General features: G+C 66.0%; 52 protein-coding genes (1 of these 52 only partly in view). 29 read left to right on the plus strand and 23 right to left on the minus strand.

Annotated elements, in window-relative coordinates; translation table 11 throughout:
* The 5 genes in view from VEA80_RS10075 to VEA80_RS10095 are tightly spaced (at most 47 nt apart) and all read right to left on the minus strand, a layout consistent with a single transcriptional unit that may run on beyond the window.
* On the minus strand, positions 1–180 hold the 5' end (the start) of the coding sequence (locus VEA80_RS10075) for a fumarylacetoacetate hydrolase family protein (protein ID WP_325060602.1). The gene continues 825 nt to the left of window position 1, outside the view; only the first 180 of its 1,005 coding nucleotides appear in the window; the start codon lies at positions 178–180; its stop codon lies beyond the left edge, outside the window.
* On the minus strand, positions 181–486 hold the full coding sequence (locus VEA80_RS10080; RefSeq protein WP_325060603.1) for a hypothetical protein: 306 nt from the start codon (positions 484–486) through the stop codon (positions 181–183).
* Positions 483–1,133 (minus strand): maleylacetoacetate isomerase, encoded by a 651-nt coding sequence (maiA, locus tag VEA80_RS10085; RefSeq protein WP_325060604.1) that lies wholly within the window; start codon positions 1,131–1,133, stop codon positions 483–485. Before maiA ends, VEA80_RS10080 begins: the two co-directional genes overlap by 4 nt.
* Before the next feature lie 47 nt (positions 1,134–1,180).
* Positions 1,181–1,777, minus strand: a complete 597-nt coding sequence (locus tag VEA80_RS10090) for a peroxidase-related enzyme (RefSeq protein ID WP_325060605.1) — start codon at positions 1,775–1,777, stop codon at positions 1,181–1,183.
* A 1-nt stretch (position 1,778) separates the two neighbouring features.
* Positions 1,779–2,345: a VOC family protein gene (locus tag VEA80_RS10095; protein WP_325060606.1), complete on the minus strand. Its 567-nt coding sequence runs from the start codon at positions 2,343–2,345 to the stop codon at positions 1,779–1,781.
* Between the two features lie 35 nt (positions 2,346–2,380).
* On the opposite strand from VEA80_RS10095, the gene VEA80_RS10100 reads away from it, so the two are divergent.
* A complete protein-coding gene (locus VEA80_RS10100; RefSeq protein ID WP_325060607.1) occupies positions 2,381–2,602 on the plus strand; it encodes a hypothetical protein in 222 nt (73 codons plus the stop codon).
* 131 nt (positions 2,603–2,733) lie between these two features.
* Here the strand turns inward: VEA80_RS10100 and VEA80_RS10105 are convergent, their stop codons facing one another.
* Entirely contained in the window at positions 2,734–3,786 is a 1,053-nt protein-coding gene (locus VEA80_RS10105) for an isoaspartyl peptidase/L-asparaginase (protein WP_325060608.1), read from the minus strand.
* 139 nt (positions 3,787–3,925) lie between these two features.
* Complete coding sequence (gene hppD / locus VEA80_RS10110; protein ID WP_325060609.1) at positions 3,926–4,999, minus strand: 4-hydroxyphenylpyruvate dioxygenase; 1,074 nt, start codon at positions 4,997–4,999, stop codon at positions 3,926–3,928.
* Positions 5,000–5,106: 107 nt separating this feature from the next.
* On the opposite strand from hppD, the gene VEA80_RS10115 reads away from it, so the two are divergent.
* On the plus strand, positions 5,107–5,532 hold the full coding sequence (locus tag VEA80_RS10115) for a MarR family winged helix-turn-helix transcriptional regulator (protein ID WP_325060610.1): 426 nt from the start codon (positions 5,107–5,109) through the stop codon (positions 5,530–5,532).
* A 228-nt stretch (positions 5,533–5,760) separates the two neighbouring features.
* Positions 5,761–6,255 (plus strand): hypothetical protein, encoded by a 495-nt coding sequence (locus VEA80_RS10120; protein WP_325060611.1) that lies wholly within the window; start codon positions 5,761–5,763, stop codon positions 6,253–6,255.
* Positions 6,256–6,259: 4 nt separating this feature from the next.
* Here VEA80_RS10120 and VEA80_RS10125 read toward each other — a convergent pair whose 3' ends face one another.
* A complete protein-coding gene (locus VEA80_RS10125; protein ID WP_325060612.1) occupies positions 6,260–7,480 on the minus strand; it encodes a PQQ-dependent sugar dehydrogenase in 1,221 nt (406 codons plus the stop codon).
* Between the two features lie 125 nt (positions 7,481–7,605).
* Here VEA80_RS10125 and VEA80_RS10130 point away from each other — a divergent pair, with 125 nt between their 5' ends.
* From VEA80_RS10130 to rpoN, 6 genes are all read left to right on the plus strand, one after another.
* Entirely contained in the window at positions 7,606–8,232 is a 627-nt protein-coding gene (locus VEA80_RS10130) for a toll/interleukin-1 receptor domain-containing protein (RefSeq protein ID WP_325060613.1), read from the plus strand.
* Between the two features lie 2 nt (positions 8,233–8,234).
* A complete protein-coding gene (locus VEA80_RS10135) occupies positions 8,235–9,014 on the plus strand; it encodes a hypothetical protein (RefSeq protein ID WP_325060614.1) in 780 nt (259 codons plus the stop codon).
* Between the two features lie 43 nt (positions 9,015–9,057).
* A complete protein-coding gene (gene lptC / locus VEA80_RS10140; protein WP_325060615.1) occupies positions 9,058–9,711 on the plus strand; it encodes an LPS export ABC transporter periplasmic protein LptC in 654 nt (217 codons plus the stop codon).
* Positions 9,708–10,259, plus strand: coding sequence for an LptA/OstA family protein (locus VEA80_RS10145; protein WP_325060616.1), 552 nt, complete (start codon positions 9,708–9,710; stop codon positions 10,257–10,259). The genes lptC and VEA80_RS10145 overlap by 4 nt, the downstream gene beginning before the upstream one ends.
* Before the next feature lie 40 nt (positions 10,260–10,299).
* Positions 10,300–11,067, plus strand: a complete 768-nt coding sequence (gene lptB / locus VEA80_RS10150) for an LPS export ABC transporter ATP-binding protein (protein ID WP_325060617.1) — start codon at positions 10,300–10,302, stop codon at positions 11,065–11,067.
* Positions 11,068–11,296: 229 nt separating this feature from the next.
* Positions 11,297–12,775, plus strand: coding sequence for an RNA polymerase factor sigma-54 (rpoN, locus tag VEA80_RS10155; protein ID WP_325060618.1), 1,479 nt, complete (start codon positions 11,297–11,299; stop codon positions 12,773–12,775).
* Positions 12,776–12,803: 28 nt separating this feature from the next.
* Here rpoN and VEA80_RS10160 read toward each other — a convergent pair whose 3' ends face one another.
* Complete coding sequence (locus VEA80_RS10160; protein ID WP_325060619.1) at positions 12,804–13,316, minus strand: hypothetical protein; 513 nt, start codon at positions 13,314–13,316, stop codon at positions 12,804–12,806.
* Positions 13,317–13,751: 435 nt separating this feature from the next.
* Here VEA80_RS10160 and VEA80_RS10165 point away from each other — a divergent pair, with 435 nt between their 5' ends.
* The gene (locus tag VEA80_RS10165) at positions 13,752–14,387 is read left to right on the plus strand and encodes a glutathione S-transferase family protein (protein ID WP_325060620.1); all 636 of its coding nucleotides are present in this window, start codon (positions 13,752–13,754) and stop codon (positions 14,385–14,387) included.
* Between the two features lie 77 nt (positions 14,388–14,464).
* Here the strand turns inward: VEA80_RS10165 and VEA80_RS10170 are convergent, their stop codons facing one another.
* Both VEA80_RS10170 and VEA80_RS10175 read right to left on the minus strand, forming a co-directional pair.
* Positions 14,465–14,983, minus strand: coding sequence for a hypothetical protein (locus VEA80_RS10170; RefSeq protein WP_325060621.1), 519 nt, complete (start codon positions 14,981–14,983; stop codon positions 14,465–14,467).
* Between the two features lie 192 nt (positions 14,984–15,175).
* Positions 15,176–15,526, minus strand: a complete 351-nt coding sequence (locus VEA80_RS10175; RefSeq protein ID WP_325060622.1) for a YbaN family protein — start codon at positions 15,524–15,526, stop codon at positions 15,176–15,178.
* A 128-nt stretch (positions 15,527–15,654) separates the two neighbouring features.
* Here VEA80_RS10175 and VEA80_RS10180 point away from each other — a divergent pair, with 128 nt between their 5' ends.
* The 3 genes from VEA80_RS10180 to VEA80_RS10190 all read left to right on the plus strand — a co-directional run bounded on the left by VEA80_RS10180 (position 15,655) and on the right by VEA80_RS10190 (position 18,072).
* A complete protein-coding gene (locus tag VEA80_RS10180) occupies positions 15,655–16,110 on the plus strand; it encodes a hypothetical protein (RefSeq protein WP_325060623.1) in 456 nt (151 codons plus the stop codon).
* Between the two features lie 824 nt (positions 16,111–16,934).
* The gene (locus tag VEA80_RS10185; RefSeq protein WP_325060624.1) at positions 16,935–17,111 is read left to right on the plus strand and encodes a hypothetical protein; all 177 of its coding nucleotides are present in this window, start codon (positions 16,935–16,937) and stop codon (positions 17,109–17,111) included.
* 67 nt (positions 17,112–17,178) lie between these two features.
* Positions 17,179–18,072, plus strand: a complete 894-nt coding sequence (locus VEA80_RS10190) for a DUF2785 domain-containing protein (protein WP_325060625.1) — start codon at positions 17,179–17,181, stop codon at positions 18,070–18,072.
* On the opposite strand, the gene VEA80_RS10195 is transcribed toward VEA80_RS10190, so the two are convergent.
* A complete protein-coding gene (locus VEA80_RS10195) occupies positions 18,069–18,992 on the minus strand; it encodes a DMT family transporter (protein WP_325060626.1) in 924 nt (307 codons plus the stop codon). The genes VEA80_RS10190 and VEA80_RS10195 overlap by 4 nt on opposite strands.
* Positions 18,993–19,193: 201 nt before the next feature.
* Here VEA80_RS10195 and hpf point away from each other — a divergent pair, with 201 nt between their 5' ends.
* The 3 genes from hpf to VEA80_RS10210 are packed head-to-tail and all read left to right on the plus strand — an operon-like array spanning position 19,194 to position 20,992.
* A complete protein-coding gene (gene hpf, locus VEA80_RS10200; protein WP_325060627.1) occupies positions 19,194–19,814 on the plus strand; it encodes a ribosome hibernation-promoting factor, HPF/YfiA family in 621 nt (206 codons plus the stop codon).
* 54 nt (positions 19,815–19,868) lie between these two features.
* On the plus strand, positions 19,869–20,333 hold the full coding sequence (locus VEA80_RS10205) for a PTS sugar transporter subunit IIA (RefSeq protein ID WP_325060628.1): 465 nt from the start codon (positions 19,869–19,871) through the stop codon (positions 20,331–20,333).
* Positions 20,330–20,992, plus strand: coding sequence for a hypothetical protein (locus VEA80_RS10210; protein WP_325060629.1), 663 nt, complete (start codon positions 20,330–20,332; stop codon positions 20,990–20,992). Before VEA80_RS10205 ends, VEA80_RS10210 begins: the two co-directional genes overlap by 4 nt.
* Positions 20,993–21,060: 68 nt before the next feature.
* On the opposite strand, the gene VEA80_RS10215 is transcribed toward VEA80_RS10210, so the two are convergent.
* Positions 21,061–22,935, minus strand: coding sequence for an acetyl/propionyl/methylcrotonyl-CoA carboxylase subunit alpha (locus VEA80_RS10215; RefSeq protein ID WP_325060630.1), 1,875 nt, complete (start codon positions 22,933–22,935; stop codon positions 21,061–21,063).
* 56 nt (positions 22,936–22,991) lie between these two features.
* Between VEA80_RS10215 and VEA80_RS10220 the strand changes: the two genes are divergently transcribed.
* Positions 22,992–23,627: an SMI1/KNR4 family protein gene (locus VEA80_RS10220; protein WP_325060631.1), complete on the plus strand. Its 636-nt coding sequence runs from the start codon at positions 22,992–22,994 to the stop codon at positions 23,625–23,627.
* Here the strand turns inward: VEA80_RS10220 and VEA80_RS10225 are convergent.
* Both VEA80_RS10225 and VEA80_RS10230 read right to left on the minus strand, forming a co-directional pair.
* Complete coding sequence (locus tag VEA80_RS10225; RefSeq protein WP_325060632.1) at positions 23,617–25,221, minus strand: carboxyl transferase domain-containing protein; 1,605 nt, start codon at positions 25,219–25,221, stop codon at positions 23,617–23,619. The two genes, VEA80_RS10220 and VEA80_RS10225, sit on opposite strands and share 11 nt — an antisense overlap.
* Positions 25,222–25,408: 187 nt before the next feature.
* Entirely contained in the window at positions 25,409–26,572 is a 1,164-nt protein-coding gene (locus tag VEA80_RS10230) for an isovaleryl-CoA dehydrogenase (protein ID WP_325060633.1), read from the minus strand.
* A gap of 189 nt (positions 26,573–26,761) precedes the next feature.
* On the opposite strand from VEA80_RS10230, the gene VEA80_RS10235 reads away from it, so the two are divergent.
* The 6 genes from VEA80_RS10235 to VEA80_RS10260 all read left to right on the plus strand — a co-directional run bounded on the left by VEA80_RS10235 (position 26,762) and on the right by VEA80_RS10260 (position 34,419).
* The gene (locus VEA80_RS10235) at positions 26,762–27,640 is read left to right on the plus strand and encodes a LysR family transcriptional regulator (RefSeq protein WP_325060634.1); all 879 of its coding nucleotides are present in this window, start codon (positions 26,762–26,764) and stop codon (positions 27,638–27,640) included.
* Between the two features lie 145 nt (positions 27,641–27,785).
* Complete coding sequence (locus tag VEA80_RS10240) at positions 27,786–28,673, plus strand: Ku protein (RefSeq protein ID WP_414731505.1); 888 nt, start codon at positions 27,786–27,788, stop codon at positions 28,671–28,673.
* 180 nt (positions 28,674–28,853) lie between these two features.
* Positions 28,854–31,325: a DNA ligase D gene (gene ligD / locus VEA80_RS10245; RefSeq protein ID WP_325060636.1), complete on the plus strand. Its 2,472-nt coding sequence runs from the start codon at positions 28,854–28,856 to the stop codon at positions 31,323–31,325.
* A gap of 50 nt (positions 31,326–31,375) precedes the next feature.
* A complete protein-coding gene (locus VEA80_RS10250; protein WP_325060637.1) occupies positions 31,376–32,152 on the plus strand; it encodes a hypothetical protein in 777 nt (258 codons plus the stop codon).
* Positions 32,153–32,206: 54 nt separating this feature from the next.
* A complete protein-coding gene (locus tag VEA80_RS10255) occupies positions 32,207–33,007 on the plus strand; it encodes a crotonase/enoyl-CoA hydratase family protein (RefSeq protein WP_325060638.1) in 801 nt (266 codons plus the stop codon).
* Complete coding sequence (locus VEA80_RS10260) at positions 33,007–34,419, plus strand: UbiA family prenyltransferase (protein ID WP_325060639.1); 1,413 nt, start codon at positions 33,007–33,009, stop codon at positions 34,417–34,419. The genes VEA80_RS10255 and VEA80_RS10260 overlap by 1 nt, the downstream gene beginning before the upstream one ends.
* On the opposite strand, the gene VEA80_RS10265 is transcribed toward VEA80_RS10260, so the two are convergent.
* Positions 34,416–34,823 carry a GtrA family protein gene (locus tag VEA80_RS10265; RefSeq protein WP_325060640.1) on the minus strand — a complete coding sequence of 136 codons (408 nt, stop codon included), beginning with the start codon at positions 34,821–34,823 and terminating at the stop codon, positions 34,416–34,418. The genes VEA80_RS10260 and VEA80_RS10265 overlap by 4 nt on opposite strands.
* A 94-nt stretch (positions 34,824–34,917) precedes the next feature.
* On the opposite strand from VEA80_RS10265, the gene VEA80_RS10270 reads away from it, so the two are divergent.
* The 5 genes from VEA80_RS10270 (at position 34,918) to VEA80_RS10290 (ending at position 40,028) form a co-directional block, all read left to right on the plus strand.
* Positions 34,918–35,652, plus strand: coding sequence for a DUF72 domain-containing protein (locus VEA80_RS10270; protein ID WP_325060641.1), 735 nt, complete (start codon positions 34,918–34,920; stop codon positions 35,650–35,652).
* Between the two features lie 72 nt (positions 35,653–35,724).
* Positions 35,725–36,969: a GTP cyclohydrolase II gene (locus VEA80_RS10275; RefSeq protein WP_349257243.1), complete on the plus strand. Its 1,245-nt coding sequence runs from the start codon at positions 35,725–35,727 to the stop codon at positions 36,967–36,969.
* Positions 36,950–38,173 (plus strand): DUF1688 family protein, encoded by a 1,224-nt coding sequence (locus VEA80_RS10280; RefSeq protein ID WP_325060643.1) that lies wholly within the window; start codon positions 36,950–36,952, stop codon positions 38,171–38,173. Before VEA80_RS10275 ends, VEA80_RS10280 begins: the two co-directional genes overlap by 20 nt.
* Positions 38,173–38,802: a uracil phosphoribosyltransferase gene (gene upp, locus VEA80_RS10285; RefSeq protein WP_325060644.1), complete on the plus strand. Its 630-nt coding sequence runs from the start codon at positions 38,173–38,175 to the stop codon at positions 38,800–38,802. Before VEA80_RS10280 ends, upp begins: the two co-directional genes overlap by 1 nt.
* Positions 38,799–40,028: an FAD-binding oxidoreductase gene (locus tag VEA80_RS10290; RefSeq protein WP_325060645.1), complete on the plus strand. Its 1,230-nt coding sequence runs from the start codon at positions 38,799–38,801 to the stop codon at positions 40,026–40,028. Before upp ends, VEA80_RS10290 begins: the two co-directional genes overlap by 4 nt.
* Here VEA80_RS10290 and VEA80_RS10295 read toward each other — a convergent pair.
* The 6 genes from VEA80_RS10295 to VEA80_RS10320 all read right to left on the minus strand — a co-directional run bounded on the left by VEA80_RS10295 (position 40,025) and on the right by VEA80_RS10320 (position 46,907).
* A complete protein-coding gene (locus tag VEA80_RS10295; RefSeq protein ID WP_325060646.1) occupies positions 40,025–41,080 on the minus strand; it encodes a 2-oxoacid:ferredoxin oxidoreductase subunit beta in 1,056 nt (351 codons plus the stop codon). The two genes, VEA80_RS10290 and VEA80_RS10295, sit on opposite strands and share 4 nt — an antisense overlap.
* On the minus strand, positions 41,077–42,909 hold the full coding sequence (locus tag VEA80_RS10300) for a 2-oxoacid:acceptor oxidoreductase subunit alpha (RefSeq protein WP_325060647.1): 1,833 nt from the start codon (positions 42,907–42,909) through the stop codon (positions 41,077–41,079). Before VEA80_RS10300 ends, VEA80_RS10295 begins: the two co-directional genes overlap by 4 nt.
* A 126-nt stretch (positions 42,910–43,035) precedes the next feature.
* On the minus strand, positions 43,036–43,794 hold the full coding sequence (locus VEA80_RS10305) for a papain-like cysteine protease family protein (RefSeq protein ID WP_325060648.1): 759 nt from the start codon (positions 43,792–43,794) through the stop codon (positions 43,036–43,038).
* Positions 43,794–44,111, minus strand: a complete 318-nt coding sequence (locus VEA80_RS10310) for a hypothetical protein (protein ID WP_325060649.1) — start codon at positions 44,109–44,111, stop codon at positions 43,794–43,796. Before VEA80_RS10310 ends, VEA80_RS10305 begins: the two co-directional genes overlap by 1 nt.
* Before the next feature lie 208 nt (positions 44,112–44,319).
* The gene (locus tag VEA80_RS10315) at positions 44,320–46,152 is read right to left on the minus strand and encodes an FAD-dependent oxidoreductase (RefSeq protein ID WP_325060650.1); all 1,833 of its coding nucleotides are present in this window, start codon (positions 46,150–46,152) and stop codon (positions 44,320–44,322) included.
* A gap of 62 nt (positions 46,153–46,214) precedes the next feature.
* Positions 46,215–46,907: a fumarylacetoacetate hydrolase family protein gene (locus tag VEA80_RS10320; protein ID WP_325060651.1), complete on the minus strand. Its 693-nt coding sequence runs from the start codon at positions 46,905–46,907 to the stop codon at positions 46,215–46,217.
* A gap of 142 nt (positions 46,908–47,049) precedes the next feature.
* Between VEA80_RS10320 and VEA80_RS10325 the strand changes: the two genes are divergently transcribed.
* The gene (locus VEA80_RS10325; protein WP_325060652.1) at positions 47,050–50,673 is read left to right on the plus strand and encodes a DUF2339 domain-containing protein; all 3,624 of its coding nucleotides are present in this window, start codon (positions 47,050–47,052) and stop codon (positions 50,671–50,673) included.
* Here the strand turns inward: VEA80_RS10325 and fghA are convergent.
* Entirely contained in the window at positions 50,618–51,448 is an 831-nt protein-coding gene (gene fghA, locus VEA80_RS10330) for an S-formylglutathione hydrolase (protein ID WP_325060653.1), read from the minus strand. The two genes, VEA80_RS10325 and fghA, sit on opposite strands and share 56 nt — an antisense overlap.
* Positions 51,449–51,802: the final 354 nt, after the last annotated feature.

Below are 51,802 nucleotides of genomic sequence, written 5' to 3' on the forward strand. Positions count from 1 at the left end.
CAGGATCGTCCCGGCGTTGACGCCCTCGGCGATCGAACGCAAGCGCGGCTCCGCATGCGCCCAGTCGTCCAGCGCCGCCTGCAGCGTCGGAATTTCCGCGCACGGCGCGTGCCAGGCGAGATCGTCGGAGACGACGACGAGCTTGCCGTCGCGGCCGTGACGAAGGGATGCGAGTTTCATTCAATGATCCTCCAAGACATCATCGGCCCATTCGAGCTTTGCCTCTGGAAATCGTCTCGAGAACGCGGCCCAGTTCTTGTCCCGCCTGAGTAGCTTTGTGGCCTCGTTCTTCCGCCGTTCGCTGTGCACGTAGATAGCGATCTTGTCTCCGATGAACTCGGAACGCGTCGCGTAGAAATCCAAAATGTGCGCGTCATCAATCCAGTTATAGAGCGTACCAATCCATGCGAGCGGATTTTCGTACGTAACTGGCGGCATCCACGGCAAAACAATGCGCACGGGTTCGCGTTCGCCGAATCGCTTCACGCTTTCACCGCGTCCTTCTGGTTCTCCGGCGCGGCTTTGATGAACGCTGGATGTGCGCGTGCGTTCTCGTCCCACGCGACGAGGCGCGGGAAGGCGGAGAGATCGACGTCGAACCGCCGCGCATTGGCCATTTGCGGCACGAGCATGATGTCGGCGAGGCCAGGCTGATCGCCGAATACGTACGGCGTTGCCGGCCGCTCCGCCGCCTGGTGCTCCAGCGCCGAAAAGCCGACGCGAATCCAGTGGCGATACCATTCGCTGACGTGATCCTCGCCAACGCTGAATTCGAGCTTCAGCCGATTGAGCACCGAGAGATTGTTCAGCGGATGAATGTCGCAGGCGATCGTCAGCGCGAACGATCGCACTTGCGCGCCGAGCCACGGATCGGCGGGCGTGAAGCGCGGCTCGGGATAAGTTTGATCCAGCCACACCAGGATCGCGAGCGACTGCGTCAGCAGTCCCTGCTCGGTCTCCAGCGCCGGCACGCGCATCTGCGGGTTCTTGGCCCGATACGCGGGCGCGAACTGCTCGTCCTTGCCCGGGGCGATGTTCACCGGAATGGACTCGTAATCGACGCCCTTGAGATTGAGGCCGATGCGGACGCGATAGGCGGCGGACGAGCGCCAGTAATCGTAGAGCTTGAGCATGCGGACTCTTCTACGCTGTCCCTCCCCGCAAGGGGAGCGATTTTCCGTTACGCCGCGCCATGCTTGCCGGGCGCCCATCCGCGCGCGGCCAAGAGCTTCCCGCCGCTCTCGGCTGCGCCGGGCTCAATCGTGGTCGCCATCGAGTCGTTCCAACGGTTGAGATAGCCGAACAGCGCGACGACGCCGAGGATTTCGACGATCTCCTCGTCGGTCCAATAGGCTTTGAGGCTGGCGGCGACGTGATGATCGACGGCGTTGGGCGTGCTGGCGGCGGCCTGCGCGAACGCGAGCGCGGCCTTCTCCGCCGGCGTGAAGAGATCGCTGCGCTCGTAGTTCCACACTTCGGCGATGCGGTCGTGGCTTGCGCCATAGCGCTCGGCGGCGCGCGCGGTGTGCGCCTGGCAATAGCGGCAGCCGGCCGTCTGACTGGCGACGAGGCCGATAAGGCGCTTCTGCTCGGACGTGACGCGGCCCGCGTTCGCCATCACCGCCTTGTTGAGCGCGATGAACGCCTTGGCGATCTCCGGCCGGCGCTGCATCGTCAGCACCGAGTTCGGCGGAAAGCCGAGCGTCTCGTTGAAGAAGCGCGCGAGCTCGGCGACTTCGGCGTCTGCGTTCGCCGGAAGCGGTTCGACCAGCGCCATTCTACTCCCCAATCCGCGCCTTCGCCGCGTGCGCGGCGCGCGCCTTTTCGTGCAGCCAAGCAGCGTGCTGCGGCGCCTTCTTGGTGCGGCTCCATTCCTCCAGCATCGCCGGCGCGACGCGCTTCAGCTCCGCCAGCTCCTCCGCCGTGCCCGTATCCGCCGCGAGTTCGACGCGGTGGCCGTTCGGATCGAAGAAATAGATGGACTTGAAAATGCCGTGGTCGGTCGGCCCCAGCACGTCGAGCCCTTTCGCTTCGGCGCGCTGCTTTGCATTCAGCAAAGCCTCGACGCTGTCGACCTTGAAGGCGATGTGCTGCACCCATTGCGGCGTGTTCTGGTCGCGGCCCATTTCTTTCTGATTGGGCAGCTCGAAAAAGGCGAGAATGTTGCCGTTTCCCGCATCGAGGAAGACGTGCATGTAGGGATCGTACTCGCCGGTCGACGGCACATGATCCTCGGCGAACGCCGTGGTGTACTCCATGCCGAGCACGTCGCGATAGAACTCGACGGTTTGCTTCGCGTCCTTGCAGCGATAGGCGACGTGATGGATGCCCGAGGTTATTGGCATTGCGAATTCTCCAACCGATGATAGCCTGAATCCACATGCAAGAAGACACACGGCTTCTGGTTTCGGAACTTACTGAGGTCGACCGCCTGCTTGCTCGGCTTGAGCAAAAGCTCGTTCACGTCGCTGAAGACGTCTCCATGTTGAAGCAGCGCATGGGATTGCTGGCCAAAGGTATGTCCGTCGCCTGCGGCCGAATAGATCGGCTCGACGCCCGCATCGCGGTCATAGAGCGCACGCTCACCGAGCCCGGAGGCTAGACGCTCACTGTCGTCATTCCGGACGCGCGAAGCGCGATCCGGAATCCAGGCGCAAGCGACAGTGCGTTGGCTCCTGGGTTCCGGGTTCTTCGCTGCGCGAAGCCCCGGAATGACGAAGGGCGGCGGCCTGCTCACTCTTCCTCATCCGCAAAAATGTAGACCTCCGGCTCGCCGCCGTCTTGCAGGAAGGCGCGGTACATCCCGGAGGTGTTCATCGCCCAGGCGTGCCCGCCGCGGCCGTCAAGCACGATGACGCCGCCGTCCCCGGCCGCGCCGCTCGCATTGGTGGTCGCGCCGACTTCGGCGATGACGTTGTCCGCCGCCGCTTGCGCGCTTTCGCCATTGAACTCCATTCGCGCGCAGATCGCGCGGGCGACGCCGACGCGGATGAAGAACTCTCCGGTGCCCGTCGCGCTGACGCCGCAGACGCCGTTCTGCGCATAGGTCCCCGCGCCGATGATCGGAGCATCGCCGACGCGGCCCCAACGTTTGCCGGTGGTGCCGCCGGTCGAGGTGCCCGCGGCGATGTTGCCAGCGGCGTCGAACGCGACGACGCCGACGGTGCCGAATTGGTGGTCGTCCGGATACGTCAGCTCCGCGCGCGGGGCGGGCGGCGCGCCGGCGGGGCGCTGTGGAATCGGCAGATTGTTGCGCCGGAGATTCTCTTCGAGCTGGCGCCAGCGCCGTTCGGTGAAGAAGTAGGACGGCTCGACCTGCTCCAAATCTTGCGACCGCGCGAACGCCTCCGCGCCCTCGCCGATCAGCATCACGTGCCGCGAGCGCTCCATCACGGCGCGCGCTGCGCTGATCGGATGGCGCGTGCGCGTCAGCCCTGCAACCGAGCCCGCCGCGCGCGTGCGCCCGTCCATGATCGACGCGTCGAGTTCGTTCTTGCCTTCCGCCGTGAACACCGCGCCGCGGCCGGCGTTGAACAGCGGATCGTCCTCCATCTCGCGGATCACAGCTTCGACGGCGTCAAGCGATGAACCGCCGCGTTCGAGCACGCCGCCGCCGGTCGTCAGCGCGCGCTGCATGGCGGCGCGGTATTGCGCTTCGAGCTCCGGCGTCAGGTTTGTGCGCTCGATGACGCCCGCGCCGCCGTGCACGACGATGGACCAACGGGGGGCGGGCGGTTCAACCACGGAGGCACACGCGGAGAGAAATAGCGTCAGCAGCGCCGCCATCCATGCTCCCCCGCGTGCGGGGGAGCTGTCGACGCGCGCAGCGTGGAGACTGAGGGGGGAGTTGTCTGTCATGTTGCTCACGCGCCCCTCCGGCTCGCTCCGCTCGCCACCTCCCCGCGCTGCGGGGAGGACAAATATCTCAGCTCGCCTTCAGCACGCCGCGCTTGATCTGATCGAGTTCGATCGACTCGAACAGCGCTTTGAAATTGCCTTCGCCGAAGCCTTCATTGCCCTTGCGCTGGATGAACTCGAAGAAGATCGGGCCGATCGCGTCCTTGCCGAAAATCTGCAGCAGCAAGCCCTGCCCTTCGCTCGGCGCGCCGTCGATCAGGATGCGGCGCTTGCGCAATTCCTCCACCGGCTCGCCGTGGCCCGGGAGGCGCTTGTCGATCAGATCAAAATAGGTCTCGATCGTGTCCTGCAGCTCGACGCCGCGTTCGCGCAGCCGATCGACCACGGCGTAGAGATTGTCCGTGCCGAAGGCGAGGTGCTGGATGCCTTCGCCCTTGTAGCGCTGCAGATATTCCTCGATCTGGTCGACCTTGCCCTCTTCGCCCTTCGACTCGTTCAGCGGGATGCGGATCTTGCCGTCTGGGCTCGTCATCGCTTTGGAGAAGAGGCCGGTGACTTTGCCTTCGATGTCGAAATAGCGGATTTCGCGGAAATTGAAGATGCGCTCGTAATACTCCGCCCACTTGGCCATGTTGCCGCGATAGACATTGTGAGTCAGGTGATCGAGATAGGTGAGGCCGATCTGGTTCTTCTTCTCGTCCGCGCCCGCGATCGGTTCGAAATCGACATCGTAAATCGTCTCGGCGCCATAGCGGTCGACGAGATAGATATAGGCGCCGCCGATGCCTTCGATCGCCGGAATGTGGAGCTCGCCCGGTCCGACCGGCATCTGCACCGCCTTCGCGCCGCGCTTCACCGCGTCTTCCAGCGCGACCTTCGCGTCCTTCACCCGGAACGCCATCGCGTTGGCGCTCGGCCCGTGCGCCTTGCGGAACTCGGCGGGCTGCCCCGCCGGCTCCATGTTGAGGATGAAGTTGATGTCGTTCTGCTTGTAGCGGACGACGTTCTTCGAACGGTGTTTGCCGACGGCGGTGAAGCCGATCTGCTCGAAATACGCGGCAAGCTTTTCTGGTTCGGGCGAGGTGAATTCGACGAACTCGAACCCGTCGGTCCCGAGCGGATTTTCGAACAGATCGGCCATGGCGTTTCCTCGCGAGCTTGCGTTTGTCTTGGATTTAGTTTCATCTGCAACTAATGGCAAGCGCGAAGCGGAAACCCTCGCTCCAAAAGTCTTCCGGGGAACTCCTGGTGTTGGAGAAGTTCCTGCCCTATCGGCTGTCGGTCCTGTCGAACCGGATCAGCCGCGCCATCGCCGCGCGCTACGCCACGGCGTTCGACCTCACCATCCCCGAATGGCGCATCATCGCCGTGCTCGGGCGCACGCCCGGTTTGACGGCGAAGGACATCGCGCAGGCGACCGAGATGGACAAAGTCGCCGTCTCACGCGCGGTGCAGCGCCTGATCCGCTCGAACCGCGTCGCCGCCCGCGCCGATGCGGAGGATGCGCGCAGGCAGCTGCTGTCACTGACCCGCGACGGCGAAAACGTGCACGCGCGCATCGCGCCGATTGCGCTGGAGAGCGAGCGGAAATTGCTGTCGGCGCTGGACGGGCGCGAGCGCGCGCAGTTGGACGCGCTGTTGGATCGGCTGCTGGCCGCGGCAAAGCGGCTCTGACAGCCGCTCGCGCGGCGCCGATTGCAGCACGCGCGGGAACCCTGCCGCTGCGCTGTCGCTTACACTGATGCGTTCCAGCAACACCGGAGAGTTCCGATGCGCTCAAGCAAGCTCATCGCAGCAAGCACGGCTGCGCTTTGCGCCGCCCTAATGGCGGCATGTTCGTCCACAGCGACCACAGAAACGTCGGCGACCGCGCCGTCGACCTCGTCCTCGGCCGCAGCGGCTGTGGACACCGACGGTCAATACACGGATGCGCAGCTGCAGGCGTTCATCGCCGCCCGCCGCGAGATCGAACCGATCACGCAAGGCTTCGCCGCACTTTCCCCTGAGCAGCGCACGGAAGCCACCGCGCGCATCCGCGCCATCATGGAGCGGCATCAGGTCAATGCGACCACCTACGATGCGATCCAACGCCAGATCGGAACGGATCAGGCGCTGGCGCAACGCGTCACGACCCTGCAGGTCGCCACCGTGACCGACGCGAGCTTGCGCGCGTTCGTCGTGGCGAGCCGCGAAATCCAGCCGCTGACCGCGAATCTTTCCGCGGCTTCAGAAGCGGAGGGCAACCAGATCTCCGCCCAGATCGGCGCGATCCTCGCCCGGCACAATATCGACTCGAACCTTTACAACGCCATCGCGCTCGAAGCGCAGACCAACCAGGCGCTCGCCGCCCGCATCGCCGCCGTGAGCCAGCCAAGCGGGACGCCGCAGGGCGACTAAAGGTTCAGCGCTGCGGCGTCAGCCGCAGCAGCCGGCCGTTGTCTTCGTCGGTAACGATCCAGAGCGCGCCATCGGCGGCTTCAGCGACGTCGCGGATGCGGCCGACTTCGCCTCTGAGCAGACGCTCCTCGGCGGCGACGCGCTCGCCGTCGAGTTCGAGACGCACGATCGTCTGCGTCTCCAAACCTGCGATCAGGAGATTGCCGCGCCAGGGGAAGAGATCGCCGCGATAGAACAGCATGCCGCCCGGCGCGATCACCGGGTCCCAATAATAGATCGGCTGCTCCATGCCGTCGCGCACGGCGACGCCGCCGTTCACGGGCGAGCCGTTGTACTCCTCGCCGTACGAAATCACCGGCCAGCCGTAATTGCGGGCGGCGCGCACGATGTTGACCTCATCGCCGCCGCGCGGGCCGTGTTCGACAATCCAAAGCTCGCCCGTTTCGGGATGCAGCGCAGCGCCCTGCACGTTGCGATGGCCGTACGACCAAATCTCCGCGCGGGCGCCGGCGCGGCCGGCGAACGGATTGTCCGCGGGCGCCGACCCGTCCGCGTTAATGCGCACGACCTTGCCGATGTGGGTCGCATTATCCTGCGCCTGCTCGCGCGACTCGCGCTGCTGGCGATCGCCGAGCGTGACGTAAAGCCGGCCATCGCCGTCGAACACCAGGCGCGATCCGAAATGGCCGCCAGAATCCCACGCCGGCTGCTGGCGGAAGATCACCTGCACGTTCTCCACACGCGTCGCATTTGCGTTGAGCCGCCCGCGAGCAACGCTCGTCCCGTTCGCGCCGCCGCCGCGGGCCTCCGCATAACTCCAATAGATCAAGCGATCACTTGCGAAGTTCGGACTGAGCGCGACATCGAGCAGACCGCCTTGGCTGCGCACCAGCGCTTGCGGCAATCCCGACACGCGCTGCGACGCGCGCCCGTCCGCGCTGATCACGCGCAAGCGGCCGGCGCGCTCCGTCACCAGCAACCGCCCGTCCGGCAAAACTTCGATCGCCCACGGATGCTCGAGCCGCGCGGCGATTTCCTCCACAGCGATCGCAACGTTCGATCGCGCTTCGGGCGCGCGCGTTTGTCCTTCGAACGCGGGCTCGAAGTCGGTGTTTGCGGCGCCCTGCTCTACCGGTGCGCCGGCGCGCTGCGCGGGCTGTCCGTTGGTCTCGCCGCTGCACGCGACGAAGGCGAATGTGGCAAACAAAAGGTAAGCGCGTCTCAATTCAGAACTCCCGTCTGTGGGGAACGAGTCACGGCTGCGTCAGGCGCCTGGCGAAGGCGCCGTTTTCCCTCGACCCCTACTCTTGCCTCGCGGTAACATTCAGGTCCGCAGTCTGAGGGGACCGCTTGAGCGACATCTTCGTCTCCTACTCACGGCTCGACCGCGAGCGCGTGAAGCCGATCGTCGATCGGCTGACTTCACAGGGTTACTCTGTGTGGTGGAGCGAGCACGCGCCAGGTCAAGCGTTCATCGATCAAGCACAAGCCGAACTCGATCAGGCCAAGGCCGTGCTGGCGATCTGGAGCAGCGAGGCGCGCAACTCCGTGTGGGTCAGCGCAACGGCCGCGCACGCCTGGGATCACAACAAGCTCGCCCAGGCGCGCATCGATGCGGTCGACATTCCCCCGCCTTTCAACGCGCTGCCGGTCGCCGATCTGCGCGGCGCCGGCGAGTGGGGCCCGCTGGGCGACGCGCTCGAACGTATTGTGCGCGACGGAACACAGCCGGCGGCGAACGATGCGCCCGCGCTCGGCGCCTTGGCCGCGCCGGAAGCGGCCGGCGTGCCCAAGGTCGTCACCATCGCCGTCGGCACGACGCTCGCGGCGTTCACTGGCGCGATGACGGCCGCCCTCAACGGCGCGATGACCAGCGGGCAATTGCAGGTGGCGCTCACCGGCATGCTCGGGGTCGGCGCCATCTGCGCCGCGATCAGCGCGCACCGCCTCTTCGTCACGCGCCGGGCGGGAGGCTGAGCGTGAAGCGGCCCATCCTCAGCGCCTTCATCAGCGGCGTGCGCGGCATGCTGTCGGCGCAGCTCTTCATCAGCGTCATCGCCATCGCCCTGGCGGCGTGGACGCTCACGGTGACGAACGGCCTCATCCGCGAGCGCGACCGATTGCGCGAGCGCGTCATCCAGCTCGAAACATCGATGGCCGAACGCGGCGTGGTCGCCCCGCCCGCGCCCGCCGTCGTCGACGCCCCCGTCGCCGGCGAAACGCTCTATCCCGGTTCGATCGGCGAGCTGGCGGCGATCGGCGCCGCGTCCGCTGAAGTGCCCGTCGACACACGCGCCGAAGCGCCGGGACGGCCGCCGTCCGGCAGCCGGCTCAACATCGGCCAAGTGCTCGGCGATTTGTTCGCGCCGCCGCCGCCGATGCGGCTCGTCGTCCTGCACGTGCGCGACGGCGCCGATATCGCCGCCGCGCAGCAGGTCGGCGCGCAGCTGCGCGAAGCCGCGAACGTCGCCGTCGCCGTCGACGTGATGACGCCGCGCGATCCGCGTCAGTCCGGCTACATCTATTTCGACGGCCGCCAGAACAGCGCCACAGCCGAGCTGGTCGCCGAATTCCACGACATCGCCCGCCGCGCCTCGATCGCGCCCTGGTCGGCGCAGCTGCGCGGCGTGGCGCTGCCGGCCGAAGGCGAGTACGCCGCCGACCGGCTCGACATCGTGTTGCCGCCGCTGCCGCCCCCGCCGCCGCCGGACCTGCCGCCTGCGGCGGTTCCGCCCGTATCCGCCGCCGCCCCGGGCTAGCCTTGCTTCCGCCCCCTCTCCGCGCGAAAAGCCCGGCGGAACCATGACCATGACGGCCGTCCACCACGCCGAGTTCGACTGGGAGCCCACGCGCGCGCTGACGCTGCGCAAGGCCCGCCAGCGCTCGCGCCTCATCGCCGTGCTCAGGCGCATGTTCGTGGCCGGCGCCGGCGCCTCGTTCGCGGCCGTGTTCGTGTTCATGGCGCTCTACGCCGTCGAGGGCGGCTTCAACGCCGGCCAGCTCAGCGCCGCCGAGCCGCTGCGCATGATCAACCCGCGCTTCACCGGCCGCAGCGAGAACGGCGGGCCCTACCAGCTCTCGGCCGAGGTGGCCGAGCGGCCCCAAGGCGAGAACCAGCCGATCGAGCTGATCTCGCCGGTCTATCGGACCGAAGCCGGAACGATCATGCTGGCCCCGCGCGGCATCTACGACGAACAGGCCGAAACCGTCGTCTTCGACGGCGAAGTGCTGTTCTCCGACACAGGCGGCAACCGGTTCACGACACCGAACATGTTCGTCGATCTCAACGCCGGCACGCTCACAGGCCGCGGCGGCGTCACCGGCGCCGGACCACTTGGCGTGCTCCAGGCCGACAGTTATGAATTGCGCTACACTGACCGCGCGCTCGTGCTTCGCGGCAACGTCCGGGGACAAATTCCGGATCGCGATCAACAGAATGGGGAGTCGCAGCCATGAGGCCCGCAGCGTTTGTTCTTGCCGCAGGGGCCTTCCTGCTCGCCGCCGCGGCCAGCGCCCCGGCGCACGCCCAGCTCAGCGAAGGCGGCGGCCCGGTCTCCTATTCGGCCGATAACCTCGAATATATCGACGCCGAGCGACGCCTGGTGCTGACCGGCGACGTCGACATCGTCCAGAATGACGCGCGCCTCCGGGCCGACCGCATCACCCTTTTCTTCAGCCAGTCCACCGGCGGCGGCCAAGGCGGCCAGCAAGGCCTCGGCGCCGGCGACATCCAGCGCATGATCGCCGAAGGCGAGGTCTATTACGTGCGCCCGGCGCAATCGGCGCGCGGCAACCGCGCCGTCTACGAAGTCGCCAATGACAGCGTCACCTTCACCGGCAACGTCGTCGTCGCCTCCGAGGAGAACGTCATCCGCGGCGAGACCTTGGTGCTGCAGATCGGCTCGCGCCGCACCACCATCCGGCCGACGCCCGGCCAGCGGGTCCGCGGCGTGTTCGTGCCCAGCGAGGGCGCCAACCGGAACCAGTCCGGCGGTAACCGTTGAGCGCCAAAGCTTCACGAAATCTTAGCGGCGGATGGGCGATATGAGTCCTGAGGGCGCTGCAAGCCGTTCGGCCAAGTCTGAAACCGCTCAAGGCGGCTTAGGCGCGGTCTCGATCGGGAAATCCTATCGCGGCCGCCGCGTGGTTCGGGACGTTTCCGTCTTCGTGAATCGCGGCGAAGTCGTCGGTCTGTTGGGCCCCAACGGAGCAGGCAAAACCACCTGCTTCTACATGATCACGGGGCTCGTACGCGTGGACCAGGGGCAAATCTTGTTGGACGGCCAGGACGTCACAACGCTGCCCATGTACCAGCGCGCCAGGCTTGGCGTCGGCTATCTGCCGCAAGAAGCGTCGATCTTCCGTGGTCTCACCGTCGAACAGAACGTGATGTCGATCGTCGAGCTGCATGAGCGTAACCACGCCAAGCGGCGCGAGTTCGTCGACGGCCTGCTAGCCGAACTGCGCGTGGATCACCTGAAAGACGCGCCCGCCTCCGCCCTCTCGGGCGGCGAACGGCGCCGGGTCGAAATCGCGCGGGCGCTGGCGACGCGGCCGTCCTTCATGCTGCTCGACGAGCCTTTCGCCGGTATCGACCCGCTCGCCATCAACGACATCCGAGAGCTGATCACGTTCCTCAAGCAACGCGGCCTCGGCGTTCTGATCACCGACCACAATGTGCGCGAAACGCTGCAGATCGTGGACCGGGCTTCGATCATGTTCGACGGCGAAGTGATGTTCGAAGGCTCGCCTTCCGAGGTGATGGCTTCGCAGGTCGTGCGCGAAAGGTATCTCGGCAAAGATTATCACTAGCGCGCGGAGAGAGGCACATGGCGTTCGCCGCTCCGCTATCGCCCCGCCTCCCCCTCGATGGGGGAGGTGTCAGCGTGCGCCAGCACGCTGACGGAGGGGGTGCGCGCGCCGCTGTTGCAAGCACGGCCTCACGAGGCGCAACCTTCGAGTGTTGCGGGCCTCACCCCCTCAGTCATCGCGCTTCGCGCGCTGACAGCTCCCCCATCGAGGGGGAGCAGGAGGTCGGCGCATGGCGATGACTCCGCGCTTGGAGCTGCGCCAGGGCCAGGCCCTGGTGATGACGCCGCAACTGCAGCAGGCGATCAAGCTGCTGCAGCTCTCCAACGTCGAACTGCAGGAATTCGTCGAAGCCGAGCTCGAGCGCAATCCGCTGCTCGAGCGCGAGGAAAACTCCGCCGAAGCCAAGAAGAACGACGACGGCGGCGACGCCCAGGCGCTCGAATTCGAAAGCGGCATGGCCCCCGCCGAAGCCGCGCTCGATGTCAGCGTCGCCGACATGGCGCCGGATCTCTCCGCCGGCGAACTGGCCGAAGCCGGCGCCGCCCCGCTCACCGACTGGTCGAAAGCCGGCTCCGGCAAGAGCTTCGACGATCTGCCCGGGATCGAAGAGACGCTGAGCAGCGATCTCACCCTCGCCGAACACTTGGACGCCCAGCTCACCGAAGCCGGCCTCTCCCCCATCGAGCGCATGATCGGCGGCGTGCTGATCGATGCGGTCGACGATTGGGGCTATATGCGCGCCGACCTCCTGGAGATCGCCGCCCGCATCGGCGCGCCCTATCCGCTGGTGCTGCGCGTGCTCGAAATCATGCAGGGCTTCGAGCCCACCGGCGTGATGGCGCGCGACATCCCCGAGTGCCTGGCGCTGCAACTGAAAGAGCGCGGCCGCTTCGATCCGGCGATGGAGAAGCTGCTCGCCAATCTCGACCTGCTCGCCAAGGGCCACGCCGAGCGGCTGCAGACGATTTGCGGCGTCGACCGTGAAGATCTCGCCGACATGATCGCCGAAGTGCGCGCGCTGACGCCGAAGCCCGGCGCCGGTTTCGGCGGCGGCGCCGTGCAGTCGGTCGCGCCGGACGTCTACGTGAAGCAGGCGCCGGACGGCACGTGGCTGGTCGAGCTCAATTCCGACACCATGCCGCGCGTGCTGATGAACCAGCGCTATTACGCGACGGTGTCCAAAACCGCCAAGCGCGAGGAAGACAAGCTCTTCCTCACCGAATGCGCGCAGAACGCCTCATGGCTGGTGAAGAGCCTCGACCAGCGCGCCAAGACCATCCTCAAGGTCGCGCGCGAAATCGTGCGCCAGCAGGACGGCTTCTTCGCCAACGGCGTCGCGCACCTCAGGCCGCTCAATCTGAAAACCGTCGCCGCCGCAATCGAGATGCATGAATCGACGGTGAGCCGCGTCACCTCGAACAAATATCTCTCCTGCGCCCGCGGCGTGTTCGAGCTGAAATACTTCTTCACCGCCAGCATCAACGCCGCCGACGGCGGCGAAGCCCACTCGGCCGAAGCCGTGCGTCACCAGATCAAGGGCCTGATCGACGCCGAAAGCGAGGCGGATATTCTCTCCGACGACCGCATCGTCGAAATTTTGCGCGAAAAAGGCATCGACATAGCCCGGCGCACAGTGGCGAAATATCGCGAGAGCTTGCGGATACCGAGCTCAGTTGAGCGCAAGCGGAAGCTGGCGAGCGGTATTTAGAGCGGCGACCGCTTTTCGCCGAGAACGGTCATTCTCGCTCGTACTGAATGCTCGTCCAACAACTATACAGATTTGCCGGATCAGCCGCGCGAAGTTCCATAACCATCGACCACGTTTCGCCCCACCCGCCTTCATCAGAGATTGGGTGGCTCTCCTTCGTTGCCGGATCGCTCTTGAACACACGCCAGATCGGAAGGTCCGTCGCTGCCTGCGACTCGAAGAACGCTTCCAGGAAGGTCGTGTACCAGGAGCAATCCATTCCAATGGAAGTTAGCGGCCCGTCGCCCGCAAGAAACACCAAGCCCCACGGCGAACGTGGGCCGAACCCTTGCTCGCAATAGGCAATGCCCGTGTTTGAAGGCGGGTGCTCAAGCACAGTCCAACACGGATATTCCTCGCCTTCGCGTCCGTAGCCCCATCCGCGTATGGTCATCGTCGGCGCTACCAGCAGAGACTTTGCAAACTGGATTACGCGGCTGTCGGTTAGCTGCGCCAATTCGCTCTCCACCATGGCATTGAGGGCCTGAGGCTCGATCGACATGGCTGAGACTTAAACCGCCTCGGCGGGCCGCGCCAATGTCCGCAAAGGGCCAAGAGCCGACTCTGAACAATTTTCGTCATTCCGGGGCATCGCGCAGCGATGAACCCGGAATCCAGGGGCGAGCGACGGAGCGGCGGCTCCTGGATTCCGGATCGCGCTTCGCGCGTCCGGAATGACGACGAACGTGATGCGACGTTGAAGGACTGAACTTCACTCGGCCGCGGTAAGAACCGGATGGCTCACCGCCTGCGCAGCGTAGGCCAGCGCCGCGGTGATATCGTCGGGTTCGAGTTCGTCGTTCCCGGCGCTCGGGCAACGCGCCTCAGGCCCTCCAGCCGCGCGCCCAACTCGCCCGTCACGGCGCCGCCTAAATCACGCATCGCGCGCAACGCGTCCGGGCGCTACACCATGGATCAGGAGCACAGGACAACCCACATGAGCGAACTGATCGTTTGGACCTACGACTGGGTGCCTGAAGGCCCGCGCGGCTTCGTGCGCGACTTGCGGCTGAGATGGGCGTGCGAGGAAGCGGGGCTTCCTTATGCCGTGCGCACCGTCCCGTTCGACGGCCGCGAGACCAATCATTTGGCGCGCCAGCCTTTCGGTCAGGTCCCGTTCCTGAGCGATGGCGAGATCGAACTGTTCGAGAGCGGCGCGGCGTTGCTGCATCTCGCCCGCAAAAGCGAAAAGCTGATGCCGCGCGATCCGGTCGGCGAAGCGCAAACGCTGCAATGGACCATCGCCGCGCTCAACTCGATGGAGATGGTGACGGTCCCCTGGTGGTTCCTCGAAGTGACCGGCGCGAAGGAGAACGGCCTTACCGGCTGGATGCAAAGCCGCCTCGATCACATCGAGCGCGTCTTGAACGAGCGGCACTGGCTCGCCGCCGACCGCTTCACCGTCGCCGACCTGTTGATGGCCGATGTGCTCCGCGTCGGCAAAGTGCGCGCCTTCGGCGATCGCCCCGCGACGGAATCCTACATCACGCGCATCACGGAACGCCCCGCGTTCAAAAAGGCCCACGCCGATCAGCTCGCGCACTTCGCCGCCGCCGACGCCGCGCGCGCGTAGTTCTGTTTCTGGTGCTGCGATCACGCGGGTGCGCTGCTGCGACGGCTCTACGCCTCGGCGCTGTAGCAGCAACTCGGCTAGGTATCGATTGTGCCGGAAGAAATGCGGATCGAACGTACGCGGCCTGCGTCGATTTCGAGAGTAATCAAATCGCCGAAAGGCCAAAGACGATCTCGTCTAACAACATACCTGACGGCGTAGGGATGGATTTCGGACAGCGCGCAGAACTCTTGCAGGCTCCTTGCATGGTGCAATGAGGTTTGCGCTCGGGGATAAAAAATCGCCCGATGCTTTCTGCGCACGTTCTCCGGAACGTTGACCGCGTCCAGACCCGCGTATCTAAAGCGCGGCACCGATGATCCCCGACAGAGTATGTCGAACACCTCCTGACTCGTCGCTCCGATCCTAAACTCGAGATAGCCACCGGAGACGATCTGACAATTATAGGTCAAGGCCAGCCCAGGACACGGCAGACCACTCTCTATGTCGCTCGAAAATTGTGCGCTTCGTTCTTGGAAGTAATCGTGCGCGGCGAGTGCCGTCGCCACGATTAGCAACAGACCAAGCAGCCCAATGCTCGCGCTCTTGCCGATCATGACGGCATCGTAGCCCAGACTCGCTTTTTCGTCATTCCGGCATTCACTGAAGCTCGAAGAGCGAAGGCGGATGAGCCCGGAACCTCAGGGCGGATAACGGAGCGGTCGCCATGGATTCCGGACCGCGCTGCGGGCGTCTGGAATGACGAGGGTATAATCGGGGCGCCTGACCAGAAATGACGCCGTTCAAGTTCAGCTAGGACGGGTCCAGACAAAGGCAGCGCAGAGCGCCAGAAACACAGCCGCGGCGGCGAGCGCCCACGCGTTCGCGCCAGTCAGCGCAAAAGCCCCGAAGCCCGCAGCCATGCCGATGCTGGCCAATATCTTGGCCGGCAGCGCGATGGCGCCGCGCTCGCGCCACGCCTGCACCGGCGCCGCGATGAACGGAAACGACATCAGCCATTTTTCGAGCCGCGGGCTCGCATAGGCGAAGCACCCCACGGCGACGATGAAAAACACCGTCGACGGCATCAACGGCACAAACGCGCCGATCACGCCCAGCCCCAGGCAGATCAGCCCCAGCAACAGGGCGAAAAGGCGCATCAAAGTCCGGCGCATCGGCTGCAATATAGCGAGGCGAGCGTAAGAGCCAGTTAGCGGGTGACGTCATCCGGCGGATGGGATGTTCGATATGTTTGGAGGATCGGCTATGAGGATGACGGAGATCGCGGATGCCCTCTGAGCCCTCCCCAAATTGGCGTGAGTTCGAAATCGAAGAATCCGGGACTGCCGGCGGACACTGTGATTGTTGCGGAACGACTACGAAGCGCGTCTGGGGATTCGTCCGGCGTGCTGGCGAACCTGTCGGCGCCTACTTCGTCGCATGGACCGAGGGAAGACCTGATCACGGCGCCAAGTTCGATCTCATTCTTGGGAAATGGGGAGAGTCCGCGCGCAAGCAGGATCGATATTCGACCGCGTTGGACTTTCGCCTGGTTGATGGGTCGCCTCAATTCATGGTCGTCGATGCAGAAAGACGCGTGACATCTCAAAGTCCGCTCGTCGGCGCCCCCCTGCAACGAACCGAGGTGATTGGAACGCCGATCGCGGCGCATGTCTTCGCCGTGGTCGATGCGGTCTATATGTCCGACGGCGTCGAAGAAGTGCGAAGTTGGAGCGCCGGCTAGAGCATGCTTCGGGCTACAGCTAACGTCTTCGCGCTCTCGGCGAACGCCGAATAGGAGGATTGGACCGCCCGCTATCCTCCTATTTTCGGCCCACGCCCGCGCACCGTCAGCTCCGCTTTTCGCCGGTCTTTCAACGGCGATCGCCTGTGCGGTCCCGGCAACTCGTACTTTTTTCGACCGAATCAATCCGACCGCGCCCAAATAGCCGTAGAATGTCTCTCGTCCGCACACGGGAGATTTCGAAGACGTCCGAAACTTTGGAATGTGCAGACAGCGGCCGGCGCGGCAGGCGTCGCTTCGATGCGAGGAGCAATCTTAGCATCGTTGAGAAAGTCCGCGGACGTGGGATGTCGAGAGGGCCTTCGCAGGAGGTACGACGCTTTCCAGGTTCGTCGGGCGAAAGCGAACGACGTTTGCACTGCCTTCGGGGCGTGAAACCGAAGGGTCCAGGATTCATCGGAGAATCCTGACGCGCTGAACCGGCTCGTGGCCATAAGGAGCCAAGGCCCCTGCATGCTTTCCATGCTGGTGCGCCACAAACTCCTGGTCGCCAATCCGGGAATAACGGCCGACGAACGGGGCGCGTGGACCGCGCACGGCTGCTCGCAAGAGCAGCACTAGAACGACCTCCGGCGCGCACCACGCGCCCCGTCTCCCTTCTGTCGGGATTCGGTTATCGGGACTCGGTTATCGGGGCGTCGCCAGGGGATGCGCGCCGATGCTGACGCGCGTCCCGAGGCCCGATAACCGAGCCCCGATCACCGCCTTACCATTCGCGCGCCGGCGCGTTACTAACGAGAGCAGCGATTCACGGGAGGCCGAACGTGAGCGAAGACATCGACGAAGTCGAAATCGAAGAAGAATGGGACGAGACGCTGATCGACGTGCGGCGCTTCGCCGTCGAGCAGGCCGTGCTCATGCGCAGCCCCGGCGAGTCGCTCGACCAGATTTTCGAACGCGCCAGCCGTATCGTCGAATACATCGCCTACGGGCGCGGCTGAGCGGCTTTCGGCCGCCATTCGTCGCATTGGCTTTGTCGGCAGGCGTGAGCGGATGTGTGCTCGCGGCATGAGACAGATCGTGTTCGCCGCCCTCTTCGCGCTCGCCGCGGTCGCCGCAACGCCGGCGCAAGCGCAGCAGACACAGTGCCGAACGCCCGGCTACGACCGCGCCGCGCTCGACGCGCTCAAGGCCGCCGACTGGGCGTTGGCGAACGACCGCGCCCGCAATCGCCTCGCTCTGGCGCTGGCCGATTGCCTCGGCAATCCCGATCCGACGCTCCGCGACGGCATCGCCTTCGAAGCGCTGGCGCACTGGCTGCGCGCGCGCCAGCTCAGCCGCGAGACGATGCTGGCGCTGGCCGACGCGCTCGAGCCGCGGCTCTCCGCGTCGGACGAAGCCGGTTTCGAGCGCCCGTTCGCAGCGCTCGTGCTCTCCGAAGTCGCCCGCGCCGACCGCATCGAAGCCTATATGACGCCGGAGCGGCGCACGCGGCTGCTCGACTCCGCGCTCGCCTATTTTGCCGGCGTCACTGACTATCGCGGCTTCGACGAGCGCGAAGGCTGGCGCCATGGCGTCGCCCATGGCGCCGATCTCTTGCTCCAGCTCGCGCTCAATCCCGCTTTCGGCCAACCGGAGCTCGACCGCATCCGCGAGGCGCTCGCCCTGCAGATCGCGCCGTCAGGTCACTTCTACAGCTACGGCGAAAGCGAACGCATCGTCCGCCCGCTCATCTTCATCGCCCAGCGCGGCGTCTTCAGCGCCGACGATTGGCGCGACTGGCTCGTGCGCAACACCCATGTCGACGCCGACGGCGCTTTCAGCTCGCAAGCCGGGCTCGCCCGCCGCCACAACATGATGGCGTTCCTCAGCGTGCTCTACATGCAGGCGAACCTCAGCCAGAACGAAGCCGACAACGCGCTCCTGCCCGGGGCGGAAGCGGCGCTGCGGGCGCTGCCTTAAGCCTTGCGCGCCCGCATCAGCAGCACCTGCCCGAGCAGCACCAACGCGACGCCGCCGAGCGCCAGGAGGCCCCAGCTCTTGTTCTCGAACAGCGCCGACACCGTCATCGCCACCGGCGGCGTCAGCGCCGAAATGTAGGACGCCAGCGCATAGCCGCGCCGCCGCGCCAGCCCGTAATAAAGCAGAAACGCGATCACCGACCCGACGACGGAAAGATGCAACAGCGAAAGCACGTACGGCCAGGTGAACTCGAACGTCCACGCCTTGCCAGTGACAAGCGCGAACAGCGCCAGCAGAGCCGCGCCATAGGCCATCGCCCAGCCGGTCGAGGCCGCGACGCCGGCGCCAGCGAGTTCGCCGCGCCGCGCATAGACATTGCCGACCGCCGCCGCGGTGACGCCGGCGAGCGTGAGGCCAATGCCGGTCCAAGCCCGCGCGCTCATCTGCGCCGAGGCAACCTCCTCCCACGAGAGCAGCGCAACGCCGGCGACGCCGAGCAGCGCCGCAAGCCAAGCGAGCGCCGGCGCGCGCTGGCCGAAGGCGATGCGGAAGGTGACGAGATTGACGAAGGCGAGCGCCGCGAACACGACGGCGACGACGGCGGAGGTGACGCGCTCCTCGGCCCAATAGACGAACGCGTAGTCGATCGCGAAGGTGAAGAGGCCGACGCCGAACGCGGCCAGGTGCTGCGCGCGCGACAGCGCCAGCGTCTCGCGCCGCAGCGCGCACCACGCGAACAGCAGCGCCGCCGCGAAGGCGAAGCGATACGCAATCGAAACCACCGGATCGACGACGCCGAGCTGATGCGTGATCGCGTACCAGGTCGTGCCCCAGGCGAGCGTGCAGACGGCGATGGCGACGAGGTCGAGCCAGTCGCCCGCGCGCACACGCGGCGCGTTCACGGCTGGCTCTGCGGTCATTCTATCCTCCCCTTTCGCAGCCGCGATATAGTGAGCGCGTGCGGTGGTTTCAGCGTGCCAGATTGGCGCCCTCCCAGGGTCACGCGCGTTGACCGGCTCCAGCCCCGGGCCTACCTCTAAAGAGCGGCAACGGGGCGTCCTGAGGGGGCGGGACCCGGCCCTGGAGCCCTCCGCCCTGCGGTATTCCAAGGAGGCTCATACATGCGCATACAAGTCGCCGGACGGCAGATGGATGTCGGCGAAGCGCTCCGGACCCGTATCGAGACCGAATTGGCGGCCGGTGTGGGCAAATATTTCGACCGCGCGACGGACGCAGTGGTGACGGTAGCCAAGAATGGCGGCGCCTACGTCAACGTCGATTGCACGGTGCACCTTTTCTCCGGGATCACGCTTCAAGCCGAAGGCCAGGCCGGCGACGCGCACAGCGCCTTCGACGATGCGATGAACAAGCTGGAAAAGCGGGTCCGGCGCTTCAAGCGGCGGCTGCGCGACCATCACGCCAGCAACAGAACACCGCTTCCTTTCCAGGACGCTTCGGCCTATGTGCTCGCCTCGTTTGGAGACGAGGAAGAGGCCGACGAGGGCGTGTCGGCGGAGACCGAATCGGCTGCGCCTCTGGTGATCGCCGAGAGCACCGTGCAGGTGCGGACGATGACGGTCTCGATGGCGGTGCTGCAGCTCGAGCTGTCCAAAGATCCGGCATTGATGTTCAGAAACGCGGCGCACGGCGGCTTGAGCGTCGTCTACCGCCGCGGCGACGGAAATATCGGCTGGATCGATCCGGAGCGGGATTCGAAGAGAGTTAACAACGGCGGAGGCTGAGCAGCAGCGCAAGCGTTGGCGCCGCTCTCGCATGCCGGCGCCGGCGGAGCAGACATGAACGACCTGAGCGACCTCATCGCGGCCGAAGCGATTCTGCCGCGCCTGCCGGCAACCTCGCGCCGTCAAACGATCCAGGCGCTGACCGAAGCGCTTGCGCGCGCCGGCGGCCTCGATGCGCGCGCGGCCTTCGACGCCGTCCTGATCCGCGAGCGCCTCTCCGGCACCGGCATGGGCGAAGGCGTCGCCATCCCGCACGCTTCGGTCAACGGCCTCGTCCGCCCTATCGGCGCGTTCGCCCGGCTCGATCCGCCGCAGGATTTCGACGCGCTCGACGGCCGCCCCGCCGATCTCGTTTTCCTGCTGCTCTCCCCCGTCGACAAAGGCGCCGACCACCTCAAGGCATTCGCGCGCATCTCGCGCTTCCTGCGCCGCGCGGAAGTACGCGAGAAGTTGCGCGCCGCCCGCGGCGCCGAGGAACTGCACGCGCTCTTCTCCGGCCCAGCCCGCGACGCCGCATGATGACTGCGGCCGACCGGCTGTTCTCCTACTTCCCGCTGCTGATGACGATCGTGTCGCTGGCGGCGCTGGGGGTGTTCGCGCAATGGCCTTCGGGCTGGAGCGCGCTGCTTCTGCTCTTCATCCTCTATCTGTTTCCCCCGATCGTGCTCCGGGTGATGCTGCGCTGGGCCCCGCTGAAGCAGGGCGTCTCGGCCATCGACGGGCGCAAGTTCTCGCCTTGGCTGGCGTCGCACCACATCCAGGCCTTCTACGATGCGCTGCCCTACCTGGAATCGCTGCTCCGGGTGATCCCCGGCTTCTATTCGATGTGGCTGAGGATGTGGGGCTCGCGCGTCGGCTACGGCGTCGTCTGGCCGGTGCGGATCGACGTGCTCGACCGCAATCTGATGGAAATCGGCAACCGGGTGACGTTCGACCGCGAAGTCGAACTCGCCGCCCACGTGCGCCAGAAGATGGAGGGCGGGGCCGCCCGCGTCCTGGTGCGGACGGTGCGGATCGGCTCCTACGCCTATCTTGGCGCCGACGTCCGCGTCGGCCCGGGCGCGAGCGTGCCGCACAACGCCAATGTGCCGGCGCTGACCGTGGTCGGCGTCAACGAAACATACGGCGAAGCGGTGCGGCACCCGGAAAAAGACGAAGCGCAGTTCGCGCTGAGCTAGGCCGGTCCGGCTTTATCCCCAGCAAACTTATCATACACCGCCGCGGCGGCGCGATACTGCGCGCATGACTAAGCCGCTTCGATCCGCGCCAGCACCGCCCCCTCCCCCACCTGGTCCCCGGTCTTCGCCTGCAGCGCCGCCACCGTCCCGTCGAACGGCGCGGTGAGCGTGTGCTCCATCTTCATCGCTTCGAGCACGAGAATGGGATCGCCCTTCTTCAGCTTCGCGCCGGCTTTCGCCGCGACGGAGACGATCTTGCCCGGCATGGGCGAAACGATCGCGCCGTCGCCGGCGGCAAGCTCGCCGCCCTCGGCTTCGCCGGTGTCGAGCGTGAACTCGTACGCTTCGCCGCGATCAAAGATGATCGCTCTTCCATCTCGGAGATGGTCCGGCTTGATACTGTGTATTGGTCGAGCAGAGACGAGTGCACCTTGAAAATCCCGCATACGAACGAAGAAATTGGGCGCGGCGTTCAACCGAAACCCTGGTAGCGCACGCCACGGCGATGAATCAGAAACAGCGCGATCAAATTCGGTGAACTGCCAAGCGGCTCGCCCCAAAATATCTGATCTTGGCGACGGCCTCGCGCTCAACTTATCACCCCGAGTCGCGATAAGGTTCGTATCGACCTGTCCAATTGCAAAATCATCATCGCTGAGGCAGCGGGCAAGAAAGCCGGCGTTGGAGTGAACCGGCCATATCTGAATGCTCTCGCAGGCGCCTCTAAGCTTGGCAATCGCTTCTGCTCGTGTGGGCGCGTGAACGATTATCTTTGCAATCATTGGATCGTAATTTGGACTGATCTCGCTTCCTTCCTCCACCGCCGACTCGATGCGAGCTGTCGATGGGAGGTTGAGGCGCGCCAGTTTCCCAATTGACGGCAAGAAACCGGTCTCTGGATTCTCCGCATACAACCGCGCTTCGATGGCGTGGCCGTTGATTTTCAGCTCCTCCTGTTTCAGCGGCAGCTTTTCGCCGCTGGCGACGCGGAGTTGCCATTCGACCAAGTCTTGGCCGGTGATCTCTTCGGTCACCGGGTGTTCGACTTGGAGGCGCGTGTTCATTTCCATGAACCAGATGCGGTCGCCGCGAAGGCCCTCGCTCGCGTCGGCGATGAACTCGATGGTGCCGGCGCCGACATAGTTCACGGCTTTCGCCGCGAGCACCGCGGCGTCGGTGACGGCTTTGCGCGCTTCGGCGCTCATGCCCGGCGCGGGCGCTTCTTCGATCACCTTCTGGTGGCGGCGCTGCAGCGAGCAATCGCGCTCGAACAGATGCACGACATTGCCGTGCGTATCGCCGAACACCTGCACCTCGATGTGGCGCGGGCGCTGTACGTACATTTCGAGCAGCACGCGATCGTCGCCGAACGCCGCCGCCGCTTCGCGCTTGGCGGAGGCGAGCGCGGCTTTGAACTCGGCTCGTCTCTCGACCTTGCGCATGCCTTTGCCGCCGCCGCCGGCGACGGCTTTGATCAGCACCGGATAGCCGATCGCGTCGGCTTCCTTCGCCAAGCGCTCTTCGCTTTGATCTTCGCCGAGATAGCCGGGCGTCGTCGGCACGCCGGCTTCGGCCATGAGCTTCTTGGCGGCGTCCTTGAGGCCCATGGCGCGGATGGAGTCCGGGTTCGGCCCGATCCAGATGAGGCCCGCATCGATGACCGCTTCGGCGAACGCGGCGTTCTCGGAGAGAAAGCCGTAGCCGGGATGGATCGCCTCGGCGCCAGCTTGCTTCGCGGCGGCGATGATCTTTTCGCCGCGGAGATAGCTCTCCTTCGCGGGCGACGCGCCGATGTGCACGGCTTCGTCCGCTTCGCGGACGTGGAGCGCTTTGGCGTCCGCGTCGGAGTAGACGGCGACGGTGCGGACGCCGAGACGCCGGCACGTGCGGATGACGCGGCGGGCAATTTCTCCGCGGTTTGCGATGAGGACGGATTTCAACATGCTGCAGCTTTCAGGTTGGATTTGAAAGCCGCACGATTGACGGCTAGGTTTGAGCGATGAGCTTCGAACAATCTTACGCCTCGTGGTGCAAGGCACTCAACGACATCGGCTTTGCTGTCGAAGCGTTTCTCAATCCGCCTGCGTCGGAAGCCGAGCTTCAGGCGCTTCAGGAGGAGATTGGCTTTGCTCTCCCTGACGATCTTAAAGCGCTCTATCTGAAGGCCAATGGCCAGATCGACGTTTTTCGTGCGGAGAGCGCTGAGCCCGGGGAGATCGTGACACCCTTCTTCGGCGCATACGACTTCATTTCGATTGAACGCGCCTTGACGAACTACCGACTCTGGAAGGGCATCTTCGACGAATACGGAGAGAAGTTTCATGAGTCCTTCAACGAGGGAGTAATCAGGGTCCGCCAAGGCGACGCCGTGTATCCGGAGTATTGGCGACCAGGATGGTTGCCCTTCTCGATCGACGGAGGCGGAAACTCGTACGCGGTGGACCTTTCGCCGCCGACCTCGGGGACGTACGGGCAGGTGATCGTGATCGGCAGCGATGAAGACGAGCGCCGCGTCCTCGCTCCGAGCATCTCCGCGTTCTTGGAGTTCGCGCTGACGCGCCGTCTGGAACTCGAAGAGGGCGAAGGGATTTGGTATTGCTTCGACATCGAGCGCCTGTCGCCGCTCACATCCTAAACACGCCGAAGCGCGTTTCCGGGATCGGCGCATTCAAGCTTGCGCTGATCGCCAGCCCGAGCACATCGCGCGTCTGCGCCGGATCGATGATCCCATCGTCCCACAGCCGCGCCGTCGCGTGGTACGGATCGCCTTCGGCTTCATATCTCGCACGGATCGGGTCTTTGAATTTTTCTTCCTCCTCCTTCGCCCAGCTCTCGCCTTTCGCTTCCATGCCGTCGCGCTTCACTTGCGCGAGCACGCTGGCGGCTTGTTCGCCGCCCATGACGGAGATACGGGAGTTGGGCCAGGTGAACAAAAAGCGCGGAGAATAGGCGCGGCCGCACATGCCGTAATTGCCGGCGCCGAACGAGCCGCCGATCAGCACGGTGAATTTCGGCACTTCGGCGGAGGCGACGGCCATCACCATCTTCGCGCCGTCCTTGGCGATGCCGCCGGCTTCGTATTTGCCGCCGACCATGAAGCCGGAGATGTTCTGCAGGAACACGAGCGGAATGCCGCGCTTGCAGGCGAGCTCGATGAAATGCGCGGCCTTGAGCGCGCTTTCGGAGAAGAGGATGCCGTTGTTGGCGAGGATGGCGACGGGATAGCCCCAGATGCGCGCAAAGCCGGTCACGAGCGTTGCGCCATAGAGCGGCTTGAATTCGTCGAACTCGGAGCCATCGACGATGCGGGCGATGACTTCGTGTACGTCGTAGGGCGCGCGCACGTCTGGCGGCAGGACGCCGTAGAGTTCTTGCGGATCGTAGGCGGGCGCTTGCGGCTCGCGCAGATCGAGGCCGACGCGCTTCGTCGTGTTGAGGTTCGCCACGGCGCGGCGGACGAGATGCAGCGCGTGCGCATCGTCCTGCGCGAGGTGATCCACAACGCCGGACTTGCGCGCGTGCAGATCGCCGCCGCCGAGATCTTCGGCGCTGATCACTTCGCCGGTCGCGGCTTTCACCAGCGGCGGGCCGCCGAGGAAGATGGTGCCCTGGTTGCGAACGATGATGGTTTCATCGCTCATCGCCGGCACGTAGGCGCCGCCGGCGGTGCACGAGCCCATGACGCAAGCGATCTGGGCGATGCCTTCGGCGCTCATGCGCGCCTGGTTGAAGAAGATGCGGCCGAAATGGTCGCGGTCGGGGAAGACTTCAGCCTGGTGCGGCAGGTTGGCGCCGCCGCTATCGACGAGATAGAGGCATGGCAGCTTGTTCTGCTGCGCGATCTCTTGCGCGCGCAGGTGCTTCTTCACCGTCATCGGAAAATACGCGCCGCCCTTCACCGTGGCGTCGTTGGCGACGATCATCACTTCACGGCCAGAGACGCGGCCAACGCCGGTGATGACGCCGGCGGCGGGGGCTTCGCCGTTGTAGAGATCGTAGGCCGCGAGCGCGCCGATCTCGAGAAACGGCGCGCCGGGATCGAGGAGACGCCCAACGCGCTCGCGCGGGAGCAGCTTGCCGCGCTCGGTATGGCGCTTGCGGTGCGTCTCCGGCCCGCCGAGCGCGATCTCAGCCGTGCGCTCGCGCAGCTGCTGCGCCAAGCCGCGATGGTGCGCGGCATTCTTGGCGAAGCCTTCGGAATTGGGATCGATAGAGGATTTGAGTTTCATGGAATCACAGTCGCCGAGCGCAGGCCATTAAACACCAATCCCCGGGGCGCCGCGCAAGCGGCGAGCCCGGGGCCCATAAACACGCGTGTTGGCCCATGGCCCTCGAACGGTAGCGCATCTCTCTGCAAAGCAATCGTGTTTATGGGCCCCGGACTTGCGCTTCGCGCAATCCGGGGATGGGCGGAGCTCATCCCCCGCCAATGATCTCCCGCCCAATCAGAAAGCGCCGTACTTCATTCGTGCCGGCGCCGATGTCGTAGAGCTTAGCGTCGCGGAGGAAGCGCTCAACCGGGAAGTCCTTGGTGTAGCCTGCGCCGCCGAGCGCTTGGATGGCTTCGAGACCCACTTTCACCGCGCTCTCGGAGGCGAACATGATGGCGCCGGCGGCGTCGTGGCGCGTGGTCTTGCCGGCGTCGCAGGACTTGGCGACGGCGTAGACGTAGGCGCGCGCGGCGTTGAGGGCGACGATCATATCGGCGACCTTGGCCTGGATCAGCTGGAAGGAGCCGATCGGCTTGCCGAATTGGTTGCGCTCGCGCACGTAGGGCAGCACGACATCGAGGCAAGCTTGCATGATCCCGAGCGGCCCGGCGGCGAGCACAGCGCGTTCGTAGTCGAGCCCGCTCATCAGTACGGCGACGCCGCGATTGAGCCCGCCCATGACGTTGTCTTCCGGCACTTCGCAGTCTTCGAACACGAGCTCGCCGGTGTCGGAGCCGCGCATGCCCATTTTGTCGAGCTTCTGGCCGGTGCTAAAGCCCTTCCAGCCGCGCTCGATGATGAACGCGGTGATGCCGCCGGAGCCGGCGCCTGGATCGGTCTTCGCATAGACCACGAGCGTATCGGCTTCCGGCGCGTTGGTGATCCAGAATTTCGTGCCGTTGAGCAGATAGCGGTCGCCGCGTTTCTCCGCGCGCAGCTTCATGCCGACGACATCGGAGCCAGCACCCGCTTCGCTCATGGCCAGCGAGCCGACGTGTTCGCCGCTGATGAGTTTCGGCAGATATTTCTGCTTCTGCTCGGGCGTCGCCCAGCGGCGGATCTGGTTCACGCACAGGTTCGAGTGCGCGCCGTAGCTCAAGCCAACCGATGCGGAAGCGCGGCTCACCTCCTCCATGGCGACAACGTGTTCGAGATAGCCGAGCCCCAAGCCGCCATCCTCCTCGGCGACGGTGATGCCGTGCAGCCCAAGCGCGCCCATCTCGGGCCAAAGTTCGCGCGGGAATCTGTTTTTCTCGTCGATCTCGGCCGCCATGGGCGCGATGCGTTCGGACCCGTAGCGCCGCGTCGTCTCGCGGATCGCGTCGGCGGTTTCGCCGAGCTGGAAATCGAGCTGATAGGAGTCCGTCATGCGAGCCCTCTTCGCCTGGGCTTACGCCGCCGTGCGCGCCGTGGATCGCCGTGTCGCTGTGGTGAAAGAAAAACCACGGCGGCACAACGATCGCACAACGGACACGGCGGAGGCGCCGAAGCCTCAGGTAATTGATTTGGCTCGCCAATAGAAATTGAACGTTGCGAACGAAACTGATAGACATGATCTATGGATCGCTACCTGCTCCGTTATTTTTTGGCAGTGGCCGAGCTGGGCTCGTTCTCGAAGGCCGCGGCGCGCGTTTCCGTGACGCAGCCGACGCTCTCGGTCGGCATCGCCAAGCTCGAGAGCGAAGTCGGCGCGCGCCTGTTCGAACGGACGACGCGGCGCGTCTCGCTGACGCCGGCGGGCAGCCGCTTTCTCGTCCACGCCCGGCGCATCTCCCTGGAATTCGAAGCGGCGCTGCGCGAAGTCTCGGAAACGCCGCAGCTGAAGCGGGTCCGCGCTGGCGTGCTTTCGACCATCCCGGCGCGCGATTTGGAGCGCGTGGTCGCCCATCACGGCAAACAGTCCGGCGGCGAGGCGTTGGAAATCCTCGACTCCACCGAGCGCGACATCGCCAACCGCTTGAGCGACGGCCGGCTCGACGCGGCGATCACCATCCTCCGTCCGGGCCTCGACAGCTTCGCCCAGGAGAAGCTGCGCAGCGAACGGTACGTGCTGTTTGTGGCGGCGAGCCACAAGCTCGCCGGCGCTCAAAGCGTCGATGGCGGCGAGCTGGCGGGCGAAACCATGATCGTGCGCCGCCAGTGCGAGGGCCTGCCCGAGATTTCCCGCTACTTCACCAACCGCGACGTCCGCCCCTCGTTCTCCTTGCGCACGCTGAACGACGACCGGGCCATGAGCATGGTGGCGGCGGGGCTGGGCGTCACGGTCGCGCCGGAGAGCTTCAAGCGGCCGGGCGTCGCCGCGGTGCAGCTTGCGGGCTTCAGCTTGAGCCGCGACGTCGGCCTCGTCTTCTCCGACCGGGTGCGCGAACGCTCCGGCGCCTTCGTCGAGGCCGTTCGCGCCACCTTCGGCGTCAGCGCTCGTCGCAAAACAAGGTAAACGCTAACCACGAGCGTTGTGGGTATGTGGTTGCGATGTTACGGTGCCGGAACGTCGGGTCTCGCAAGGGCGTTACAAAATCATGCCACCTCCAGCTCGTCCCGTTTGGTCCGGGCAAATCCGGCTCGCCCTCGTGGCGCTGCCGGTGAAGCTCTATTCGGCTCTGGATTCCCGAGAGAAGATCTCGTTCAACCAGATTCACGAACCTTCCAAACAGCGCATCCGCTACGAGAAGGTCGCCCCCGGCGTCGGCCCGGTCGACAAGGACGAGATCGTCAAGGGCTACGAATACACCAAGGGGCGCTACGTCCTCTTCAACGACGAAGAGTTCGAGGCGCTGAAGGTCGAGTCGAAGAAGACGCTGGACATGATCCAGTTCGCGCCGGCCGAGACGATCGACCCGCTCTATTTCGACAAGCCCTATTATGCGCTGCCCGACGGCAAGCTGGCGGACGAGCCTTATCGGGTCGTGCGCGATGCGCTGCGGCGCTCGAAAACGGTCGGCCTCGGCCAGATCACGATGCGCGGGCGTTCCTACATCGCCGCAGTGAAGCCGCACGAGGACGGCATCCTGGTCGAGACCGTGCACTACGCCGAGGAAATCCGGGCGGCCAAGGGCTTCTTCGACGAAATCCCACAGGGCGCCATCGATCCGGACTTGGTCGATCTCGCCGAGGAGCTGATCAACCGCAAGAAGGCGAAGTTCGATCCGGCCAAATTCGAGGACGAGTACGCGCTGGCGCTCGAGCGGCTGGTGAAGAAGAAGATCGAGCGCCACGGCGAGCTGGTGTTGGAAGACCAGGAAGAGCCGTCGCGCGATTACGGCGACAATGTCGTCTCGCTGGTGGATGCGCTGAAGAAATCGCTTTCGGCCAAGTCGGCCTCGGCGAACGGCAAGCGCCGGGCGGCGAACGACGACGAGGCGGAAGAAGAAGCCCCGGCGCCTCGCAAACGCGCCGCGGCGGAAAAGGCCCGCGCCGCCCCGCGCGCGAAAGCGCCGGCTAAGGCCGCGCCGAAGCGAGCGAAAAAGTAAGCGCCACCATGGCATGGCGCGCCAGCGTTTGATCCACCCATTCCCGGATTGGCGCGCAGCGCCAAGTCCGGGACCGATAAACGCAACTGCTTGCCGCGTTGGGCGCCCATCTCCAACCATTCGTGTTTGTGGGTCCCGGGCTCGCCGCTTGCGCGCCGCCCCGGGAATGGGTGTTTGGTGATGGCGCGCAAGACTGTAAAATCGTCGGCGCCAAGCAAAGAAACGCTGGCCGAGTACAACAAGAAGCGCGACTTCGGGAAGACGAGCGAGCCTGCCGGCGGCAGGCTCAAGAGCGCCGGCGGCATGTTCGTGGTGCAAAAGCACGCGGCGACGCGCCTGCACTACGATTTCCGGCTGGAGCACGACGGCGTGCTGCTGAGCTGGGCCGTGCCGCAGGGGCCGAGCTACGATCCGACCGTCAAGCGCCTCGCTATGCGCACCGAGAACCATCCGCTCGAATACGGCGCGTTTGAGGGCGTCATTCCGAAGGGCGAATACGGCGCCGGCGCGGTGATCATCTGGGATGCCGGCAAGGTGAAGTGGGTCGCCGATCCGCACACGACATTGCCGAAGGGCGAGCTCAAATTCATCCTCGACGGCGAACGGCTCAAAGGCGAGTTTCACCTGGTGAAAATCAAGCCGCGCGAAGGCGAGCGCGGCGATCCGTGGCTGTTGTTCAAGTCTAAGAACGACCCCTTTGCGGGCAAATCCGATCCCGTCGCCAGCGCCGTCACCAGCATCGTCTCGGGCCGCACCATCGAAGACGTGCGCGCCGACGGCGGCTCGCGGCTGTGGACGCGCAAGGGCGAGCAGAAGCCGCGCGCGTCGAAGCCGCCGAAATGGGATTTCGTCGAGCCGATGTTGGCGACGCGCGTGGACGAGGCGCCGGACGGCGACGACTGGATTCACGAGATCAAGTACGACGGCTATCGCCTGCTCGCGGCGGTCTCCGGCGAAAGCGTCAAGCTCTACACCCGCAACGGGTTGGACTGGACCGGCAAGTTTCAGTCAATCGCCGATGCGCTGGCGGCGATGAACTTGAAGGACGTGCTGCTCGACGGCGAAGTCGCTGTGGCGCAAGCGAGCGGGCGCACCGATTTCGGCGCGCTGCAGCGTTCGCTGGAAAGCGGTGTGGCCAAAGGCGTCTCCTATTTCGTCTTCGACCTCCTCGGCGACGGGGCGAAAGACCTGCGCAAGCGTCCGTTCATCGAGCGACGCGAGCGGCTCGAGACCGTGCTGTCCAAAGCTAAGCCGCCAATCCTCCTGAGCCCCACGGTGCGCGGGCACGGGCCGCACGTGTTGGCGGCGTTCGCCGACAAGGGCTTCGAAGGCGCCGTCTCGAAGAAGGCGAACAGCGCCTATATGAGCGGGCGCGGCAAGGCCTGGCTCAAGAGCAAGGCCGTGAACGAGCAGGAGTTCGTCATTGTCGGCTATCAGCCATCAGCCAAGGGCCGCGCGTTCGCGTCGCTGATGCTGGCCGATTATGAGGGCGGCGAGCTGGTCTATCGCGGCAATGTCGGAACAGGGTTCAATGACAAGACCTTGGCTGATCTTTCCGCCAAGCTGAGCATGCTCGAACGCGCCAAGCCTGCGCTCAAAGTGCCGCGCGAGGCGGCGCGCGGCGCCAAATGGGTGCAGCCGAAACTGGTGGCGCAGGTGCGGTTCACCGAGTTCACCGCCGACGGTGCCGTGCGGCACGGCGTCTATCTCGGCCTCAGAGGCGAAAAGAGCGCCAAGGAAGTCACGTCAGAAATGGCCGCGCCGGCCATGCGCACGCGGGTGCGGCTGACGCATCCCAATCGCGTGCTCTTCCCGGATGCGGGCGTCACCAAGGCCGAGCTCGCCGCTTATCTCGACATGGCCGCGGAGCGGATGGCGCCGCATGTGTTCGGACGGCCGGTGAGCCTGGTGCGCGCGCCGGACGGCGTCGGCAAACAGACCTTCTTTCAGAAGCACGCGATGGCCGGCATGCCGTCCGATATCAAAACCATTCCGATCGCGGAAAGCGACGGCTCCGAAGAGCATTATCTGACATTGCCGAACGCGCAGGCGCTCGTCTCCTGCGCACAGATCAGCGCACTCGAGTTTCACCTTTGGGGCTCCCGCAACGACGATCTCGAACGACCGGACCGGGTCGTTTTCGACCTCGACCCCGACGAGGATCTGGACTTCGAAGTCGTGAAGCGCGCGGCGTTCGACATCAAGGCGCTGCTCGACAATGCGGGCCTGCCGTCCTTCGCCATGGCCACCGGCGGCAAAGGCATCCACATCGTGCTCAATCTCAACCGCCGCCACGATTGGGACGAGGTGAAAGGCTTCGCCATGGCGTTCGCCGAGCAGATCGCCGCGCTCGATCCCAAGCGCTTCGTCGCCAATATGGCCAAGGCCAAGCGCAAGGGCCGCATCTTTGTCGACTATCTGCGCAACGGCCGCGGCGCGACGGCGATCGCGCCCTACTCGCCGCGCGCGCGCGGCACAGCGCCGATCGCAACGCCGGTGAGCTGGAGCGAGCTGAAATCGCTCGCCTCGGCCTCGGCGTTCAAGCTGAAGGACATGGCCGCGCGACTGGCCGAGCCCGATCCGTGGACTGACTATGCGAAGACCACGGTTTCGCTCACCAAAGCCGCGCGCGCGAAACTGGGCCTCGACTAGCGGTTTGCGCCTCGGCGGCGCGGTGCTAGACGAACCGCAGGAGATTTCACATGCGCCGCGCCGTCCTTGCTTCCGCCATCGCCTTTCTCGCCGCCTGCGGGCAGCCGCAACAGGAAGCGCCGCCTCCCGTCGAGGAGATCGTCGTCCGCGTGCCGCCGCCGTGGTTCATCTGCGACGGCATCAACGAGCCGGCGGTGTTCGTGTTCAACCGCAACGGCGAGAACGTGCAGGTGGCGGAGTACGAAAAGCCCTCCGGCGCCATCGTCCAGCGCAACGGCTACTACACCGCCGAGGAAGGCGCCGCCGGCAGCATCTATTACGATCTCTGGCGCGACGCCGGCCCCGGCGGCGACATCCGCCAGCTCAACCCGGGTGCGCTGGAGACGCCCGGTTCGGCCTACACACCGGTGTTCACCTCCGTCGAACTCGATCGGCGCGAGATCAATTGCCGCTGGATGCCGCGCACGCGCGTCTTGGGCTTCACCGGCCGACGCAGCTTCGTCGTCCACGAGGACGCCAGCGGCGACTTAGTTTACACGGCCTACAATTTTGCCGACGCCGACCGCGCCCGGCCGATCGAACTCAGCGAAAACGGCCGCACCACCACGCCGTTCTCGGTTGAAGTGCGCGACGGCGCGGAAACGCAGACGCCACAGGGCGTGACCTACACCTTCGAGACGCAGGACTTCCGCTACGTGGTGCAGCTCAATCGCGACGGCACCGGCGCGCTCGACGTCTCGCGCGACGGCGTGGCAATGCAGAGTGAGCCGCTGATCGGCTACCAGCAGGGCACGGCGCAGGCGCAAGCCGAACAGCCGGCGCAGTAATTGCGGCGCGGGCGGCGATCGTCTAAGCCCGGGGCGAAGCTGGAGCCCTGAACAATGACGTTCGCCACCTACGAGAAAAGCGGTCGCGTCGCCACCGTCACGATGAACCGGCCGGAGAGCCGCAACGCTATCGCGACGCAACAGGATTGCGACGATCTCGCCGGCGCGTTGTGGCGCGCGAATGACGACGCCGAGATCAACGCTGTGATCCTGACGGGCGCGGGCAAGTCGTTCTGCGCCGGCGGCGATCTCAAGGCGATCCGCGAGCGCTCCGGCATCGGCCCGCGCGCGACACCCGACGGGACCCGCGCCAATTACCGGCGCGGCGTGCATTCGATCATCAAGGCGCTGGCCGAGATCGAGGTCGCCACCATCGCCGCGATCAACGGCCACGCCATCGGCCTCGGGCTCGACATCGGCATCCTCTGCGACATGCGCTTGGCCGGCGCCTCGGCGAAGATGGCTTCGAGCTTCGTCAAGGTCGGCATAATTCCCGGCGACGGCGGCGCCTGGATCTTGACCAACGCGATCGGCGCTTCGCGCGCGGCCGAGCTGGTGCTGACGGGCGATACGATCGATGCCGCCGAGGCCGAGCGCATCGGCCTCGTCAGCCGCGTTGTGCCGGACGAGCATTTGTTGGAGGAAGCGCGCAAGCTGGCCGAACGCGTCGCCGTCAATCCGCCGCGTACGGTCCGGCTGGCGAAGCGTCTTCTTCGAGAAGCTCAACACGGCCGCCTCTCCGATGTGCTCGAACTTTCCGCAGCCTTTCAGGCGCTGGCGCACGAGACCGCCGATCACAAGGAAGCGGTCGACGCCTTCACCGAGAAGCGCGCGCCGAAATTCACCGGCGCCTGATGAGCGGGGCGGCAAAGCCGCCGCTTGCAGTCGATCTCGACGGCACGCTGATCCGCGGCGATCTCTTCAGCGAAGCGATGCTGCGGCTTGCGTTCACCAAGCCGTGGAAGCTGCCGCACCTGTTCGCGTGGCTGCTACGCGGTCGTGCTTATGCGAAGGCCAAGCTGGCGGTCGAATGTCCGCCCGACGCGGCGGCGCTGCCCTACGACGAACGGGTCATTGCGTGGTTGCATGAAGAGCGTGCGTCCGGGCGCGAGATCATGTTGGCGACGGCGTCCGACCGGCGGGCTGCGCAAGCGGTGGCGGATCATGTCGGCGTGTTCGACCGCGTGTTCGCCTCGGACGGCGAGACAAACCTCAAGTCCAGGCGCAAAGGCGAAGCGCTCGCGGCCGCGTACCCGCAGGGTTTCGTCTATGCCGGCAACGAGGCCGCCGACGTGAAGGTGTGGGCGGCGGCGTCCCACGCGGTCACCTGCAATTGCTCGCCGGCTCTCGCGCGGCGCGCCGCAGCGCGATTCAAGATCGAACGCGATTTCGCGGGCGAACACGACACGATCGGCGCCCTGCTCACGGCGATGCGGCCGCGGCATTGGGCCAAGAACCTGCTCGTGTTCGTAGCCATGCTCGCGGGTCAAGGCTGGTTCGACGTTGACGCTTGGCGCGGCGCGCTGATCGCCTTCGCTGCGCTCTGCCTCGTCGCCTCGAGCGTCTATATCGTCAACGACGTCGCCGACATGCCGGCGGACCGGCGCCATCCGCGCAAGCGTCTGCGGCCATTCGCGAGCGGCGAAGTCTCTCCAATCGCCGGCCTCGCGGTCGCGTTGGTCCTGCTCGGCGCCGGCTTGTGGCTTGGCGCGCTGAGCGGCGCCGGATGGCTGATCGCCGCGTACGCAACCGCCGCAAGCCTCTACACATTTGTGCTGAAACGCATCGTCTTGGCGGATGTGTTCGTGCTGGCCGCGCTTTACGGCTTGCGCATCATCGTCGGCGGCGAAGCGGCGGACTATCCCGCCAGCGCCTGGCTGATCGCCTTCTCCGGCTTCTTTTTCCTCAGCCTCGCTTTGGTCAAGCGCGCGGCTGAAGCGGCGTCGTTGCGCAGCGAGTTCGCGGGGCGCGGCTATCGCGCGACGGACGGGCCGGTGCTGAAGCGTTTCGGCGCCGCGGTGGGCGCGCTGTCGGCGCTGGTCCTCGCCCTTTACTTGCAACAGCCGGACAACGCCGCGCGCTATTCCTCGCCGCTCTTCCTCTGGGCGCTTCCGGCAGTGGCGCTGTTCTGGCAGGCGTACGTCTGGCTCCGGGTCGAGCGCGGTGAAATGGACGACGACCCGCTCTTGTTTGCGCTGCGCGATCCGGTGTCATGGGCTGCCGCGGCGCTGGCGGCGGCGGCGTTCGCCGCGGCGGCGCTGGTCTAGCGGAACACGACGTAGCGCGCGCCGAGGAAATTCCAGACCAGCACCAGACCCGTCGCCACGACCTGCGCCAGCAGATAGTGCGCGCCAACGGCGATCAGACCGCCGACAATGGCGCCATTCAAAAACGCGCCGACACCGTAGAGCACAACGAACTTCGCGAAGCTCTTCGCCACCGGCGTGCCGCGCGCCTGGAAGGTGAAGCGCCGGTTGAGCGTGTAGCTCACGACAATGCCGAAACCGTAGCCGATCGTGGTTGCGGCCACGGGCGTGACACGTCCGATTTCGACCAGCGCCACCATGACCGCGTAGTGTACGGCCGTCGCGATCACGCCGACGACGGCGAATCGGCCGATCTGGCGCACCACGGCGTGGCCGAGCAATTCCTGGATGCGTTCGGGCGTCACAGGGAGTCAGCGGTAAGGAATGCTCGGCGCTCCGGCAAGCGCTGTCTGTTGCGGAACGCGCGCGGTTGCCCGAAATAGGGGCGTGAGGTGATCCATGATCCGTGTCGGCATCGGCGGTTGGAATTACGAGCCGTGGGAGGAGACTTTCTATCCCGCTGACCTCGCCAAGGCGAAGCAGCTCGAATACGCGGCGAGCAAGGTGACGGCGATCGAGATCAACGCCACCTTCTATCGCACCCAGAGCGCCGCTTCGTTCAAGAAATGGGCGGCGGCGACGCCGGACGGCTTCAAGTTTTCGGTGAAGGCGCCGCGCGCGGCGGTGCAGCGCAAGGACCTGCGCGAGGCGGCGCAGTCGGTCGAATGGTTCTTCAACAGCGGCGTCGGCGAGCTTGGATCGAAGCTGGGCCCGATCTTCTGGCAGATGGCGCCGTACAAGAAGTTCGATGCGGCCGAGATGAACGCCTATTTCGACCTGTTGCCGGAAAAACTCGGCAAGCAGAAGCTGCAGCACGCCATCGAAGTGCGGCACGCGAGCTTCGCCTGCGACGAGTTCATGGCGATGGCGCGCGCGCGCAACGTCGCGGTGGTCACCGTCGAGTCCGAGAAGCACCCGCTGATCGTCGAACCGACGGCGGACTTCGCCTACGCACGCCTTGAACTCACGCAAGCCGATGAGCCGACGGGGTATTCCAAGGCCGCGCTGAAAAGGTGGGCGAAGACGGCGCGCGAATGGGAAAAGTCCGGCGAGGTCTATCTCTACTTCATCAGCGGCGCAAAAGAACGCAATCCTGCGGCGGCGCAGGCCATGCTGGAAATTCTGAAGGCGTAGAAGCGGTTGTAAACCGGACTACGCAGCCACAAATTAACCGGATTGAAGCGCGTTCATGCGCTGCTGAAACACATGTCCGAAAACCGCATCGGCCACATTCGCCTGACGTCCCATCCCGGAGCCGGCGCGCCCTTGCGCTTCCCGATCCGCTGGGGCGCGCCCTCCGCAGGCGAACGCGGCCCAGTGATCGGCGCGGCCACCGCGGACCGCAACGCGATCGGCGCCTATGGCGGCGCCTATTCGGTTTACCGCGCGCTGGCCGTGTCTGCCGGCGCACTCAATCCTAGCGTCCGGCCTGATCTCACCGACACTTCGCCGGTCGTGCAGATCGGCCCGTTCGCGCAATGGCGCGACGCGCACAAAATTGTCTCGCTCGATCCATGGGGCCATCTGGTCGCCGAGTCCTTCAGGACCGAGATCGCCGCCGGCGCGGACATCCGCCCGACCATCGCCATTACCAAGGCGCGGCTCTCGCTGCACGAGATCCGCGACGCTGTCGCGAGCGGACGTCTGAGCGCCGATGGCGATATCGTCCATGCGAGCGGCGACGTCGCGGTGACGAAGGCGGCGATTGATCCCGTGTGGCATCTGCCCGGCGTCGCCGAACGGTTCGGCGTCGGCGAAGAGCGGCTGCGCCACACGTTGTTCGAGCAGACCGCCGGCATGTACCCGGAGCTGGTCACGCGTCCGGATCTCAGCGTCTTCCTGCCGCCGATCGGCGGTATCACGCTCTACATCTTCGGCGATCCGGCCGCGATCGCGGATCCGCAACGGCGCCTCACCTGCCGGGTGCATGACGAATGCAACGGCTCGGACGTATTCGGATCCGACATCTGCACCTGCCGGCCTTATCTGACGCACGGCATCGAGGAGTGCGTCAGGCAAGCGCAAGCCGGCGGCGCGGGGCTCATCGTCTACAACCGCAAGGAAGGGCGCGCGCTGGGCGAAGTGACGAAATTCCTCGTCTACAATGCGAGGAAGCGCCAGCCGGGCGGCGATCAGGCCGCCACCTATTTCGAGCGCACCGAGTGCGTCGCCGGCGTGCAGGACGCGCGTTTCCAGCAGCTGATGCCGGACGTGCTGCATTGGCTTGGGATCACCCGCATCGACCGCTTCATTTCGATGTCGAACATGAAGCATGACGCCATTGTCGGCGCCGGCATCGTCATCGGCGAGCGCGTGCCAATCCCGCCGGAGCTGGTGCCGCCGGATGCAAGCGTCGAACTCGAAGCGAAGAAGGCCGCCGGCTATTACAGCGACGATGCGCCCGCCGGCGATCTCACCCGCGTGATCGGCCGTGACCTCGAAGATTTCTGAGGCGGACCCCGCGCGCGCCCTGCTCAGCGCCGGCGCCGTGCGCGCCAAGGCGGACGAGCTCTACGCCATTGCCCTAGACGATACGCTGGAGCACTGGCGGATCGATCAAGCGGCGCTCCCGGCATGCGGGGACTATGTCGCCGCGCTTGTGCGCAAGCGCTATCCGGGGCTCGACATTCCGTTTCATGCGCGCTGGCGCCATTTCGTGTTCGGCGGCCACGATCTGTGGGCCGATATCGCCGGCAACGCCTCCTGGCGCGACAAGCACGAGCGCGCACGCGCGGAGTTCGACCTCGCCATCACCTCGGTGCTGCTCGACGCCGGCGCCGGCGCAAACTGGCGCTATGCGGATTCCGTCAGCGGCATGATCGCCGCGCGCTCCGAAGGCCTGGCGCTCGCAAGCCTGCGCCTGTTCGAGTGGGGCGGCTTCTCCGCCGACCCCTCGAATCCGCTCCGCGCCGACGCCGAAGCGCTCGCGCGGTTCGACGCGAAGGAGCTGGCCGACGCCTTCCAAGCCAGCGACCGCAATCCGCTCACCGGCCTCGACGGCCGCGCGCGCCTGCTCAATCGCCTCGCGGCGCAGGTTGACGCCAATGCGGCGCTGTTCGCGCGCGCGGATCGTCCTCGCCCGGGCGGCCTCTACGATCTGCTGCGCGCACGCGCGCACGGCGGCGCTTTGCCTGCGGCGGATATCGTCGAGGTTTTGCTCGAAGCGCTGGGGCCAATCTGGGAGAATCGACCGCAGCTCGGCGGCGTTCCGCTCGGCGATTGCTGGCCCGCGCCCGGCCTCGGCTACGTGCCGCTGCACAAGCTCTCGCAATGGCTCGCCTACTCGCTGATCGAGCCGCTGCAGCGCGCCGGGGTCGATGTCGTCGAGATCGATGGCCTCACCGGCCTCGCCGAATATCGCAATGGCGGCCTCTTCATCGATATGGGCGTGCTCATCCCGCGCGAAGCGGAAGCGCTCGCGCTCGCACACAATGTCGCCGATCCGCTCGTCGTCACATGGCGCTCGCTCACGGTGGCGCTGCTGGATCGTATCGCGCCGTTGGTGCGCGACCGTCTCGGCGTCGGCGCGGAAGACTTCCCGCTCGCGCGTGTGCTAGAAGGCGGCACGTGGGCGGCGGGGCGCGCCATCGCGCGCGAGAAGCGCGATGGCGGCGGTCCGCCGCTGTTAATCCATAGCGACGGGACGGTGTTTTGATGCAGGGCGTTACCATCGCCGATCACCCCTTGGTGCAGCACAAGCTCACCATTCTCCGCGACAAGGACACCTCCACCCGCTCCTTTCGCGCGCTGCTGCGCGAGATCAGCGTACTGCTCTGCTATGAAGTGACGCGCGACCTGCCGCTCGAAGACGTCGAAATCGAAACGCCGGTCGCGCGCATGAGCGGCAAGACCATCGCCGGCAAGAAGCTGGTGTTCGCACCGATCCTGCGCGCCGGCATGGGGCTGCTGGACGGCATGCTGGAGCTCGTGCCCTCGGCGCGTGTCGCCCACATCGGGCTCTACCGCGATCCGAAAACGCTGAAAGCGGTCGAGTACTATTTCAAGGCGCCTGCCGACATCGCCGACCGGCTCGTCGTCGTCATCGATCCGATGCTGGCGACGGGCCACACCGCCGTCGCCGCGGTCGACCGGCTGAAGGAGTACGGCGTCAAGCAGATCCGCTTCGTCTGCGTCGTCGCCTCGCCGCAGGGGATCGACATTCTGCGCAGCCACCATCCGGACGTTCCGGTGTGGGCCGCGGCCGTCGACGAGGGACTCGACGATCACGCCTACATCGTCCCCGGGCTCGGCGACGCTGGCGACCGCATCTACGGCACGAAATGAAATCGATCATCGTCATCGGCGGCGGCTTGGTCGGCGCGTCCGCCGCGCTGCGGCTGCAGCTGGCTGGCATTGCGACGACATTGGTCGATCCGGGCGATGTGCGCCGCGCCGCTTCGTTCGGCAATGCCGGGCATATCGGCACTGAGCAGGTGAGCCCATGGTCGAGCTGGGAGAACGTCCGGCGCTCGCCGCGCTCGAGTTTCCTCGTCGGCGGTCCGCTCGACTTCCGCTGGCGCGATGCGGCGATGGTGGCGCCGTGGACGCAACGTTTCCTGGCCTCGTGCGGCCCGGCAGCGTTCGCGCGCGGCCAAGCGGCGCTCGCGGCGATCCTTACGGACGCGATGGGGGCTTGGCATCGTATAGCCGCGCTTGCCGGCGAGCCGGATCTCGTCATTCCCCATGGCCACGCGACAGTTTGGATGTCGCACGAAGCCGCGGAGCGCGGACGCGGCGCGCTCGGCGAAGCGCCGGCCGGACCGGCGAAAACGCGAGAGATGACGCGCGCCGAGCTGGATCGCTACGCCAGCGTGTTGCGCGCAACGCCCGCGGCCGGCGTGCTCTTCGAAGGCACGGGGCAAGTCAGCGAACCGCAAGCGGTGCGCGACGCGATCTTCGCGGCGTTCGTGAACGCTGGCGGTGAGATCGTCGCTGACAGCGCAGCTCACGTTAGCGCGGATGGACGCGTGACACTCGGGTCGGGCGGCGTTCGCAAGGCCGATGCGATCCTGATCGCCGCCGGCGCCTGGTCGGGCGAACTGATGCGTCAACTGGGCGCCGCCACGCCTCTGATCGGTGAGCGCGGCTATCACCTGCAAAGCGCGGAGACCGACTGGCCGTTCGATCTGCCGACGACCGTGTTCGAGGAGACTTTCGTCATCTTCAGCCGCTTCACTAGCGGCCTGCGGGCGACGAGCTTCCTGGAATTCGGCTCGCCCGGTGCGCCGGGCGATGCGCGCAAATGGCGCCTGCTGCAACGGCGCATCGCCGACCTCGGCGTGCGGTTTTCAGCGACGCCGGAACGCTGGGTCGGCGCGCGGCCGACGCTGCCGGACTACGTGCCTGCGATCGGCCGGTTAGCGCGCGCCCCGAACGTATTCTACGCCTTCGGCCATGCCCATCTCGGCCTGACGATGGCACCCATCACCGCGGAGCTGGTGCTGGCGTTGGCGACGGAGCAGACGCCGTCGATCGATCTTGCGCCGTTCAAGATCGAACGCTTCGGTTAGCGCAGGCTGGCGTTGATCTTGTCCAGCGCGCCGAGCGGCGGCACGAGATCGGCGTCGGTCAGCTTGTTGAGCGGCGTGTCGACCGTGTTCATGCCGTCGTGGAGATCGTGCGCGGCCGGATCGACGAAGAGGAGCCCGGTGACGATCTCGCCCTCCGCGGCCTTGCGCGCGAGATAGGAGAGAGCTGCGTTGCGGTCGGACGCGTCATAATCGTCCTCGAGTTTCCTCAGACGCAGGATCGAACCGTCGTGCTGCACGACTTCCTTCAGCTCCCCCGGCGCGTACTCGGCGCGGATCGGCGCGCGCGGGCTGATCACGTCCATGCGGTTCACCGCATCGTTGTGCGCGCGCACGTAGTCGAAGCTCTTTGTGGAGCCGACGTGGTTGTTGAAGGCGACACAGGGCGAGAGCACATCGAGGATCGCCGTGCCCTTGTGCGACAGCGCGCCTTTGATCAGCGGCACGAGTTGGGTCTTGTCGCCGGAGAACGAGCGGCCGACATACGTAGCGCCGAGCTGTAGCGCGAGCATGACGAGATCGATCGGCGAGTCCTTGTTCTCCGCGCCCTTCTTCGCCTTGGAGCCGCGGTCGGAGGTCGCCGAGAACTGACCCTTGGTGAGGCCGTAGACGCCGTTGTTCTCGACGATGTAGGTCATGTTGACGCCGCGCCGCACCGCATGCGCGAACTGGCCGAGACCGATCGAGGCGCTGTCGCCGTCGCCCGAGACGCCGAGATAGATCAGATCCTTCGCTGCGATGTTCGCGCCCGTCAGCACCGAGGGCATGCGCCCGTGCACGGCGTTGAAGCCGTGCGCCGGGCTGACGAAATAGTCCGGCGTCTTCGACGAGCAGCCGATGCCCGAGAACTTCGCCAGCCGATGCGGCGCAAGATCGATCTCGAAGCAGGCTTGAATAATCGCTGCGCTGATCGAATCATGGCCGCAGCCGGCGCAGAGTGTCGAAATCCGCCCCTCATAGTCGCGCCGCGTGAACCCGAGCGCATTGCGCTCAAGCGAAGGATGATGCAGCGGCGGTTTGGCGATGTAGGTCATTCAGCGTTCTCGCGCAGCGTGGTTTGGCCGGCTTTTAGCTTTTCGGCGATTTCCCGGATGATGAAGCGCGCGGTGATGGGCGTGCCGTCATAGTGGCGCACGGAGACGAGCCGCGCCGGATGCACGCCGCCTTCGTTCACCAGCAGCGACTTCAGCTGCCCATCGCGGTTCTGCTCGACCACGAACACTTGCTCGTGGTCGCGGATGAACTCGAACACCGCGTCGCTGAACGGGAAGGCGCGAACGCGCATGGCGTCGAGATGCACGCCGCTCTGCTCGAGCGCGGAGAGCGCCTCTTCCATCGCCGGGTCGGTCGAGCCCATGTAAATCACGCCATCGGGCGTGCGGCGGCTGGCGTTCTTGCGGATCGGCGCCGGCACGTGCGCCTTCATCGTCTCCCACTTGCGCAGCAGGCGCTCCATGCCTTCGGTGTAGTCCTCGCCCTTCTCCGAATAGCGGGCGTCTTTGTCGTGCGAGGAGCCGCGGGTGAAATAGCTGCCCTTGGTCGGGTGCGTGCCGGGATAGGTGCGATACGGCACCGCATCGCCGTCGACATCGCGATAGCGCCCGAACGGCACGCCCTGCTCTAGGTGCTCGTATGTCAGCACCTTGCCGCGGTTGAGCTTGCGCGTCGCATCCCACTTGAACGGCGCCGTCAGCCATTCCTGCATGCCGATGTCGAGTTCGAGCATAACGAAGATCGTGGTCTGGAAGAAATCGGCGAGATCGAACGCCTGCGCGGCGAACTCGAACGCCTCCGTCGGATTGCCCGGAAACAGCATCGGATGCTTGGTGTCGCCATGCGACGCGTAGGCGGCGAGCAGCAGATCCGATTGCTGGGTGCGCGTCGGCATGCCGGTCGACGGCCCGCCGCGCTGCACGTCGAAGATCACCGCCGGAATCTCTGCGTAGTACGAAAAACCGACGAACTCGTTCATCAGCGAAACGCCCGGGCCCGACGTGCAGGTGAACGCGCGCGAACCGGCCCAGCCGGCGCCCATCACCATGCCGATCGAGGCGATCTCGTCCTCGGCCTGAACGATGGCGAACTTGTTCTTGCCGTCAGCCCCTTTGCGCAGCTGATTGCAATATTTCTGGAAACTCTCCGCCAGTGAGGTGGAGGGCGTGATCGGATACCAGGCGCAGAAGGTGGCGCCGCCATAGACCGCGCCGAGCGCCGCCGCGTCGTTGCCTTCGACGAAGATGCGGTCACCCACCTTGTCGGCGCGCTTCACCTTGAGCCCGATCGGCGCCAAGTTCGTTTCGGCATAGGCGCGGCCGATATCAAAGGCGCGGAAGTTCGGCGCGATCAGCTTGTCCTTGCCTTTGAACTCCTCCGTCAGCAGCTGCTTCACGACGTCAGTCTCGAAGCCGAGCAGATGCGCCAGCACGCCGACATAGCAGATGTTCTTGAACAGCTGCCGCTCCCGCGGATTAGCGAACTCAGCGGCGATCAGTTCGGTCAGCGGCGCGCCGATCACGGTGATGTCGCTGCGAAACTTCGAGACCGGCAACGGCTTCGAGGAGTCGTACAGGAGATATCCACCCGGCATGATCTCCTTGACGTCGCCGTCCCAGGTCTGGGGGTTCATCGCCACCATGAAATCGACGCCGCCGCGGCGCCCCAGCCAGCCGGCTTCCGAGACGCGCACCTCGTACCAGGTCGGCAGGCCCTGGATGTTCGACGGGAAGATGTTGCGCGCGCCGACCGGCACGCCCATGCGCAGGATCACCTTGGCGAACAGACCGTTCGCGCTTGCCGATCCCGAACCGTTTACGTTGGCGAACTTGACGACAAAATCGTTCGTCGCGGCGATCGGCTTCGTCATGAAAGAGCGGTGCGCCTCTTCAAGCGTCGCGCCGGAGCGGACCGTCCGCCGGCCGCGACCGGTCATCCTTAGCCGGTCGCGCGGGGCAAATGAAGTGCGCCGTCAGTCGCCCTGCGGCGCCGGCGGCTACATCGAGCCCATCGCCCGGACCGGGGGCGTTTCGACCTGGTTACCGGGCGGAGGACGCTGGCCGCTGAACACGACGGCGGCGTTGCCGAAGTCTTCCCGGTACCGGCCTAGCCGGTCGAAGCTGATGGTGCGATATCCCAGCACCGGCTCCACCACGACGAACTTGTCGCCGTCGTGGCCGACCACCAGCACGTAATGGTTCACCATCGCCGTATCGGTCCATTCCGAGACCTGCGCCACGCGCGCGGTGATGAAGCTCGACGGCAGGCCAAGCACCGGCACGTTGGCGCCCGGCAACGACCAGTTCTGCACGTAGACCGAGGGCACCCGGATCGGCACGAGCACCGGCCGGCCGTTTTCCAGTTCGCGGACGATGTCCTCGTGCGTCAGCCGCACGGCGCTGGCGGTGAGCCCGTGCTGCTGCGCCAGGGCCATGACTTCAGCCAGCGAATAGCCGTCCGGCGCCGCCGGCTGATGAGCGGCGAAGATCGCGTTGCCGGAAACGCTGTCCTCGCCCCGCCAGTAATTGATCACACTGGCGAGGACGTGCGCGCCGCAGGCGGCGGTGTTGGTCTGCCGGTCGTGCGCGACCGGCAGCACCAACGTCTCCGGCGGATCCACTGACCTGCCGAAGAACTCGAAGCTGTTGCTGGAGCTGCGCTCCCCGAATGCGCCCATGCTGGACACAGGCGAAGTTGCGCATGCCGCCAGCGCCAACAACAGCGGCACGACGAGTAGACGCCGTGTTGTCTTCATCAGTCGGCGGCGACCGCGATGACGACGACGAGCACGATCAAGCCGATCACCAGCCATTGGTTATTCGAGAACTGGCCGGCGTTCATCGCCGCAGCTTCTTCCGGGGTGATCGTTTGCACCGTATAGCCGGCCGCTTGATAGTCGGCGATGGTTTGGGCGTCGGCGGCCGACAGGCCGTAGCGCTGCAGTTCGTCGGTGGAGAATGTGCGCGCTTCCGCCGAGCGGAATTGCGCCGGCTCCTGAGCGAAAGCGGCCGGGGCCGTGACGGAGGTGAATGCAAGAGACAGCGCTAACGCGGTAGCGAGACGAAACTTCATTGGGTCTTCCCCTTCGGTTGCTCAAACGAATGGTGATGAGCGGCGCCGAAGCGGCCTACTTGAGGTCGGTGCGCCGTCTTCTTGGCGGCCGTCTGTTCTGACGGACGCGATGTGCGCCGCGCGGCGCACCACACACATTCCCCTGCCGGCACAGCAAACTATGCCGGCAGTCCCGCAGGGCAAGACGAATGAGACGGTAAAAGGTTCCCTACTCGGCGGCGACCGGCTGGCGCTTTCGCGCGACAGGGGATTTCGGCGCGCAGCCGGCGTGGGTCACGTCCAGGTAGAAGTGCTGCATGTCCCAGGCCCCGGTCGGGCATCGCTCGGCGCAGAGCCCGCAATGGAGGCACACGTCTTCGTCCTTGGCCATGATGCGGCCGGTGGGCAGCGCCTCGGAGACGTAGAGATCCTGGGTGAGGTTCAGCGCCGGCGCCTTGAGCCGCTCGCGCAATTCGGTTTCTTCGCCGTTCTCCGTGAACGTGATGCAATCCATCGGGCAAATGTCGACGCAGGCATCGCACTCGATGCAGAGCGGTGTGGAGAACACCGTCTGCACGTCGCAGTTCAGGCAGCGCTGCGCTTCCTTGTAGCCGAGCAGCGGATCGAAGCCCTTCTCGACCTCGATCTTCACGTTGCGCAGCGCCACGTCCGGCTCGACCAGCGGAACCTTGTAGCGGAGGTCGAGCGAGACGTCGTTGTCGTAGGCCCATTCGTGGATGCCCATCTTGGTGGACATCATCGACGTGCCGGGCGGCGGACGCTGGCGCACGTCCTGGCCGTTGCAGAAAAGATCGATCGACACGGCGGCATCGTGACCATGGGCGACGGCCCAAATGATGTTCTTCGGCCCGAACGCGGAATCGCCGCCGAAGAACACATTTGCGATCGAGGACTGCATCGTCACCGGATCGACCACCGGCATGTCCCATTTGTCGAACTCCATGCCGATGTCGCGCTCGATCCAGGGAAACGCGTTCTCCTGGCCGACCGCCATCAGCACGTCGTCGCATTCATAGTGCACGTCCGGCTCGCCGGTAGGCTCGAGCTTTTTGCGCCCGTCCTTCTCGACCCAATGCATCTTGGTGAACCAGACGCCGGTGAGCTTGCCGTTCTCGTGCGTGAATTCGCGCGGGTTTAGGAAATTGATGATCGGGATGCCTTCGTGCATCGCGTCTTCTTTTTCCCATGGGCTCGCTTTCATCTCGTCGAAGCCCGAGCGGACGATCACCTTCACATCTTCGCCGCCGAGCCGGCGCGAGGTGCGGCAGCAATCCATCGCCGTGTTGCCGCCGCCGAGCACGATCACGCGCTTGCCGATCGAGTTGACGTGCTCGAACGAGACGTTCGACAGCCAATCGATGCCGATATGCACGTTGGCGGCGCATTCCTGCTGTCCGGGCAGCTGAAGGTCGCGCCCGCGTGGCGCGCCAGTGCCGACGAACACCGCGTCCCAGCCTTGCGAGAGCAGCTCTTTGAGCGAATTCACACGCACGCCGAAATGCGTCACCGGCTCGTACCGAAGAATGTAATCAACCTCTTCGTCGATCACGCTTTCGGGCAGGCGGAAGCGCGGAATCTGGGTGCGAATCATGCCGCCGCCCTTCTGCTCCGCGTCGTAGATGTGCACCTCGTAGCCAAGCGGCAGCAGATCGCGCGCCACAGTCAGCGACGCCGGCCCCGCGCCGATACAAACCACGCGCTTGCCGTTCTTCGCCGCCGCCTTTGCCGGCAGCAACGGCTCGATCTCGCCTTTGTTGTCGGCGGCGACGCGCTTCAGCCGGCAGATCGCCACCGGCTCGGGCTTGCCTTGTGTTTCTTCCACGCGTCCGCGCCGGCAGGCCGGCTCGCATGGACGGTCGCACGTGCGGCCGAGGATTCCCGGAAACACGTTCGACTTCCAATTGATCATGTACGCATCGGCGTAGCGTTGGGCGGCGATCAGGCGGATGTATTCGGGCACCGGGGTGTGCGCCGGGCAGGCCCACTGGCAGTCCACGACTTTGTGGAAATAGTCCGGATTGCTGATGTCGGTGGGCTTCAAGCGCCTCGCTCCTCTGTGCGACGCAAACTAGCCTTCCGCGCACGCCGCGCAAGCGGCGCGGCTCAGCGCGCGGCGATGGTGAAGCGCAGCGGCGCAAGGCCTTCGACGCCGCACTCGACCGTATCGCCCGGTCCGAGCGGGCCGACGCCGGCCGGCGTGCCGGTAAACACCAGATCGCCCGGCTGCAGCGTCCACGAACGCGAGAGATGGGCGATGATCTCGGACGCGCTCCAAATCATATCGCTCAGGTCCGCCTCCTGCTTCGTCTCGCCGTTGACCGTAAGCCAGATGCGGCCCGCGCTCAGATGCGAACCATTCGCGACCGGCGTGATCGCCCCGATCGGCGCCGAATTGTCGAACGCCTTGGCGGCGTCCCACGGCGCGCCGCCCTTCTTCGCCTCCGCCTGACGGTCGCGGCGGGTGAGGTCGACGCCGACGGCGTAGCCCCAGACGTGCTCCAGCGCCTGTTCCGGCGCGATCTCGGCGCCGCCCTTGCCGAGCGCCAAAACCAGCTCGACCTCGAAATGCAGGTTCGAGGTGTTCACGGCATACGGAATTGCCCCCCCGTCCCCGACCACCGCATCGGCCGGCTTGGTGAAGAAGATCGGCGGCTCGCTCTTGGGATCGTTGCCCATTTCGCGGACATGATCGGCATAGTTGCGCCCGACGCAGAAAATGCGCCGGACCGGGAATTTCGCAGCGGCGCCGAGGACGGCGACGGCTGGCTGGCGCGGCGGATCGATGACATAGTTCATGCGCCGCTTTGAGCACGCGCGCGGGAGCGGTGCAAACTCCCCACGGTAGGGAAATTGCCGCTCCCATAACGGCGCAAACCCTTGCAACCGCAGCCGCCTTGCCGGACTCTTGGGCGCACTCGCGCGTGAGGGGCGGCGCAAAATGGAATGGTTGGCCATCCTTGGCCTCGCCGCCTGGGTCTGGTGGCAATCGAGACGCATCGACGGCCTGCTGCACAAGGTTTTCGAACTGGAGCAGCGCCTGGCGCTGCGCGAACGCGCGCCGGAGGAAGTCCCGGCCGCGCCGTCGACGGCCGCCCCGCCCGAGCCCGCGCCGAAGCCGGAAGAGCTCGAGCCTCTTCTGCTCGACCGGCCGTTGCCGGCGGAAGAGCCGCTCCTGCTCGATACGCCTTTGCCCGCGGCCTCGAACGATGACGAGCCGCTGATCCTCGACCAGCCGCTGCCGCCCGAGCCTGCGCCGCAAGACGAGCCGATCCGTATGCCGCCCGCGGCTGCGACGCCGCCGCCACGCCTCGCCAAGCCGCGCGAGCGCAAGCTCGAACAATGGCTGGCGCAGAATGCGTTCGCCTGGATCGGCGGCGGGCTCGTCGGCCTCGGCGGCATTTTCATGGTGTCGTTCGCAAGCCAGCAGCCGTGGTTCACGCCGCCGGTGCAGCTCGCGTGCGCGCTGGCGCTTGGCGTTGCGCTGATCGGCCTCAGCGAATGGGTGCGCCGCACCGGCGTTGCAAAACCGCCCGGCCATCCTCTCGTGGCGGCGATGCTCGCCGGCGCCGGCGTCGTCACCTTCTACGCCACCGCCTGGGCTGCGCACGGTCCGTTCGGGTTCGTCGAGCTTCCCGTCGCCGTTTTCCTCCTTTCGCTCTGCGCCGCCGTTCTGATCGGGCTTTCCTTCCTGCACGGGCAGCCGCTCGCCGTCCTCGCCGTTCTGCTCGCGCTGCTCGCGCCGCAGCTGACCGGAACCGATCTTTGGCTGCAGCTTGCGCTCACCTTTTATATCGGGGCGGTGGCGATCGCCGGCTTTGGCGTCGCCGCGCTGCAGCGCTGGGGCTGGGCCGCAGCGGCGACCATGCTTGGCCTTTATTTCTGGTTCGCCGCGGCGATCGGCGAGGACAACATCCGCCGCGCGCTGGCGATGGTGAGTTTCGCGGCCATGGGCGGCGTCGCGCTCGCTTTCCGCAAACCGCTCGAGACGGAGCCCGCCGGTCGGCTCAGCTGGACGCGCGCGCACACGCACATGCCCGCCGCCGCCATTTGCGTCAGCAGCGTGCTGCTGGTTTGGACTTGGATCGGCGTGGCCGATCTGCCCTCCGGCGTGATCGGCGGCCCCGCTTGGGTCGCGGCGATGTTCGTCGCGCTCGCCGCCGCGGCGGTGCGGGCGCGCGTGGCGATCCCGCCGACGCTGACCGTCGCCATCGCCGCGCTCGTCGGCGGCTTCATCGTTTACATTCAAGCGCGCTTCATGGCGCCGACACTGGGCGATGACTTCTATCCGTTCATTCTGTTCAGCGCCGCCGTGATCGGTCTTTCCGCCGTGGGCGCCCGGCCGCCCGCGGAAGGCCGCATGCTGATCGCGGGCTCCGGCGCCTTCGGCGCCGCCGCTTTGATCGCGCTGGCGGCGACGACGCGCGAGAATTGGCATCACTTCAGCGCCTGGATCCCGCTGTTCCTGGGTTCGGTTCTTCTTTTCGTCGCGGCCTGGTTCACGGCCGATGAGACGCAGGCGCCGAGCAAAGATCGCGCGGCGGGCCTCTGGCTCGCGGCGTGCGCGGCGCTGCTGCTGCTCGGCGTCGAATCCGCCATCCCGGCCTCTTCGCGCACCATCGCCCATGCGGGCGCCGCGGCGCTGTTCGCGGGCGTGCTGGTGTGGCGCGGCTGGAGCACGATGCGCCACGCGGCCCTGTTCGCCGCGGCTGTCGCCTTGGCGCACGCGCTGTCGCCGAATCTCGTCAGCGCGACGCTCGCCGGCGAGCTTCCGATCGGCGGCGCATTGATCACTTTCATCGCCGCCGCTGCGCTTCTGTTCGTTGCGAGCGCCGTCGCCTCGCGCGTCGAACCGCGCGCGTGGACCAGCGAGTCGCTGGGCGCAGCTGGAGTAATGGTGCTGTTGATCGGCGTGTTCGTCGGCTTGCGCTGGCTGGCGGTCGGCGGCGCCGGCGCGCCGCTCGACGGCTTCGCCGAGACCAGTCTGCGCGCGCTCAGCCTCATGGCGGCCGGCCACGTGCTGCTGGCGCGCGAGGGGCGCGCGACCGGGCTCGTCAGCGCCTGGCGCGGTCATGTGCTGCTCGGCGGCGGGCTGCTCTACGTGCTGGTCGCGCCGGCGACGTCGATCAATCCGTGGTGGGGCGTTTTGCCTGCTCCGGTGATCGGTCCGCCGCTGCTCGACACGCTCGCGCTCGCTTTCGCCGCGCCGGCGCTGCTGGCGCTCGCCGCAGCGCGCCGGCTTTACGACCGGCAACGGATCGCGGCGCGCGTCTACGCCGCGTCCGGCGGCGTGCTGGCCTTGGTTTGGGCGATCCTCGAAGTGCGCCGTCTTTTCAGCGGCGCCGAAATGTCCAGGGCCAGCGTCGGCCTGTTCGAAGGCGCCTGCTATGCGCTCGTCCTGCTCGGTGCGGCGCTGATCGTCGCGGCGGTCGGCAAGGGCCGCGCGGCGAAGCTCGGCGAAGGGCCGTTCACGCACGACCTGCTGTTCGTTTCGCGCGGCTTGGCCTGGTTCTGCGTCGTCGCGGCGGCGCTGATTTTGCTGATGTTGCGCCATCCGTGGTGGGGCGCGCAGGACAGCGAAGTTACGAACGCGTTCGAGACGCTGCTCGCCGTCCTGGCGCAGCCCGTCGCCGTCACCCTCGCGCTGTTTCTCGGCCGCGCGCTGTCGCGATCGCGCGCTGTCGAATCTTCGCGCTTCGCCGCGGCGTCGGCGGCGATCCTGTTCGCCTGGAGCTTCGGCCACGCGGCGATCCGCTGGCACTATCACCGCGGCTACATGGATAACGGCGCGCCGCTCACGCAGCTCGAAGGCTTCGCGCACGCGCTCTGGCCGCTCGCTTTCGTGCTGCTGGCTTCGGCGATCACCGCGCGGGCGCCGGGGCGGGATACGGTGCGGGCCTATCTTTACGATCTGCAGGCGATCTGGGCGGCGGCGGTGTGGCCGGCGTTGGGCTTTGCGGCGCTTGGGCTTTGGCTGCTGTTCAATCCCTGGTGGGGCGTCGCGCCCGCCGATGTGGCCCCGCTCTCGGCGGCCGCGCTGGCGCTGGCGGCGTTTATGCTGGCAGCCTGGATGAGCGGCGCCGCGCGCCGTGTGCCGCATGTGCGCTGGCCCGACTGGCTGGAGCGCGCCGCGACGGTCGCGGTGGTCGGCCATGTCTTCTTCGCCGCGACATTCGTCATTCGCCGGCTCTATCATGTGGAGGACATGGCGACGGCGGACGCGGGCAGCGTCGAGATGTGGGTGTATTCGGCGGTGTGGGCGCTGTTCGGCGCCGGCGTGTTCTGGCTCGGCATGCGGCGGAGCGATCCGCTGCTGCGCTGGATCGGGCTGGGGCTCCTCCTGCTGACGACGCTCAAAGTGTTCCTGTTCGACATGGCGCAACTGGGCGGCTTCATCCGCGTCGCCTCTTTCGTCGGGCTCGGCCTCGTGCTGCTGGCGATCGCCTGGGCCGCGCGCCGCTTCGCCGCCACGCCGAACGGCCCGCCCGGTCCCGGCGATCTGCTGACGATCAAGCCAAGCGCGCGGCGTGAAAGGCGATATGGTCGCCGACAAAGGTCGTCATGAAGTAGTACGAGTGATCGTAGCCTTCGCGCCGGCGCAAAGTGAGCTTCTGGCCCGCTTGCGCCGCAGCTTGTTCGAGCAGCTCGGGCTTCAGCTGAGTTTCCAAGAACTGATCGGCGACGCCTTGATCGACCAAAATGTCATCGAACGGCTTGGCTTTGCCCGCTTCCATCAGCAGCGCCGCATCGTGCGCGCGCCAGCTTTCGCGATCTGAGCCGAGATAGGCGCTGAACGCCTTTTCGCCCCAGGGGCAGCGCGTCGGCGAAGAGATCGGCGCGAAGGCCGAGACGCTTTTGAACAAAGACGGATGCTTCATCGCCAACGTGAGCGCGCCGTGGCCGCCCATGGAATGGCCGAAGATCGAACGCCGCGGCGCCAGCGGAAAGGCGGCTTCCGCCGCTTCGATCAGATCGCGGGTGACGTAGCTCTCCATCTTGAAGTGCGGCGCCCATGGGCTTTGCGTCGCGTCGATGTAGAAGCCGGCGCCTTGGCCGAGATCGTAGGCCGGATCGTCGGCGACGTTTTCGCCGCGCGGCGAGGTGTCGGGCGCGACGATGGCGACGCCATGCTTGGCCGCATGACCGTACGCGCCGGCCTTGGCGGTGAAATTGTCTTCGGTGCAAGTGAGGCCGGAGAGCCAGATCAGATAGGGAAACGGCCCTTCGCCCGGCGGCGTGAAGACGGAGAAGCGCATCGGCGTTGCCGTGCTGACGCTCTGGTGCTGCGCGTAAGTAAGCCTGCCGCCGTGGACGCGATGTTGTGCGCGAGTTTCGATCATAGCGACTGCCTTACGGCGCGCGCGGGGCGCAAGGAAGCGCTTCCGCGCGCGCTGGGCGGCGGATTGAGAAAGAACGAGCCTCCCGAGGGAGACGGGGCGCGCGATCCGCGCTGAGTAGTCTCTAGGGGTGCGCTGGTTGTCTCCAACCTGCGCCGCGCGCTTCGCGCGCCCCGGTTTCCGGTCGTTTTTCCCGGCCTGGGACGAGGAGTTGTGGAACGCCGCTTGCGCGGCTCGCCTCCTGCACGATGGAATGCGGACGCGCCTCTTCACACCAGGCCGTATCCGCTCCGACGCAACCCGCCATCGACGGATGGCGTCTCGGGGCTTAGCTCCATTCCCAATTCGCCGGTGCTG

Source organism: Vitreimonas sp., assembly GCF_035627415.1.
Classification (GTDB): Bacteria; Pseudomonadota; Alphaproteobacteria; order Caulobacterales; family Aquidulcibacteraceae; genus Vitreimonas.

What these genes read in the sequence shown, in the direction of transcription:
- VEA80_RS10180 (WP_325060623.1), top strand. Translation starts at nt 15,655, where the DNA reads ATGCCCTCTGAGCCCTCCCCAAATTGGCGTGAGTTCGAAATCGAAGAA.
- VEA80_RS10295 (WP_325060646.1), bottom strand. Translation starts at nt 41,080, where the DNA reads ATGACCTACATCGCCAAACCGCCGCTGCATCATCCTTCGCTTGAGCGC.
- VEA80_RS10310 (WP_325060649.1), bottom strand. Translation starts at nt 44,111, where the DNA reads ATGAAGTTTCGTCTCGCTACCGCGTTAGCGCTGTCTCTTGCATTCACC.
- upp (WP_325060644.1), top strand. Translation starts at nt 38,173, where the DNA reads ATGCAGGGCGTTACCATCGCCGATCACCCCTTGGTGCAGCACAAGCTC.
- VEA80_RS10215 (WP_325060630.1), bottom strand. Translation starts at nt 22,935, where the DNA reads ATGTTGAAATCCGTCCTCATCGCAAACCGCGGAGAAATTGCCCGCCGC.
- maiA (WP_325060604.1), bottom strand. Translation starts at nt 1,133, where the DNA reads ATGCTCAAGCTCTACGATTACTGGCGCTCGTCCGCCGCCTATCGCGTC.
- VEA80_RS10190 (WP_325060625.1), top strand. Translation starts at nt 17,179, where the DNA reads ATGAGACAGATCGTGTTCGCCGCCCTCTTCGCGCTCGCCGCGGTCGCC.
- VEA80_RS10290 (WP_325060645.1), top strand. Translation starts at nt 38,799, where the DNA reads ATGAAATCGATCATCGTCATCGGCGGCGGCTTGGTCGGCGCGTCCGCC.
- VEA80_RS10210 (WP_325060629.1), top strand. Translation starts at nt 20,330, where the DNA reads ATGATGACTGCGGCCGACCGGCTGTTCTCCTACTTCCCGCTGCTGATG.
- VEA80_RS10100 (WP_325060607.1), top strand. Translation starts at nt 2,381, where the DNA reads ATGCAAGAAGACACACGGCTTCTGGTTTCGGAACTTACTGAGGTCGAC.
- VEA80_RS10235 (WP_325060634.1), top strand. Translation starts at nt 26,762, where the DNA reads ATGGATCGCTACCTGCTCCGTTATTTTTTGGCAGTGGCCGAGCTGGGC.
- VEA80_RS10090 (WP_325060605.1), bottom strand. Translation starts at nt 1,777, where the DNA reads ATGGCGCTGGTCGAACCGCTTCCGGCGAACGCAGACGCCGAAGTCGCC.
- ligD (WP_325060636.1), top strand. Translation starts at nt 28,854, where the DNA reads ATGGCGCGCAAGACTGTAAAATCGTCGGCGCCAAGCAAAGAAACGCTG.
- VEA80_RS10195 (WP_325060626.1), bottom strand. Translation starts at nt 18,992, where the DNA reads ATGACCGCAGAGCCAGCCGTGAACGCGCCGCGTGTGCGCGCGGGCGAC.
- VEA80_RS10225 (WP_325060632.1), bottom strand. Translation starts at nt 25,221, where the DNA reads ATGAAACTCAAATCCTCTATCGATCCCAATTCCGAAGGCTTCGCCAAG.
- VEA80_RS10145 (WP_325060616.1), top strand. Translation starts at nt 9,708, where the DNA reads ATGAGGCCCGCAGCGTTTGTTCTTGCCGCAGGGGCCTTCCTGCTCGCC.
- rpoN (WP_325060618.1), top strand. Translation starts at nt 11,297, where the DNA reads ATGGCGATGACTCCGCGCTTGGAGCTGCGCCAGGGCCAGGCCCTGGTG.
- VEA80_RS10230 (WP_325060633.1), bottom strand. Translation starts at nt 26,572, where the DNA reads ATGACGGACTCCTATCAGCTCGATTTCCAGCTCGGCGAAACCGCCGAC.
- lptC (WP_325060615.1), top strand. Translation starts at nt 9,058, where the DNA reads ATGACCATGACGGCCGTCCACCACGCCGAGTTCGACTGGGAGCCCACG.
- VEA80_RS10305 (WP_325060648.1), bottom strand. Translation starts at nt 43,794, where the DNA reads ATGAAGACAACACGGCGTCTACTCGTCGTGCCGCTGTTGTTGGCGCTG.
- VEA80_RS10250 (WP_325060637.1), top strand. Translation starts at nt 31,376, where the DNA reads ATGCGCCGCGCCGTCCTTGCTTCCGCCATCGCCTTTCTCGCCGCCTGC.
- VEA80_RS10175 (WP_325060622.1), bottom strand. Translation starts at nt 15,526, where the DNA reads ATGCGCCTTTTCGCCCTGTTGCTGGGGCTGATCTGCCTGGGGCTGGGC.
- VEA80_RS10160 (WP_325060619.1), bottom strand. Translation starts at nt 13,316, where the DNA reads ATGTCGATCGAGCCTCAGGCCCTCAATGCCATGGTGGAGAGCGAATTG.
- VEA80_RS10220 (WP_325060631.1), top strand. Translation starts at nt 22,992, where the DNA reads ATGAGCTTCGAACAATCTTACGCCTCGTGGTGCAAGGCACTCAACGAC.
- VEA80_RS10270 (WP_325060641.1), top strand. Translation starts at nt 34,918, where the DNA reads ATGATCCGTGTCGGCATCGGCGGTTGGAATTACGAGCCGTGGGAGGAG.
- VEA80_RS10255 (WP_325060638.1), top strand. Translation starts at nt 32,207, where the DNA reads ATGACGTTCGCCACCTACGAGAAAAGCGGTCGCGTCGCCACCGTCACG.
- VEA80_RS10320 (WP_325060651.1), bottom strand. Translation starts at nt 46,907, where the DNA reads ATGAACTATGTCATCGATCCGCCGCGCCAGCCAGCCGTCGCCGTCCTC.
- VEA80_RS10165 (WP_325060620.1), top strand. Translation starts at nt 13,752, where the DNA reads ATGAGCGAACTGATCGTTTGGACCTACGACTGGGTGCCTGAAGGCCCG.
- VEA80_RS10170 (WP_325060621.1), bottom strand. Translation starts at nt 14,983, where the DNA reads ATGATCGGCAAGAGCGCGAGCATTGGGCTGCTTGGTCTGTTGCTAATC.
- VEA80_RS10300 (WP_325060647.1), bottom strand. Translation starts at nt 42,909, where the DNA reads ATGACGAAGCCGATCGCCGCGACGAACGATTTTGTCGTCAAGTTCGCC.
- VEA80_RS10325 (WP_325060652.1), top strand. Translation starts at nt 47,050, where the DNA reads ATGGAATGGTTGGCCATCCTTGGCCTCGCCGCCTGGGTCTGGTGGCAA.
- lptB (WP_325060617.1), top strand. Translation starts at nt 10,300, where the DNA reads ATGAGTCCTGAGGGCGCTGCAAGCCGTTCGGCCAAGTCTGAAACCGCT.
- VEA80_RS10275 (WP_349257243.1), top strand. Translation starts at nt 35,725, where the DNA reads ATGTCCGAAAACCGCATCGGCCACATTCGCCTGACGTCCCATCCCGGA.
- VEA80_RS10095 (WP_325060606.1), bottom strand. Translation starts at nt 2,345, where the DNA reads ATGCCAATAACCTCGGGCATCCATCACGTCGCCTATCGCTGCAAGGAC.
- VEA80_RS10205 (WP_325060628.1), top strand. Translation starts at nt 19,869, where the DNA reads ATGAACGACCTGAGCGACCTCATCGCGGCCGAAGCGATTCTGCCGCGC.
- VEA80_RS10105 (WP_325060608.1), bottom strand. Translation starts at nt 3,786, where the DNA reads ATGGCGGCGCTGCTGACGCTATTTCTCTCCGCGTGTGCCTCCGTGGTT.
- VEA80_RS10260 (WP_325060639.1), top strand. Translation starts at nt 33,007, where the DNA reads ATGAGCGGGGCGGCAAAGCCGCCGCTTGCAGTCGATCTCGACGGCACG.
- hppD (WP_325060609.1), bottom strand. Translation starts at nt 4,999, where the DNA reads ATGGCCGATCTGTTCGAAAATCCGCTCGGGACCGACGGGTTCGAGTTC.
- fghA (WP_325060653.1), bottom strand. Translation starts at nt 51,448, where the DNA reads ATGATCGAAACTCGCGCACAACATCGCGTCCACGGCGGCAGGCTTACT.
- hpf (WP_325060627.1), top strand. Translation starts at nt 19,194, where the DNA reads ATGCGCATACAAGTCGCCGGACGGCAGATGGATGTCGGCGAAGCGCTC.